Genomic DNA, 56,371 nt, shown 5'->3' with positions numbered 1-56,371 from the left:
TGGACGACTTTTACGCCGCCCGCAGCAGGACTATCCCGCCGCTACCGTGGTCGAATATTGCTCCGCCGTTCTCACCTGTGGGAAATGAGCTTCGGGCAGACCGGCTTCGGCATCCCCGATCCTGAATATGGCTTCGACGGGCCGCTCGACGCCCGTAAGGCCACTCTCGCCCAGGTCTTGGCGGATACAAGGCGCAAGACCTTCCGATATCTCTACGACTTTGGGGACGCCTGGGAGCATAGCGTCAAGATCGAGTGCGTCAGCCCTGCCAGCTCGCACCTGACATATCCGCTCATCGTCGATGCAGTAGGCATGAGGCCGCCAGAGGACTGTGGCGGCCCATGGGGCTATGCCCAAAAGGTCGAAGCGCTCGGTGACCCCCAACATGAGTATCATGAAGAGGCGCTGGAAACCCTCGGCGAGGACCATGATCCCGACGCCAAGCCCGATATCCCACTGATCGAAGTCAGGCTGGAGGCGCTTGCGAAAAAATGGGCGCCGCGGACACGCCGCAAAGCCTGACTGGAGCGCGTCAACACCACCTTCCGTCGGCGCTTACGTTCAACGCTCGATGACAAGTCGCGAGGATGAAGAGGGGGTGGTCACGTTCGGCTTCGCCTGAGGAACACGCCTCCTAGTCCGCATGCCAACATGAAAAGGCCGGCGAGCAGGAACGCATCGCTGTAGGAAAGTAGGAGCGCTTCGTGATGGACGACGCTATCTAATAGGGCGAGCGCCTGGTCGCGATAGGGTTCGGTCGTTTTGCCTTGAAGCGCCGCGTGGCGGTCGACACGACCGTGGCTCAACAGCCGCACCAGGTCCACTATCCGCTCTCGAAACGCATCCGAAAACGGCGTAATGGCCTCACCGATCCGGGCGGCATGGAGCTTTTCGCGTTCGACAACGAACTGGCTCGCCAGCGCGATGCCAATAGCGCCACCGACATTTCGGACAGTCGAGAACAGCGCTGACGCCGACCCAAGTTCAGATCGTTCGAGGCCATCGACAGCCATCACGCCCAGCGCGACGACGATTAACGATTGGCCGATCCCGCGTACGACCAACGACGGTACGATCACATTCGCGGCGGCGTCGCTATCGAGATGAATATTCATGAGGCACCCCGCCGCCATGATGACGAAACCGAGGATGATGATCGCGCGCACGCTGGTCCAACGCATTAGCCGGGGCGTCGCAAACGACATGACGAACTGTATCAGGCCATAGGGTATCATCGTGAGGCCGATCTGCTCCGCATTGTAGCCATGCGCTTCAGCGAAGTAATTAGGGACGAGGAACACAACGCCGAACACGATAGCGCCGAATGTGAATTGCATCAGGCTCGCCAGCCCGAAATTGTAGCGGCCGAGCAGGCGCAGGTTGATGAACGGATCTTTCCGCCGCAGCTCGATCACGACGAATGCCGCGAGGCCGAGCGTTGCGAGGATCGCGGTATCGACGATCAGCGGCGAGGCAAACCAGTCCTTCCGACCGCCTTCCTCCAGCATGATCTGGAGCGCGGATAGCCCCAGCGCCATGGCGACAATCCCGCCCCAGTCGCCATTGCGCAGCTTGTCGAATGCTGCCGCCGTGCGAGGCGTAGACCAGCCGATCGCCGCCAGTAGCAGGAGCCCGGGTGGAACCTGCAGATAGAAGATCCAGCGCCAATTGTAGGCCTCCGTCAGCCAGCCGCCGAGCGATGGGCCGGCGGCCTGCGCGACATTGTTGGCGACCGCGAACAGCGCCATGCCGAACGGGTGCCGCGACGACGGCAGCTCGGTTACAATGATCTGGAAGGACAGAGGAATCAGCACGCCGCCGAACGCCCCCTGCAAAGCGCGCGCCACGATCATCGTCTGGATGTCCGGCGCCATCGAACAGAGAATGGAAAAGAGGACGAAGCCGCCTGTGCCCACCATCAGCACACGCCGCATCGAGAAGACCGACACCAACCAACCTGTCATCGGGATGATGATGATCTCGGCCACCAGATAGGCGGTGGTGATCCACGATCCCTCCTCGAATGAGGCGCCTAGCGAACCGCGCACGTCGGGCAATGACGCGTTGGTCACATGCACGTTCATGCCAGCCATGAAGCAGCCGACCACACCGCCGAGCACCGCGACCCATGCGCGCAAGGAGACCGGCTCCGCGCCTTGCGCGCTTGTCGCGTCGGCGCTCATGGTCGCGCGCCGCGGGTATCGACGATGGTTTCCACCGACATGCCAGGCCGCAGTCCGGCGGCGCGCGCCTGCGCCGGATCGATAGTGATGCGAAGCGGCAGGCGTTGGACGATCTTGGTGAAGTTGCCGGTGGCATTGTCCGGGGGAAGGAGAGCGAATTGCGCGCCGGTCGCGGGCGCGAGGCCATCGACCTTGCCCCTCAGAGACACGCCATCAAAGGCATCGACCACGATCCTGACCGGCTGGCCGGGACGTATGCGGTCGGTCTGCGTCTCCTTGTAGTTGGCGATGACATAAGTTCGCGCTGGTACGATGGCCATCAACGGCGTGCCCACATCGGCATATTGGCCGGCGCGGGCCACCCGCTGGCCGACCTGCCCCGCCACCGGCGCGTAGATTATCGTTCGTGCCAGATCGAGCCGCGCGGCATCTAGCGTCGCCTGCGCCTGACGCATCGCCCCACGCGCCTTATCGAGATTGGCGATTGCGGCCCGTCGCTGCGCGGCCAGCACCGGCAGTTGAGCGCGGGAGGCGGACAGTCCCGCGCGGGCATCGGCAACACCCGCGTTGGCCCGCTGCGCCGCTGATGCCGCCAACTGGAGGTTCTGGTCGCTGCCTACCTCCTGCCGGTGGAGGGTTGCCTGCCGCCGATAGTCCAGGTCAGTGAAGCGTGCATCCGCCTCGCGGGACGAAATGCCGGCGCTTTTCTGTGCGATCACGCTCTGCTGGCGGACCGTCTCGGCCTCAAGCCCGGCTATATGCGCCTGTTGCGCCTCGATATCAGCGGCTGCTGTGACGACTGCGGCTTCGGCTTGCGCTACTTTCAGGCGATAATCGCGATCGTCGATCCGTGCCAGGACCGTTCCCGCGCGCACCATCTGGTTGTCGGCCACCGCGACCACGCTGATATTGCCGCCCACGCGAGGAGCGATGGTGACCACATCGGCACGGACATAGGCATTGTCAGTTTCCACCATGAAGCGGCCGGTCGTCCACCAATGGATGCCGAATGCGAGAGCAGCGACCAGTGCGGCGGCCCCCGCGCCTATGGCGAGATGGCGACGGGTGGTCGGCAGGCGGACGAAAGAAGGGCGGCTTTCAGCAGCGGTATCGGTCATGACGGCTTCACTTCGAGGAGGGATTTGATGTGGCGACGGGCGCCGACCTGTCAGGTGTGGGCAGACGGACGGCGGGAGCCAATTCCCAGCCGCCGCCCAGCGCCTTGAACAAGGCGACCTGCGCGGCCGCGACGTCGCTATCGACGGAGGCCAGGTTTGCCTGTGCGTCTATCACCGTGCGGTCAGCATCGAGGGCTTCGAGAGCCGTGGCGGCGCCCGCTGCCCGTTGAATCCGTGTCAAACGATCCGCGTGCTGGCAGCGGTCCAGGGCATCCCGCAGCGCGCTCTGGCGGTGTAGCAGGGCCGCAAAATCCTCAGCGCGCTGGTTAACTTCCTTAAGCGCGGTCAGGATCGCGGCGTCGAATTCGGCCAGCGCGCCGGCTTCGGCGGCGCGAGCATAGCGCAGCTTTGCGCGCGCCCCGCTGACATTCGGAAAGCTCCAGCTCAGCAGTGGGCCGAAGCGCCAGACCAGATTGTTCCGATTGCCGAGGTCGCCCGGCGTCCCGGCGGAATCGGCCGCCATGCCGCCTATCGCGATGCGGGGATAAAGGTCCGACACCGCGACACCGATCCGCGCCGTGCCCGCAGCCAGCCTCTGCTCTGCCGCCCGCACATCGGGTCGGCGCCGAAGTAGCGCCGCACCATCGCCTACCGGCACGATCGCGCTGATCTGCGGCAGGGTTCGGCACGCTGCGGCGGCAGGGGCAATTTCGGTAGGTGGATGGCCGGTCAGCACCGCCAGTTCGGCTAGCGCGTCCTGCCGCGCCGCATCCAGCATCGGGATTGCTGCTCGGGCTTGCGCGACCAGCGCGTCCGCTCGCAGCACATCGGCGGTGTTGGCGGCACCCGCAGCGCGTTGTCGTTCGGCGATGTCGCGTCCGCGCTCCGCTAGCGCCAGCGATTGCCGCGCTACGTCGGAGCGATGCGCGAAGCCGCATGCGTCCAGCCACGCGCCAGTGACGCCCGCAGCGATGGAGATCCGCACTCCATCCTCCTGCGCGGCGGAGGCCCGGACATCGGCGCGCGCGGCCCGGACGTTGGATCTCAGACGTCCGAACAGGTCCAGTTCCCAAGATATGTCTGCGCCAAGATCATATCGCGTTCCGGTCCGCGCGCTGCTGACGCCTTGCGCCGCAGCAGAAATCTGGTCCTGAAGTGTGCTGCCATAGCCCGCGCCGGCCGAAAGGTCGGTCTGGGGAAGCCTGTCGCCGCGCGTCTCAACGAGAATTGCGCGCGCCTTCAGCAAATTGGCCTCCGCCACCCGTAAATCGCGATTGTTGGTCAGTGCCTCCGTAACCAGCGCATCGAGCGCTGGCTCGTTGTAAAGGCGCCACCATTGTGTCGGAGATACATCGCTGCTCACCGCTGCGCCGTCCGTAGGTTTCGTCAATTCGGTAACGGTGGAACGAGGCGGGGCGCTGGGTGCCACGACACAGCCGCTAAGCAAAGAACAGTAAAGAAGCACGGCGTTAACGCCGCGCAAGCCAGTGTAAAAAGGGGTTCGCCCGTTGTGCATGTCGATGAGTTTAGCGATTCATCGGTTGTCATTCTCCAGCGATCGTGACAATGATCATCGCGATATGGACAAAAGTCGTAGTTTGGAAGATTGCGAGCGTTCGCCCCGGCCGGTGGTTGCGTTCGCAAGCGAGCACCCGGATGGCGAGCATATCGCGCCTCACGATCATCCCCGCGCGCAACTTATCCATACGCTGGGCGGCGTAATGATTGTTACGAGCCGCGAGGGAAGCTGGATCGTGCCGACTGGCCGGGCAGTCTGGATGCCAGCGGGAGAGGCGCACGCTATCCGGATCGCCGGGGATGTATCGATGCGCACGGTTTTTGTGCGTGGGGACGCGCGATCCTGCCTACCGCGAAACTGCGAGGTGATCGAGGTCTCGCCGTTCCTGCGCGAGGCGATAGTCGCGGCGACCCGTATTCCGCTGGACTATTCCCCGGCCAGCCGGGATGAGCGCGTGATGGAGCTCATTCTCGATGAGATCGAGACGGCGCCACGACTGCACCTGCACGTCGACATGCCGCGCGATCCACGTCTTCTACGGCTCTGCGAACGGGTGATTGCAGAACCCTCGATGCCCTGCACGCTGGAACGGCTAGCGGCGGACATCCATGTCAGTGGACGGACGTTGGCCCGATTGTTCCAGCGCGAACTGGGCATGAGTTTCGGCCAGTGGTTGCGGCGCACCCGGTTGCTGCTCAGCATACCCCGGCTCGCCGCTGGTGTCTCAGTGCTGGAGGTAGCGCTTGAACATGGCTATGATAGCCCCAGCGCGTTTGCGGCGATGTTCCGGCGCACGCTGGGGGTTGCGCCCACGGCCTATCTGGACCGTGACCACGCGTAAACGGCCTTAATCATGCTTCACCTCGGCTAGCACACCGCCAGCTATCGCCGGCAGGTCGTCGCCAGTCAGGTGCATCGCTTGCGAAACGGGTGAGGCTCACGCGCTATTGATGAACTCACAAGTCCATAACAGCCTCTAGCTCCGACAAAAAGTAAACCGTTATGAACGAGGGACTGCCGGGGGGCAGGTCAGCATAAATCGCCGCCAAAGTGGGTTCGCGCCGTCGGTATCGAGGGCTGCAAAGTCTTGCCGACTGATGAGGGGGAAGCGCATGTTCAGCTTGCCCGGAAGGCTGTCGAACCGGATCGTACGGTCCTGAAAATCCCCTTCCCATAGCGGTTCTCCGGCCCGGCAGAGCCCCGGTGAGCGAATTGAAACGCGCGCGTTCAACCCAGCATAAACAGCATTTTACGCATGGACCGAACGCAATTAAGAAAAAATACAACCTCATTCGCTAAATAGTCGCGATATGAGACAGGGATGGTTCTACTTCGTCAGGCGCCAGAACGTCATTCCCGTAGATAAGAAACGCGTGCCTGTCATCGTGGCAGTAGAGGCAAAGCAAACTGCCGTCATCTATCTTCCCGCGGTCTTGCTGTTGATCGCCGGACTGGCTGGCCTTGCCATGGCTTCGCTTCTCGATGGGCGTGAAAGCGGGCGTTATCTCGTGATCGCGCCGCCCAATGCCACCTTGGCTGACACCATCAACCTTGTCCGGGCGGCAGATGGGCGGCTCGTACAGGCCGGTCGTTTCCCCAACATCGTCATTGCCGGGTCCAGCCAGCCCAATTTTGCCGCCGCCTTGCGGAAGGCAGGCGCGTGGCTTGCCATTGCAGCTCCTGATCGTGGCGGATGTCTCGACCCTTCTTTTCGGGAACAAGCGACATGACCATTGAACTGGACAAAGTACGTTTCCATTTCGGTCGTTTCCTGCTGCCGCTCTTCTGGGCGCATGTGCCGTTGCTGGCCGCGGTGGCGATGATGACGGGACATTCCCCGCTTGGCGCGGCTTCAGCGGGGGCTTTGCTGGCCGCCGCCTATCATCTGACCTGGTGGCGGCAGGGCATCGCGCCTGCCACTCGTTATCTGTCTGCCATCGCCCTGATGGGGGAGCCGGCAATCCTTCTGTTCCTGATGCGTGGGCACGCCTGGCAGATGGACATGCATATGTATTTCTTCGCCATGCTGGCGCTGACTATCGCCTGGTGCGACAAGGGCGCGATATTGGCGGCGGCGACGGCGACGTCATTGCATCATCTCCTGCTGCTGTACCTGTTGCCCTATGCGGTTTTTCCGGGGCAGGGCAATCTGGAACGAGTGCTGCTACATGCCGGCATCGTCGCCTTCCAGACTGCCGTGCTGGTCTGGCTGAGCGACAAGCTGGTCGAGAGTTTCCAGCGCAATCAGCGCATGAGTGAAGAAATCTTGGCCAAGAATGCGGCGCTGGAGGCGCGCACGCAGGAAGCGGAGGATGCAAGTAAAGCCAAGAGCCTGTTTCTGGCCAATATGAGCCATGAAATCCGGACGCCCATGAATGCGATTTTGGGCTTTTGCCATCTGGTCCTGCGGACGGATCTGGATCCCAAACAGATGGATTATGTCGGCAAGATCAACCATGCGGGTCAATCGTTGCTCCGCCTGATCAACGACATACTCGATTTTTCGAAAAATGAGGCAGGCAAGCTTTCCTTGGAGCCATATCCGTTCAGCCTGCGACGCGCCATCGAGAACCAACTGCATCTGGTGGCTGACGCGGCCGAGGCAAAGCAGGTGAAGCTGGTGTCGCGGATCGCCGCTGATGTGCCCGAACGGTTGGTGGGCGACGAAATGCGCTTCGGTCAGGTTGCGCTCAATCTGCTCAGCAACGCCGTTAAATTTTCCGAAGGTGGGGCTGTCACGATCAGCGTTGACCTGCTTCACGAACGGGCCGGACAGGTGAGGCTGGAGCTGGCGGTACGCGACACGGGCATCGGCATGACGCCCGACCAGCAGCAATCCTTGTTCCATTCCTTCACGCAGGCCGACAGTTCGACCACGCGTCGCTTCGGCGGCACCGGGCTGGGCCTCGCCATCTGCCGCCAGATTGTGGAGCAGATGGGCGGCACGATCCGCGTGGACAGCGCACCGGGCGAGGGCAGCACCTTCACCTGTCAGATAGGCATGATGCGGGAGGATGATGCGGTCGCGCTGGAAATCGCGTTGCCCGCGCATATCGGACGGCTGCATGTGTTGGCGGCGGACGATAATCCCGCCTCGCGCCAGATCATGCATGACGTATTTGCCGGTTGGGGCATGAGCGTCGATCTGGTGGCTTCGGGTGACGAAGCGCTCGCGGCACTTGCGACCGCGGATGATGGGGGCAGGCCCTATGATCTGGTCCTGCTTGACTGGAAGATGCCGGGTCTGGACGGGATGCAGACGGTCCAGGCGATGAGGCGAGCGGCCTACAAGGGCGGGCGACCCAAGACACTGATCGTGACCGCCTATGGCGCGGACGATTTCGTCAAAAGCATTCAGGAGGGCGATGTCGCCGCCTTCCTGACGAAACCGGTCGTTCCCAAGAGGCTGCTCGACACGATCATCGACATTTTCGCGCAAGAACGAGAAGATGTGGTGCCCATGAAGAGCGCGCCGTCGCCGGTTGCTCTGCCCGTCGTGGCGCCGCAGCTCCGCGGCCTTCAGGTCCTTCTGGCCGAGGATAATGAGGTCAATCGCGAGATCGCCGTGGAATTGCTTGGCGACGCCGGCTTGATCGTGGACTGCGCGGAAAATGGGCGGATTGCCTGTGATATGGTGCGGGACAAGGGCGACAGCTATGCGGCGGTGCTGATGGACGTGCAGATGCCGGAAATGGATGGCATCACCGCCACCCGCTTGATCCGGGAAAGTCGATCGGCCGACCGGCTGCCGATCATCGCCATGACGGCCCACGCCTATGAAGAGGAAAAGCAGCGTTGCCTGGATGCCGGCATGAATGATCATGTCGCCAAGCCGGTCGATCCCGCCACGCTCATGCGGACGCTGAACCGCTGGCTCAAGGTGCCTTCCTCGCCGCCGGCGCCGCCACCGGTCGCCGTAGCCGTCAGGTCGGATTCGCTTCTGCCCGACGACCTGCCGCCCTTCGATCTCCAGGCGGCGCTGGTGCGCGTCAATGGCAAGACCGCGCTGTTGCGCAAGCTGATCGTCACCTTCGGCGAGACCTATGCCGATGTCGCGCATGAGCTGCGCGTTCATATATCGACTGGCCTGCTGGCCGACGCGCGACGTCTGGCGCACAGCCTGAAGGGCGTGGCGGGATCGTTGGAGCTGCCGGCGGTGCAGGGGATCGCTGCCGATATCGAACGGATGTTGGCGGCGAACGAGACGGAATCGGCACGGGCGGCCGTCGACGAACTGGAGCGGGCCATCGCGCCGGCTATCGCGGCGGCGCGCAGCCTGAGCGCCGATCAGGCGGAATCGGCACCGGTCGAGAGCCTGTTCGCGAACAGCGAGGTGACAGCCGCCGCGCGCAATGAGCTGCGCGAATTGCTGCGTCGTCGCAGCCTGAGCGCGCGGGCCAGCTTCCACCGCTTCGCCCACTCGCTCGGTCTGTCCGACGAGGTGTGCGCCCGCCATCCCGTGCATCAGGCGCTGGAAAGGCTGGACTATGAGACAGCGCTCGCGTTGCTCGACGCCGATGGCGTCGAACCAGCCGAAAGTGCAAAGGTATTGCCATGACCGCCACGATCCTGATCGTCGATGACGAACTGTCCAATATCGAGATCATGAACGCCATACTGGAGGACGAGTATGACGTGTGCTTCGCCACGTCCGGGCAGCAAGCGCTCGACGTGGCGCACGCCGCCCAGCCGGACCTCGTACTGCTGGACGTGCTGATGCCCGGTATCGACGGGTTCGAGGTGTGCCGCCAGATCAAGTCCGATCCGTCGCTGGCCGACATTCCCGTCATCTTCACGACCGGCCTGGGCGATACGGAAGACGAAATGCGGGGCTTGTCGCTCGGCGCGATCGACTATGTGACCAAGCCGATCCAGCCTGCAATATTGCGGGCGCGCGTCGGCAACCATGTCGAGCTGAAGCGACTGCGCGACCAGCTTGCGTCGATGGCGGTGACGGACGCCCTGACCGGGCTGAGCAATCGCCGCTATCTCGAACGCTCATTGCAGAGCGAAGCTTGCCGCCTCGCCCGGACAGGCGAATGGCTGTCGGTCATCATGCTGGACATCGACTTCTTCAAGCAGTTCAACGACACCTATGGCCATCCCGCTGGCGATCGCTGCATCAGGATGGTCGCCGCGGCGCTGACTCGGGCGGTAAAGCGGACGAGCGATCTGTCGGCGCGCTATGGTGGGGAAGAATTCGCATGTGTTCTGCCGGGCACCGATCCGCAGGGCGCGGGACTGGTGGCGCAGGAAATCCTGCTTCAGGTCCAGTCGCTCAACATTCCGCATGAACGGTCGCAGGTCAGTCCCTTCATCACTGTCAGCGTCGGCGTCGCCAGCGCACGCTGCTCGCCGGGCATGGCGGCGGAACGCTGGATGTCCGAAGCCGACCAGCAACTTTATGCCAGCAAACGGCAGGGACGGAATCGGATATCGATGGCAGAGTTCGATCGTGAAGAACAAATGCCTTACGCGCACTGACAAGACGTCCGCGTCGAGATCGGCTGAGAGAGGGAGGTCGAAAGCGCGCCATCCCTCCGTAAGGCGCCTGCCAGGCCGTCGAGGTCGCGGCCGACCCATAGAACTTGCCGTCTCGTCGCTGCCGGACGATAAAGGCCGGCATGATCGAGCCGAAGCTGCCCTCGACCGCGGCGGGCGTCGCGACCCATTATGACGAGCTTGATCTTGCCTATCGGCGGATCTGGGGCGAGCATGTTCATCATGGCTATTGGCGCACCGGCCACGAAAGCGCGGCGGAAGCGGCCGATGCGCTGGTGGAAATCGTCGGGGCGCGGCTGGCGTTGGAGCCGGGGCAAAATCTCTGCGACATAGGTTGCGGCTATGGCGCGACGGCGGCATGGATCGCGGCGCGGCACGATGTCAGCATCACGGGCCTCACCTTGTCCGCCGCGCAGGAACGGATCGCCGGTGCGCGTCCATCACCCCGTTTCACCTGCATACGCCGGGACTGGCTGCACAATGATCTGGCCGATGCCAGCTTCGACCGCGCCTATGCGATCGAGAGTTCCGAACATATGGTCGACAAGGCCCGTTTCTTCCACGAAGCGGCGCGCGTGCTGCGTCCCGGCGGGCGACTTGTCGTCTGCGCCTGGCTGGAGGGCGAGGTCGCACGACCATGGGAAATAGACCATCTGCTCGAACCCATTTGCCGCGAGGGGCGACTTCCCAGCATGGGCAGCCGTGCCGACTATGAGGCGCTCGCCGCCGGCGCGGGCTTTACCCTGCACGACTATGAAGATGCCAGCCGCCGTGTCCGCCGCACCTGGATGATCTGCCTGCGGCGGCTGGCCAGGGGATTGCTGAACGATCCAGCACTGCGCCGGCTGGCGTTCAGCCGCGCCACGACGAACCGCAGCTTCATGCTCAGCCTGCCGCGCCTGATCGTCGCGCTACGTACTGGCGCCATGCGCTACGGTATTTTCGTGTGGGACAAGATCAGCGAACCTCCCGTGTCCAGCGGCGCGACTGGCAAATGAACATCACGCAGCCCGTCCTCCTGTCCACACCGCCCCGTCGCGGGTGAAACCCCAGAGCGTCAGCAGACCCACTATCGGCTGTTTCCGCAGCTTCGGATCGGGATTGTTGATATCGGTGGCGGGCACGCCGGCCTTTTTGTCGAGCACGCGCACGATCCGGCCGCACATCTGCTGTCCGCACGGCGCGATCTGGACCATGCCCTTCTGGTCGTCCGTCAACCAGACACCCTCGACGCCCGGCGTCGATCCAGTTGCGGTCAGCAATAAAAGGAGCGATGGAAATCCCATGGTCTCACCTCATTGAAGAATGACGGACGGAATATGATAGGATGACGAAGAAGGGAGCGCATCATGGCCGACCTCTCGATCCGTGCGCGCCAGGAAGAGCAGATGGATGCGCCGGATCTCGATCCTGCCATCTATGAACGCGTGCTCCACGATCTGGCGCGGGTCAATCGCTGGACCTTCACGGCTTGGCCGACCATGGCCTTCCTTCACCGCGCCATCGGTTCGGCCAGGCATTTCCGCCTGCTGGATGTAGGCTTTGGCGACGGTGACGTGCTGCGCGCGGTGGCGCGCTGGGCCAGGCGTCGGGGGATCCAGGCCGAACTGATCGGCGTCGATCTCAACGAAAAAAGCCTGGTCGCCGCCCGCCATGCGACTCCGCCGGACCTGGTGATCGACTATCGCGCCGGGGATTATCTCGACCAGCCGGAGACGTTCGACTTCATCATCTCCAGTCAGGTGACGCATCACATGACGGACGCGCAACTCATGACCTTCCTGCGCCATATGGAGGCCCACGCCCGCAGGGGCTGGATGATCTGCGACCTGCATCGTCATGGCTTTGCCCATTGGGGCTTCCCGATCCTTGCCCGTCTGCTGCGCGTCCATCGCATCGTGCGCGAGGATGGGCGGCTTTCCATTGCCCGGGCCTTTCGCCCCGGCGACTGGGCGGCCTTGCTGCCTGAGGCGGGCATCAGCCCGGATCAGGTGCGCATCGTGCGGCGCTTTGCCTTCCGCCTCTGCGTGGAGCGGATACGCGGGTAAGCAGCGCCGCTTGCGCGCCAAGCCCCGGCATCCGGTGCAACACATGCATCAACATTGCGCGCATGGCCGGGCTGGCTGCACCATGGCGCAGGGTCTCGGCCACGAGGAGCGGCAAGCGGCTGTGATGGTGCCATTGTCTTTGCCAGTTCGTCGCCGCCTCCGGACCTCCGTCCAGAAAGGCCCGTGCCGCGCTCGCTCCGCTGGCAAGCGCGATGGCGATGCCGTCGCCGGCGAGAGAGGCGATCACCGCGCCCTGATCCCCGATGCGAAAGATGCCGGGCGGACTTTCCGCCGCCCGCCAGCCATAGGGCACACCGGCAATTGCGTCGAAACGGGCCGGAATCGCATTTTCCATCCGGTCTGCAAGACGCGGCGCCTCGACCATGATGTCCATCATCAGCGCGCTGATGCTTCCCGCTGCGCCGAGCCGTTCCCGTGCGACCGACAGACACAGATTGGCGGTCCCATCCTCCTGCAGCAGCAGGCCGGCATAGCCCCGATCGAACAGATGCAATTCGATTACCCCTGCCAGATCGCGCGACCGGGCCGGGCTGGCGGCCAGCGCGGCGCGCATCCCGACGGCCGGCGCCTCCGTCCGCCCCGCCAGATTGCGCGCCAGTCCGCGTAGTTCATGCTTGCCCGTCGCCAGAAACAGCGCCTCGCCCACCCATTCCTCGCCATCGTCGAGCCGAATGGTAGGCCCCAGGGGATCGGCCGTCCGCACGGCCCGGCCGCGCATGACGACCGCGCCTGCATCTTGCGCAATGCCGATCAGCGCTTCGTCCAGCAATCGCCGGGATAGTCCCGCAGCCTGGTGCGGCAGCGCCAATTCGACGCATCGCGCGCGCGCCAGCAACCGCAAATGCCCGATCGGTCGCGCGCCCAATGTCAGCGCATCGACTCCCAGGTCGCGCAGGGCCGCCATGGCGTCCCAACCCAGAAAGCCACCGCACACGCCATCATGCGGTCCCGCCTGACGGTCCATCAGATGGGGTCTGATACCGGCCCGCGCCAGCGTTATCGCCGCGGCCGTCCCGGCAGGACCGCCGCCGACGACCAGCGCGGGCGAGCGAAACATCACAGGCCGCCTTCGAACCGGAAACCCTCGGCCGCCAGCCCCGGCCCGAACGCCAGCGCCACGCCTTGCTGTGTCTTCTGACCCAGCACGTCGCGCAGGATGAACATCAGCGTGGCCGAAGACATGTTGCCGAACCGCGCCAGCACGCTGCGTGAGGACGCGAGCGCTGCCTCGCCCAGCCCCAGGCCATGTTCGACCGCATCGAGGATCGATCGTCCCCCGGCGTGCACCGCCCAGCCATCGACCGTCGAGGGGTCATCGGACCCCAATATCCGCCGTCGGATCGACCCATCGGCCAGCGCGGCCTGGATGCGGCCAGGCACTTCCCCCGACAGATGCATGACGAAGCCGCTGTCGCCAATGTCCCAGCGGATGAGATCGGCTGAATCCTCCAGATTGAGCGAAAAGGGCTGGTCGATCGCGACTCCCGTTCCTTCCGCGGTGACCAGAGCCGCTGCCGCGCCATCGCCGAATTGCAACATCATCAGTAGCCGCCCGATCTGCTTTTCGGGTTGGAAATGCAGGGAGGACAGTTCGACCGTCGCCACCAGCACCCGCGCCGCCGGTTCGGACCGGACGATATGGCGCGCGGTCCGCAGCGCTGCTACCGCCGCATAGCAGCCCATGAAGCCCACCAAAGTCCGCTCTACCCCCTCCAGCCCCAGCCGGTCGGCGACGATCTGGTCGACGCCCGGCGCAACGAAGCCGGTGCAGCTTGCCACCACCAGATGGGTGATCCCGTCTATGGCGACCTGTTCCGCCAGCCGGTCGATCGCCTCCAGGCAGAGAGCGGGCGCATATTGCGCATAGCGGCGCATCCGCAGCGACGTGGGCGGCATGGCGTCGGCATAGAAGCCGCCCGGATCGACCGGCGACCCTCCTTCCGCCGTGGGCGGCAGCACGCACCAGCGATGGCCGATGCCCGACCGTTCCGCCATCCGTACGAAGAGCTGCCTTTCGCGTGGATCATCGATCTGCTCGCTCGCCCAATGGATGAAGGAGGTATGCATGTCGTGGGCGGGCACGGCGCAGCCGATGGCGTTGATGCGAGGGCGCGTATGGGTCATCGGTTGCTACCCTTATCTCTCAGCCCTCTGCTATGAATCGGTGGGCATGGTTTCAGCGCCCAGCGAGCGGGGAAGGTTCATGGGACTCTGCTTCTTGTGCAATTTTCGGGCTTTCCCAAAGCTTAATAAGCTTGGCCCGCAGGAAGGTCGGATCGATCTGGCCACTGGGAAAGGCTGCGCTTTGCGCGGTATGAAATCCTGAAACCTCCTTGCTCGCCTGAATCATGCGCAGCCGGTGGAAGGTGTCAGGCGACCGTAACGATCCGCACATTCCCGTCGCGGCCGATTGGCTTGACCACGACCTGATCGCCCATACGATCGAAACCGATATCAACGCTGGCTTCGCCGATGCGGAGATGCCTTATCGTCAGATTCTGCAGAAATTGGGGCAGAGCGGGTTCATGGAGGGAGATCTGGTCCGCCGCGATGTCGAAACGCAGGCCAAGACTCGATTGGATCAGAGCAAGCGGCGCTGCGGCCGACCAGGCCTGTGGACTGCAGGCGACCGGATAGAAGGTCGGCCCTTGCGATCGGCGGCGGGGGAAGCCGCAGAAGAGTTCGGGCAGGCGCATCATGTCGACATAGGTTGCGGCTCCGAACAGGCCTTCGAATATCTGCGCGGCCTCCCGCTGATAGCCATAGCGGGAAAAGCCCGCGGCGATCAGCGCATTGTCATGAGGCCATATGGACCCATTATGATAGCTCATGGGATTGTAGCGCTTTTCGGTCGACGCGATGGTGCGCACGCCCCATCCAGAAAAGGAGGCGGGCGCCATCAGCGTGCGAACCACGGCTTCGGCCCGTTCCTTCTTCGCAAGGCCGGTGTAGAGGACATGGCCGGCATTGGACGAGCGTATGCGGCAAGGGCGCTTTTCCCCGTCCAGCGCAAGGACATAGGTGCCAAGCGCCGCGTCGAAGAAGGCGGCGTCGAACCGGTCGCGCAACTGGTCGGCGCGGGCGCGATAGTCCAGCGCGCGTGCCTCGTCGCCGATGGCGGAAAACAGCACGCTCGCCGCCTGCCATGCGCCATAGACATAGGCCTGCACCTCAGCCAGTGCGATGGGGCCGCGGGCAATGCTGCCGTCTGCATGGAAGATGGAATCATGGCTGTCCTTCCAACCCTGATTCTGAAGGCCCTGATCGGTAAGGCGGCCATATTCGACGAAGCCGTCGCCATCGCGATCGCCATGCGTGTCGATCCAGTCGAGCGCGGCCTCGATATGGGGCAGGATGCCGGCCAGAAATGGCGCGTCGCCCGTCCGCTCGAGATAGGCGCCGGCCAGCATCACGAAGAGCGGCGTGGAATCGATGCTCCCATAATAATGACGGAACGGAACCTCGCCCAGTTCCGCCATTTCGCCGTGACGGACTTCGTGAAGAATCTTGCCCGGCTCGGCATCGGCGGCGGGGTCGAAAGTCGTCGCCTGGTGCGCGGCGAGATAGCCGAGCACGCCGCGACTGATCGCCGGGTCCATCCACAGCGTTTCGAGCGCGGTTATGATCGCGTCGCGGCCAAACACGGTGCTGAACCAGGGGATACCGGCATAGGGATAGGGGCCATATTCCGTATCGGTCGACAGCATCGAGATGTCGGCCACCGATCGCCGCGCGACCTCGTTGAACAGATCGTTCGACGATCGGATCGTTGCGCCACGCCGGCGGGCGAGCCGCAGCGCGTGCATCGCCTCGCGCAATGACTTCAGAAACTGCTTTGGCAGGGGGCCGTTCGCCTTCGCCTTGTCACAGCAGATCCTGACGAACAGCGCGCAGCGCGTGCCGGGGGCGATGGTGACGTCGAACCGCGCACGATTTTCCGTCAGTTCCGTCGGCGCCGGATCGAAATGCAGATGCGTATGCCGTTCGCGATCGTCCCGGCCAAGATAGCCGAGCAGCACGTCCGCCCGGCCGATCTGCGGTGTGCGCATCGTGCCCTTTCGCAGCCGGGTCATGCCGCGGATTTCGAACAGATCGGCAAAATCGGCCGCAAAGCCAAGATCGATGCTGATCCGATGGGTTTCGGTATCGAAATTGCGGATGGTGATCCGTTCGTACACCCCGTCCCGCCACAGGAAGCGGGTCCGACGGAGGTGAATGAGATCATGTTCGACCGCAACCCGGCCGTCGTCGCCGAAAAAATCGGGATTGGCGAGGTCGCAGGTCAACATGGCATTATCGTCACGGAGCGCGGAACTCAGCAGAATCGGCCGCATGTTGTTGACGGTCAGATACAGGTGCGAAAGATGGCGGGTGTCGCGATGATACAGCCCTTCAGGACTGCCGGGCCCCGATATGGCGTCGCCGCTATGATCGAACACCGCAAAGCTGTCGCCATATTTCAGCGTCCGCGGCCTGCGCTCGTGAAATGAGGCCGTCGCCGGAATGAAGAACTGGGTCTGCGCCTGCGAAAGGGCCTGCCCCCCCTCGATGCCAGGCATTTCGGGATGCGGTTGGATCAGCGTCATGGCGTCTCCTATGCGACGATCTGCAACTCGGCTTCCTCGCCGCGTTCTCGGCGCAGGCGCGCCGCGTCGGTGCGCGCGCCAGGCAGTCCATGATATAGTGCGACATAGTCGGCTGCCATACGTTGCGCCGTGAAACGTGCGTCGAATGCGCCGCGCACCCGCGCCCGGTCGAGATGGGGAAGCGCCGCCACGGCCGCCACGGCCTCGTCCTCGCTATCGACGATGAAGCCCGACACACCATGCTCGATCACTTCGGGCACGGACCCACACCGAAAAGCGATGACGGGCGTGGCGCAGGCCATCGCCTCGATCATGACCAGGCCAAAGGGTTCGGGCCAGTTGATCGGGAAAAGCAGCGCACTGGCTTGACCCAGAAAATCGGCCTTCTGCCGCTCGTTGATTTCGCCGACATATTCGACGTCAGGATAGCGATCGACCAGCGGGGCGATCTCCCGCTCCCAATAGGCGCGATCAACGGTGTCGATCTTGGCCGCGATTTTCAGCGCCCTGCCGGAACGGGCAGCGATGCGGATGGCGCGATCCGGGCGTTTTTCGGGTGAGATCCGCCCCAGGAAAGCGAGATAGCCGTCGCCCGATCCCAGACGCGGCGGCAATAGGTTCGTGGGAAGCCCGTGATGGATCGTCGCTCCCCAATTGACCGGCGGCATGGGCCGACGCTGATGATCGGAAATCGACACCAGGCAATGATCGGCAAATGTCCGATAGAATGGGGGCAAGTCCGGCAGGTCGAGCCGGCCGTGCAAGGTGGTCACTGTGCGGCTGATGAAATCCTGGATCACCGGCAGATGCAGTAGATCGATATGGAAATGCAGCGCATCAAACTCGTCGGCGCGTCGGCGAACCTGTTCGAGCATCATCATATGATAGGGAATGGGGTCGACTATGGCGGGATCGAGGCGGAGCGCCATGTCGGTGATCGGAACCAGTTCGGCGCTTGTCCTGGAATCTCCACTGGCAAATAAAGTGACCTCGTGCCCCTGACGGACCAGTTCCTCGGTAAGATAGGAAACGATGCGTTCGGTGCCCCCGTAAAGCCTGGGCGGGACGCTCTCGGCCAGGGGAGCGATTTGCGCGATCTTCATACGGCGTTCCTCTCGAAAGGCGTGAAGCCGTCCGTCCCCGACCGCCGGCAGGCTGCGCTATCACAAGCCTTGGAGCCCGGTGCGGTTGCACGCGCAAACTCGGTTCACCTCAAATAGCAGCCTCCGTTCATCGCTTTAATTGCGATGCTTGCGCGCGTTAAATCTGGATCATTATTACAGATTAACCGTTATGCGCGGGCGCTAGACAATGACGGGTCCGACGCCGGTCCGCTATCTATCGCGGCGTGACGGGCGCCTCTCTTCCGCCCCGGTCAAAAATCGAGTTGGGCGCGCATTCCGACCACTTCCGCGTTGAAGACCGGCTGTGCGCTCGGAATGTCGTAGACGAGGTGCATATAGTCGATCATGAAGCGCACATAGGCATTGGGAATCCAGATGACCGACGCGCCATAGCCGTCCTGCGTGCCGCCGCCGACGCCCGCATCGGTGAGGTCCAGGCGGTCATAGCGGGCATTGACTTCCAGCGCGCCCCATCCGCCGCCGCCGACCGGTTTGCTGGGCGACACCCGTTCGAACGCGCCATTGCGATAGGCGCGACTGTCGTCGGTGAGGAAGAGGCCGGCTTCGGCATAGCCGCCAAAGAAGACCGGGTCCGCGCTGCCGGGCCGGTCGACCTTGAACCGGGCGGCTTCGGCGGCAAAGTGAAAGCGCTTGCGGTTGAGCGCGAGTTCGCCACCGAAATGGGTTTCGCGGTTCACCGTCAGCACGCCGGTATCGACATAACGGATGTCGCTGGTGCCGATATAGGGCCGCTGCCGATATTGCGTGCCGATCGTCGCCTGGAAATCGCCAAGATTGCGTCGATGCGCCGATGCGGCAAGATGAAGCTGCGTCGGGCCGAAGCGCGGCATCCACACCAGCCGGCCATCGATGCTGACGCTCTTGTCCCCGTCATTCTGCAGACCGTTCATGTCGTCGGTGAAGACACCGGCGTTCGCCATGAAGCTGTCGCTCTTGTAGCCCGCCGAAATGCCTACGCGCCGTTCGAGGTTGAACGCCCCGATGAAGGACGCCCGCTCGGTGAAGGTCAGATACAGGTCGGAATCCAACTGTTCCATCGAGGTGAAGGGATGATGCTGGCCGACGGTGATGTTGAACGGACCTTTGTCATAGGTGATGAACAGGTCGGTCCAGTTGACCCCATTGGCCAGGTCGACCTCCGCCCGATAGCCAAAGCCGCCCGGCATCGTCCCCTGCGCGCCGATATAGGCGCGGCGCACGCGACTGGTGAAGCCGCGCCCGTCGCGCTGTCCCGTGGCGCGTGAGGCGGGCGCATCCAGATAGCCGCCGTCGATTTGCATCCGGCCGCGCGGCTTGAAGCTCCATCCGCTGGCGGTCTTGAACTCCGGGGCGCCCTTCCAACTGATCTGGATGTCGTCCTTCCCCTTTTCGGGAGGAGCTGCGGGCGGTGGCGATGCCTGCGCCACGGAAGGTGCGGGGGGAGGCATGGCTGCGGCAGGCTGGGCCAGTTGCGCACGCATGGCGCGCATCTCCGCCTTCAGCTCCTCGACTTCCGCCCGCAGACGGGCAACCTCGCTCGCGCTTGCGTCAGAACCGCCTGCATGTTGCTCTTCCGCAAACGCTTGAGTCGTGCTCGCCAGGCAGGCGATCCAAGCCGTACAGATCAATAATGATGCCTTCGACATTTCTCGCCCCACATCGTCGACTCATGTCGAATGAAGTGGGTGGCAAGGCAACGTTACCAGTTTATGTCTGGTGTCTGGCCAATTGCAACTTGCAGCTGCCATCGCCCTGTCATCAAGTCCGCATAGCAACAGATCGGCAAGATATTAAGAGGGGCGATTCGATGAGTGCGACATTGGCGGCAAAGGAAACCCCGCGCCCGGATCTGGACAAAGGTTTGGGTGTCGCCGGTCAGGTGGGCTTCTTCGCGGCGATCGTGGCGGCGCTTGTCTATGTCGCCTACAGCATCTACGCCGATGCGACGGCCGTGGGGGTCGAACCGACTACCTATTTGCCGTTCGCGCTGCTGTTCGTCGCCCTGCTGATCGCATTGGGCTTCGAATTCGTGAACGGCTTCCATGATACGGCCAATGCAGTCGCGACGGTCATCTACACCAATGCGATGCCGGCCAATGTGGCGGTTGTCTGGTCCGGCTTCTTCAACTTCCTCGGTGTGCTTCTCTCAACCGGTGCGGTCGCGTTCGGCATCGTATCGCTGCTGCCGGTGGAGCTTATTCTCCAGGTCGGCTCCAATGCCGGTTTCGCCATGGTCTTCGCCCTGCTGATCGCCGCGATCCTCTGGAACCTCGCGACCTGGTGGCTCGGCATTCCTTCATCCAGTTCGCACACGCTGATCGGATCGATCATCGGCGTCGGCGTCGCCAACGCGATGATGCATGGCAAGAGCGGCACGGCCGGTGTCGACTGGAGCAAGGCGACGGAAATTGGTCAGGCGCTGCTGTTCTCGCCACTGATCGGTTTTGGCGTCGCTGCGCTGCTGTTCCTCGCGATGAAGCTGTTGATCCGCAACAAGGCGCTGTACGAAGAGCCGAAAGACGGCCTGCCGCCGCCGGTCTGGATTCGCGCCCTGCTGATCTTTACCTGCACCGGCGTCAGCTTCGCCCATGGGTCGAATGACGGTCAAAAGGGCATGGGCCTTATCATGCTGATCCTGATCGGCACCGTGCCCACGGCCTATGCGCTCAATCGTGCGGTTCCGGCGCAATATACGCAGGAATTCCATGCGAACTCGACTGCCGCCGCCGCTGCGCTCGGCCAGTCCGCGGTCACGGGCGATCCGGCCCAGGCCCGGCGTGAGGTGACGCGCTATATCGCAGACAAGACCGCTTCGGCAGCAACCGTCCCGGCCTTGGGCATATTGATCCGTGACGTCGATCATCAGGTCGCCGAATATGGTTCGCTGGCGAAGGTTCCGGCCGCCGCCGTCGACAATATCCGCAATGACATGTATCTGGCCTCCGAAGCGATCAAGCGCGTAAGCAATGAAAAGTCGGCCAATCTTTCTGACGAGGCGAAAGAAACTTTGACGGCCTATAAGGGGTCGCTGGACGCTGGCACGCGCTTCATCCCGACCTGGGTGAAGGTTGCCGTCGCCTTCGCATTGGGTCTGGGCACCATGGTCGGCTGGAAACGCATTGTCGTGACCGTCGGTGAAAAGATCGGCAAGTCGCACCTCACCTATGCGCAGGGTGCATCGGCCGAACTGGTGGCAATGGCTACGATCTTTGGTGCGGACCATCTCGGCCTTCCGGTATCGACCACGCATGTCCTGTCGTCGGGTGTCGCCGGAACCATGGCTGCGAACCGGTCCGGCCTCCAGATGAGCACGATTCGCAACCTGTTGATGGCGTGGGTGCTGACGCTCCCAGTGTCCATCATGCTCGCGGGCGTGCTGTACATGCTCTTCTCCCTCGTCTTCTAGGCGCGATGCGATGGGCACCGCGCCCGGACAGCAGGATGATCCAGGCCCCACGCCATTTCACGGCCTGGGGCCTGGTCTCGTCTGGGGTCTGGATTTTGGCGACGGGAAGGTGTCGCCCGTCGCCCGTTGCGATGCGCCGAGCGACGCAGGGTTCCGCTGGCTTCATCTGAATCTGGCCGATCATGGCACGCAACGCTGGATCAGGGATCAGGACATTCTGCCGGCGGCTGTCCGCGACCTGCTTCTCGCGCCGGAAACGCACCAGCGCGCATTGGTCGATGGTGATACGATCGGATGCGTGTTCCATGATTTCGAACGGGACTTCGATGTCGCGGATACGGCGCGCGTGGGTGCGTTGCGCCTGGCGCTGACGCCCGGACTGATGCTGACATGCCGGCTGCACCCGTTGCGCTCTGCCGACATCGCCAAGAGCCGGCTGACCCGCGGCACGATGACCATTGGACCGCCGCAGGCGCTGGAAGTGCTGGTCAACGCCATCGGCGACAATATCGCAGACATCAGCCGGACGCTCGGCGCGGACGTGCAGCAGACCGAAGACGCTTTTCTGGAAGGGCATCATCCGCCCACCGCGCGTGATCTGATCGGCATCCGTCGGCGGCTGGCCCAGATTCATCGGCTGCTTTCCGGTATGCGCGGCGTGTTCCAGCGTCTGGAGCAGGATGAGGAACTGCCCGAAGAGCTGCGCCCCAGCGTCGAAAAGCTGGCGCAGAGTCTCCAGTCGCTCGATGCCGACATATTGGGAGCCCAGTCGCAGCTGCGGCTGTTGCGGGAAGAACTGGACATTCAGGAGTCCCAACGGACCAACCAGAATCTCTACATGCTGTCGATCGTGACAGCACTGATGCTGCCTGCGACACTCGTCACGGGAATTTTCGGCATGAATACCGGCGGGCTACCGTTCGCGGATGGCCCCTATGGCACGCTCCATGCCGGGATTCTGGCGGCCGGAGCGGCGGCCGCCACCTATATTCTCCTGCGCTGGATGGGTTTCATGCAGCGCTGACCGGCGTGTCAGTATCGCGCCGGGACATGCATGTCGGTGGGGATCGGGTGGCGAATATAGTCCGCATGTCGCTCGCGATCCGGCAGGATCACGGAAGTCTTGGGGACATCCTCATAGGGAATCTGGTCCAGCAGATGCGCGATGCAGTTGAGCCGCGCCCTTTTCTTGTCGACGGCCTCCACCACCCACCAGGGGGCCTCGGCGATATGGGTGCGCTCCAGCATGGCTTCCTTGGCGCGGGTATAGCCTTCCCAGCGGCGGCGCGACTCCACGTCCATCGGCGACAGCTTCCATTGTTTCAGCGGATCGTGGATGCGCATGTTGAACCGGAACTGCTGTTCCTCGTCGGTGATGGAAAACCAGTATTTGACAAGGATGATACCCGACCGCACCAGCATTCGCTCGAATTCCGGGACGGAACGGAAAAATTCCTCGACATCCTCTTCCGTGCAGAAGCCCATCACCCGCTCTACTCCGGCGCGATTATACCAGCTGCGATCGAACAGGACGATCTCGCCCGCCGCCGGCAGGTGCGCGGCATAGCGCTGGAAATACCATTGGGTCCGCTCCCGTTCATTGGGGGCGGGCAGGGCGGCCACCCGGCAGACGCGGGGATTGAGCCGCTGCGTGATCCGCTTGATGGCGCCGCCCTTGCCCGCCGAATCGCGGCCCTCGAAGATTACGACGATCTTCAGCCCCTTGTGGACGACCCAGTCCTGCAACCGGACCAGTTCATGCTGGAGCTGGAACAATTCGCGGAAATAGGTGCGCCGGTCGAGCTGCTCGCGCTCGGGATGCTCGACCAGGTCCTGAAACATTTCCTCCAGTCGGCTCTCGTCAATCTCCATCTCCAGCTCTTCATCGAAGCTGTCGGCGATCTCCTCCTTGATTCGATCCATGTCGAAGGCGGATGGAGAGGCGGGCGGGGTGGTCATGCGGCATGTCTCCAACGGAGGATCGCCTATGCCTGCCACCGCTGCATGACAATGGATTGACGATAGCGGCCCATTTGGACGCTATCGTCAAAAATCTGTAAGCGCCCCGTGCTGTAGCGGCTCCAGCACATCCCATGGGGAACTGGAATGATCCGCTCGCGGCGATTTTCGATGACGAGTCTGCTCGCCGGCGTCACCCTCGTCGTGACGGCTTGCGGCGGCGGAAGCGATGGCAGCGGCGGAGGTGGCACCCCCACGCCGACTCCCACCCCCACCCCCACCGGAACGCCGGCGGTGGACTGCCCGTCGGACTTCGTGAATGGCGGCGTGATCGCCAACCAGCGCGTCTGCGTGCTGCCCAACCTGATCCTGCGCGACCTGCGGCTCCCGCGGCGGGCGGGCACGGTCTATTCATTGTCGGGTCGGGTGGATGTAGGGCGCGACATGGGCGGCGACGGGCTGGCGAGCGGCGGCATCGCCGCAACCCTCACCATCGAACCCGGCGTGGTCGTTTTCGGCAGTGGCGGGCTGGACTATCTGGTGGTCAACCGAGGTTCGAAGCTTCAGGCCGTCGGCGCCGCGAATCTGCCGATCATCTTCACCAGCCGATCCAATCTGGAAGGATTGGCGACGGACAGCAGTCAGGGACAATGGGGCGGCGTCATCCTGCTCGGTCGGGCGCCGATCTCGGATTGCCTGGGCGGGGTGCCGGGCGGATCGGCCAATTGCGAACAGACCTATGAAGGGCTGACCAGCACGCTTTATGGCGGCGGTCTGGCGGACGACAGCAGCGGCGCGGTCCAATATGTGCAGATCCGCTATGCCGGTTTCGAACTGGCGCCCAATCAGGAAATCAATGGCCTGACGCTGGCCGGTGTGGGGGCCGGCACCCTTGTCGATCATGTGCAGGTTCATAACAGTGCCGACGATGGCATCGAATGGTTCGGCGGGCGGGTGAATGCCAGTCACCTCGTGCTGACCGGCAATGACGATGACAGCCTGGATACCGACCAGGGATATCAGGGCTTCATCCAGTTCGTGATCGCGGCCCAGCGGACCGGTGGCGCATCGGGCGATGAGATGATGGAGGTCGATTCGCCGGGCAATGAGGACAGCCTGCCGCGGCAATGGACCCGTCTCGCGAACTTCACCTTCGTTCAGCGCTCCACGCGGGCATCCAGCGCCATGCTACTGCGCGGCGGCGCGGACTTTACGGCGGTCAACGGACTTATCGTCTCGCCGCGCCCCTGCCTGGATATGGATGGCGGTTCGACCGTCAGGGCCGCGTCGCCCACCTTGCAGGATCAGGGGCCGCCCCAATTCCGCGCCGTGATGCTGAGCTGCACGGCGGGCGCCTATGCCGATGACGGAGACATACCGACGGACGCGATCAGAACCATTTTCGAGCAGGCCGGCGCGAATAACGATCCCGCTTTCCGATCGAGCCTGTCGAGCCTGTTCGTCAACGGCGTGAACGAAAATGCGATCATCGCCTTCGACGCCAGCCAGCTCGGCCCTTTCATGCAGAAAACGACCTATATCGGCGCCGTCAAGGACACGAATGACGACTGGTATACCGGCTGGATCTGCAATTCCGCCACCGCCAGTTTCGGCGGTGGAACCGCGTGCACCGCTTTGCCCTGACGGTTTGGGAAGGCGGATGGATTGAAAGATGGAGGCTCAAGGATTGCCCTTGAGCCTCCATCTTTGTCTACATCGCCGTCGCGTTTAGAAATCCAGCCAATCATCGGCGGTGGCGCGCGCGCTCAACGGCTTGGGCGCACTGGCGGTGGTTGGCGCGAAGCTGACTGGGGTCGGCCGCGCGGTGGGCGTTGCCATCCGACCCGGATTTTCGCCGATGCTGAACATCGAGGCGCGGTCGGCCAGAGCCATCACTTCGCTACTGAGGTTGCGGGCAGCGGCCGAGGTTTCCTCCACCATCGCGGCGTTCTGCTGCGTCGCCTGGTCCATCGTGCCGATCGCGGCGCTGATCTGGGTGATGGTCGAGGATTGGGCCTGGTTGTCCGATGCGATTTCGCTCAGCAGCGTATGGACCTGTGAGACGTCGGCCGAGATATTCTGCAATGCGCCATCGACCTTCTGTACGGCCTCGACAGCCGTGCCGATATCGGTCTGGGTAGCGGTCAGCTGTTCGCGCGCGCGCTTGGCTTCTTCTTCCGAACGCATGGCGAGCGCGGACACGAGGTCGGCGACCACTGCAAAGCCACGACCGGCGTCACCTGCACGGCCCGCCTCGACGGCGGCGTTCATGGCAAGGACACGGGTTTGGAAGGCGATCTTGTCGAGACCCTCGATCACACTGTCGATGCCCTTGGCGCTTTCGCTGACGCGGCCCATCGCCTGTACCGCTTCGTCTGCCACGCTGCGGCCGGAATCGACCACGGCCATGGCGCCGTCGGCGCGCTGCACGGTGCGGCCGGCTGCGGCTGCGGTAGCGCGCAGGCGGTCGTCCATCTGGGTGATCGCCGCGGAGGTTTCCTCCAGGCTGGCCGCATTGCTTTCGGTGCGGCGGGCCAGGTCTTCCGAAGCCTGGGCGATTTCGCCCGAGCCGGTGCGGATCGCGACGGCGCTTTCGGCCACCGCGCCGATCAGTTCGCGCAGCGATCCGAGGGCAGTGTTGAAGTTGGTCTTCAATTCGACATAGGCTGGTGGGAATTCGGTGTTGATCGAACGGCTGAGATCGCCTTCGGTCATGGCGGAGAGGCTGTCGCGCAGCGATGTAGTGACGATCCGCTGCTCCGCGGCGGCGCGCGCGTCGGCTTCGGAGCGAGCTTCGGCGGCGGCGCGGAAATGTTCGAGCGCGCCGGCGATCTCGCCAATCTCATCCTTGCGTTCGCGATAGGGAACATCGGCCTTGCCGCCGTCGGCCAGGGTGGTCGTCACAGAGGCGATGCGCGACATGGGCAGGGCGACCGAACGGTTAATGACGAACCAGATCGCGGCGATGCTGGCCAGGCTTGCCAGGGCAAGAAGGATCGACAGCATGATGGCGGAATCGGCGGCATCCGACCCGGCTTTCGCAGCCTTGTCGGACCGTGCACGCGACATGTCGATCAGCTTCTGGGTCTGGTCGATGACCGCGCGCGAACGCATCTTGCCCTCATCCTTGATCAAGGCCATCGCGCCGACGAGATCCCTGTCGCCGCGCAGGGCGAAGATATCTTCGTTGGTCTGATTGAGATCAGCAACCTTCTCGCGCAGCGCATCCACTTCGGTCTGGAAATCGTCGCCGGCGACCTGGGCATAGGCGTCGACCGATTTTGTCAGACTCTCCGTGCCCTTGGCGAGGCGCTCGCGCAGGCTGGCCTCTTCCTTGGCGTCCACCGCATTATAATAGCTGTAGACGATGATGCGCTGTTCCTTGACGTTGCCCATGACGTCGGTCAGTCTGGATAGACCGGCCACGCCACGGCTGAGATGTCGTTGCGCCACCCCATCCAGTTGTTTGGTCGAATAATAGCCGTTGAAGCCGACGACGCACATCAGAAGGCCGAGCAGGGAGAAGGCGGCGAGCAGCTTTTTGGGCAGTCGCCAATTGTCGAGAATAGCAATCATGTCCATTCCATTTCCAGATGGTTGATCAGTCGTGCGTCGCCGGTGGCCGGATCGGTCAGCGGCATGAGGCGGACGAAAAGGCTGCCCAATATGCGGCCGCGCAAAAAGGCCGGGATGGCGAACCATCCCGGCCTTCCTGGACGATCGGCCCTTCTGTCTTGGGGGGCGGAAGGGCCAGCTGACCCTTAACGGAACAGCGACAGGATCGTCTGCGGCGCCTGGTTGGCGATCGACAGGGCCTGGACGCCCAGCTGCTGCTGGACCTGAAGGGCCTGAAGGTTCGCCGATTCCTTCGCCAGATCGGCGTCGACGAGGTTACCGATACCGGTCGTCACCACGTCGGACAGCTTGCTGGTGAAGCTCAGCTGGCCCTCGATCTTGCGCGAAGCCGCGCCGAGGTCGCTGAGGCTGGTGTTGACGGCGCTGATCACGGTGTCCAGCGTGCCGACCATCGTTTCAGCGGTGGCCTGCGAGTTGATGCCACCGGCGCCGATTGCGGTGTCCACCGACGTGTCGAACGCCTGGTTCGCAACGTCCAGCGTGTCGGTGCCGGTGGCGACCTTCAGCGACTGGAGAGCGGCGACCGACGTCGTGCCGGTGAAGCTGGAGTCGAGCAGGTTGGTGTTGTTGAACTCCGACGATTCGATGATCGTGGTGATCTGTTCCTTCAGAGCGGTGAAGTCCTTGTCGATCGCCGCGCGGCTGTCGGTGTCGAGACCGGCGTCGGCGGCTTCATAGGCCTTCGACTTCATCTGGTTCAGAATGTCGGAAACCTGCTCCGCACCCGCGATCGCGGTGTCGGTCACGCTCTTCGCATTGTTGAGCGAGGAGGTGACCGCGTTCAGGCCGCCCAGGTCGCCCCGGAGAGTCTGCGCGATCGTGTACTTGGCCGAGTCATCCTTGGTCGAGCCGACGGCCAGACCAGTGTTGATACGGCTCTGCGTAACGTCCATCTTGTTGTTGGTCGCGTTCAGGCTCTGGAGAGCCGCCATTGCACCAGCATTGGTGTTAACCGAAAACGCCATTACTTTATTCCTTCTAGAATATTGAGGCCGAATTCTGCGGCCTGTGGCAGGAGCGCGCTGCCACCCGCATGACCCATGTTCTACAGGTCATGCTTCATTGTAGGAAAAGATTTTCGGAGACCGTTTCCGACGAGAATTTTTATTTGGTCGACAAGCGGGAGCAATGAAAATGCCCGCATCCGTCGACCGGGACGGATGCGGGCAGTGCGACAGGACGGTTGACCGGGATCAGAAGGGGAAGAGCGCGTCGTATATCTGCTGTCCCCACCGGGCCTGCTGCGCATCCGTCAGCTGGCCCCGCCCGCCATAGCTGATCCGCGCATCGGCGATCTGGCTGTGGCGAATGCTGTTGTCGCGCGCGATGTCTTCGGGCCGGATCGTTCCGGCGACGACCAGTTCGCGCAGTTCGTAATTGACGCGGACCTCCTGGCGCCCCCGGATCAGCAAATTGCCGTTGGGCAGAACATCGACGACGGACGCCGCCATCGTCATGTTGATCTGCTCGTTGCGGGACGTCCGGCCGGCACCGACCGCGCTGGACGCGGAACTGGTATCGACCAGATTGCCGGGGTCGGGATTGCCGGGCAGGATCTTGCCGATCTTGCTTTCCAGGCCAAGCAATGCGGCGATGCCGCCGCTCTCGCTGCCGGTCCGGGTGCGGGTCGTGCTGTTATCGACGCTTGCGCTGTCGGCGATATTGATGCGGATCGTCACGATGTCGCCGACCCGCGATGCCCGCTGATCGCGAAAGAAGGCACCTGCACCGGTGCGGAACAGCGACGCGCCACCCGGTGCGGTTTCGGTCGGGCTGTCGGCGCCGGCGCGGCCCAGCGTGGCCTGATTGCCGAGCGACGGGACGATATGCGGCGCGACGGGCGTTTCCGGCTCGCTCATGCGCGGCGGCTTGCCGACATTGCCGAGCCGGCCAACGGCACCGCAGCCCGACAGCATCGTCGCAGCGAGCAGGGTGGGGAGGAGATATATCTTCATGGAACCTTCCCTCATGGGGCGATGACGCGCACTTGCCCCGGCGTATCCGCCACGGCATCGAGTGTCCGGTTGGTGCTGAGGCTGATGACGCGCACGGCCTCGCCTTTCGCTGCATCGCCCAGTGCCCGGCCACTGGCGGTGATGCGTAGCGCGCCCGACACCAGCGAAATGGACACGGCCTCGCCCCGCCGGATGATGCGCGGCGCGGCGATGTCGTTCGCGCGGACCGGGCTGCCTGCGGCAAGGCGGCGCATAACCTCCTGGCCGACGGCGTCGCGCGGCGCGGTGGCGCCGCGCGCGGTTGCAGGCGACAGCGCCGCGCTGGTGAAGTCCGTGGCGTTCAGCGTCTCGCCCTTTTCCATCGTTCGGGCGAGCACGGGCGTGTCGACTGTCGGGACGGAAGGGGCAAGTGGGGTCGCCGCGGCGAGCAGGGCGAGATGGATCATCACGATCAGCGCAGTTGCGTCGAGGTGGCGAGCATTTCGTCGGCAGCCTTCACCACTCGGCTGTTCATCTCATAGGCGCGTTGCGCCGTGATGAGCGAGGTGATTTCCGACACCGGATTGACGTTGGACGCTTCGACGAAACCCTGGGTCAACGTACCGAAGGACGGTTCGCCCGGCGTCGACACGCTGGGCTGGCCCGATGCCTCCGTTTCGAGGAACAGGTTGGAGCCGACCGCCTCCAGTCCCGCTTCATTGATGAAGGTTGCAAGCTCCAGCTGGCCTACGGTCTGCAATTCGGTCTGCCCCGCCATCTTCACCTGCACTTCGCCGGTCTTTGACACGATCACGTCCAGCGCGCCCTGCGGGATGGTGATGTCGGGCTGCACGCGATAGCCATCGGTCGTCACCAGTTCGCCCTGATCGGACAACTGGAAGGAACCGGCGCGGGTATAGGCCAGGTCGCCAGACGGCTGCATGATCTGGAAATAGCCGGGGCCATCGATCGCCATGTCATAGCGGTTGCCGGTGTTGGTGAGGGCCCCCTGTTCGGTAATGCGATAGACGCCGCCGGTGCGTACGCCCGCGCCGATCTGAATGCCTGACGGCACCCTGGTACCGTCCGCGCTGGTCGCGGCACCGGGGCGCGATACCTGCTGGTAGAGCAGATCCTGAAACTCCGCCCGCTGCCGTTTGAACGCGGTGGTGTTCATATTGGCGATATTGTTGGAAATGACGTCGACATTGGTCTGCTGGGCCAACATGCCGGTGGAAGCGATGGAAAGCGAACGCATGGGAACTCCTTTGCGTGAAACCGAAATCAGTGGTTTTGAAAATATTTGCGATCCGTTCGGGCTGAGCTTGTCGAAGCTCCATTCTTTCTTCTTGAAGACAGGGATCGCCCTTCGACAGGCTCAGGGCGAACGGGCATAAGAGGGTAATCCGGCCATCAATTGATCCGGCCGAGCCGCCCGATCGCCTGCTGCCGCATGTCGGCCATGTCCTCACTCATGCGTTGGCTGGTCTGATAAGCGCGCAGGATGTCGACCATGTTGGTCGTCTCAACGATCGGTTCGACATTGGATGCCTCGACCCCGCCGGTGCGCAGTTTCGTCTGGGCAGCGGCCATCAGGCGCCCGCCGGCGCCGGTCAGCATTCCGTCGCCGCGCACGTCGAGCATAGTCTCATCGGCAAAGCTGGTGACGGCGAGCCGCCCCAGCGGCGCTCCGCCCGCCATCACCGATCCGTCCTGCGCGATGGTGACGCTGCGCATCTGATCGGTCGGAACATTGATCGCGCGGCCATTTTCATCGAGCAGCCGCTGCCCGCCCGACGTCGCTAGGTCGCCATTTTCCAGGATCTTGACGAAGCCCGCCCGCGTATAGGCGGTGCTACCGTCGGCGCTTTCGACATTCAGATAGCCCGGTCCCTCGATCATCACGTCCAGCGGATTGCCGGTGGCCTGGAAACTGCCCTGCCTGGCATCGTGGATCGCGCCGAAGTCCAGCACGAAGCTGGTCTTGCGCGCGTCCTCGATCGGGGCCTGCTTCAAATCCTCCACATATTCATGGAACAGCGCCTGTTCGCGCTTGAAACCGACCGTATTGGCGTTGGCGATATTGTTCGCCGTGATGTCCATCTGCCGGCGCAGGGCCTGCTCATGGCTCAGCAGAATGAAGGAGGAAACGTCCATTCCGGGCACCTTGCTAAAAAAGATGACGATAAATGGCGCTAGGCAGAAATTGCCGTGCGTCCCTCCTATAATAGAGGCGTGAACGCCAAAGCGGACGCGGACAGCGATAATCGATGTTCCGGTCCAGGCTTCAAGGGGAATGAATGTGGCGAGTGACGCGATCATTGACGTGACGCCGATAGAGGTGCCCAAGGGAAAACCGAAAAACCGCAAGACGCTGCTGATCATCGGCGGTGCGGTGTTGCTGTTGGCGGCGGTTGCGGGCGGTGGTGCCTGGTGGATGCTGCGCGGCGGCGATAGCGAGCATGAAGTGACGGCGCCGGCCGCCGCCTCGGCGGAGACGGACAGTTCATCCTATATAGAAGTGCCGCCGGTCATCGTGAACCTGCGCAGCGGCGATGGTCAGGCGCGGTTCCTGAAGCTGCGCTTCATTCTGGTCGCCGCTGATGCGGGGAAGGTGGAGAGTATCAAGGAACGTCTGCCCGTGGTGCTCGATGCGCTGCAACCCTTTCTGCGTGAGTTGCGCCCCGACGACCTTGCCGGGTCCGCCGCCGTCTTCCGCATCAAGGAAGAGATGATGTCGCGCACCACCCAGGCGCTGGGCACAGGCACGGTGCGCGACGTGCTGATCCAGGATCTGGTGCAGCAATGAGCGATGATCTCGACGATTTCGTCCTCCCCGATCCGCCGAAGATGACGCCTGGCGAGAGCGACACTTTCGACCAGGCGGGTATCGACGCCCTGTTCGGTTTTGCCGATGCCGCGCCGTCGCAGCCCAAGAGCGGCCTCAAGGCCGTAATCGAATCCAACGTCATCAGCTATGAACGGCTGCCGATGCTGGAGGTGGTGTGCGAACGCATGGTCCGCACCTTCGCCACGTCGATGCGCAACCTCACCTCCGACGCGATCGACGTCAGCCTGGAGGAGATCACCTCCACCCGCTTCGGCGAGTTCATGAACCATGTCGCGCTGCCTGCCATGTTCGGCGTGTTCAAGGTGCGCGAATGGGAGAATTTCGGCGTCATCACTGTCGACAGCGGCCTGATCTACGCCGTGGTCGACGCGCTGTTGGGCGGGCGTCGCGGCAATGCGCCGATGCGGGTCGAAGGGCGCGCTTTCACTACCATAGAAACCCAACTCGTCTGGAAGATGGTGGAACTGGCGCTGGAAGAACTTTCGCGCTCCTTCGAGGCGGTCGAACCGGTGACGATGGAACTGGAGCGGATCGAGGCCAGCCCCCGTTTCGCCGCCATTGCCGGTCCCAGCAACATCACCGCCGTCGCGACCTTCCGGGTCGACATGGAAGGGCGCGGCGGCAAGTTCAGCATTCTCCTTCCCTACGCCACGCTCGAGCCGGTCCGCGGTAAGCTGCTTCAACGCTTCATGGGCGAAAAGCTCGGCCGCGACCGCATGTGGGAAGCCCATATGGCGAGCGAACTCACCAACACCGCCGTCACGGTCGATGTCGTGCTGGGCGAGAAACAGATGCCGCTGCGCGACGTCACCGGCCTGAAGGTCGGCCAGACCATCGCGCTCAACCGCAGCCCCGACGATGCGCTTCAGGTCCAGTGCGGCGGCGTGCCGCTCGGCCAGGCGCATATCGGCCAGCGTTCCCAAAATATCGCCATCCGCATGGCAACCGACATCTCGAAAGGATTTCCCAGATGAACTTCGCGACTTTCAGCAATGCCATCATGCTACTGCTGTGCCTGGCGGTGATCGTCCAGACGCTGCGTCTCGGCCGTAGCGTGCGCGAATTGCGTGCCGCGCCGCTGGGTGACAGCGTCGCGCAACTTGAGCGCGCCACGTCTCAGGCCAGAGCGGTGCTGGGCGAACTGAAGATTGTGCTGGCCACCGAAGTCGTCGCGCAAAGCCGCGCCGCTGCCGGCAGCGAGGCGCTGCGCGACGAATTGTCGGTGATGGTCGGCATCGGCAATGCCGTGGCCGACCGGATCATGGACGCGGTCGCCGCGCAAAATGAAGCGAAGCCGGTCGCAGCCGGGAAGCAAAACGCCGCACGGCGTCAGGGTGCGCGCAAGACCCGCTCGCGCGCCCCGTCGAGCCGGAGCAAGGCGTCCGCCGCGACGCCGCTGGTGACGGCGGACACGCCCGTCGCGGGGCATGCATGAACCCGGCCAAAGTCATGGCCTCACTAAGGGGAAACCGCTTTCTGCACTTTGCGCGCCGGCCCTCGATCTTGCTGCTCGGGGCGGCGGGGCTGGGGGGCATTGCCAACGCACTGGCGCTGGCTGCGCCCCTTGCAGCCGATGGTGACATGGCGAGCCGTCTTGGCGTATCCCTCGAGGACAGCATGGCGCAGCGCGACCGTGCGCTGGCGGCGGAAAAGCGCAAGCTCGACATGCGCGAGCAGGCGGCGAAAGCCGGCGAAGCCCGGCTCGCGGCGGAAATGCGCGCGCGGCAGGGCCAGTCCGACGCCACCGGCCCGCAACAGGGTGCGCCGGTCGAACCGAACCAGCCTTATGACGACCTCGCCCGCATCTACCAGACGATGAAGCCCGCGCGCGCCGCTCCGATCTTCGAGAAGCTGGACCTGGAGGTGCAGACCCAGGTTGCCCGCCGGATGCGCGAGCGTTCGACCGCGCTGCTGATGGCGGCGATGAGTCCGAATGCCGCGGCCGAACTCACCATGTCGCTCGCCGGGCGCAAGGTGATCCCGCAAAAACTACCGCAGGTTGCCCGCGCCGGTCCTCCGCGCCGCCGTGCGCCGCCGACCAGCGCGCCGCCGGTCGTCGGGAAATAGACATGAGAAAGGCCGCTCTCCACCCGGAAAGCGGCCTTTCTCATGTCTTGCGTGCCGGAAATCAGGCTGGCAGCGCCGATACCTTGACGATCAGGACCCTTGCAATCCGGGCATCGACGCTGAGCAGGGCCGGCGTCAAGGCGGCCGACAGCCTGCGGACATCGACCGGCGTGAATGGCGAGGCATGGAGCCGCGCAAATTCGATGGTCGCACCCAGGCCGGCGGCGCGCAGTTCGGGCATTCGCTGCGCCAGGGCGACCGATCCTTCCGCGTCGCGCACCTGCAGGATGATGGAAACGTGCAGCACCCCCTCGATCCGGCTGGCGTCGATGATCGGTACGCTGATCTCGTCCATGACGACAAAGGCGGCGGGTTGCGCCTCCTGTGTACGGCCTGGCGTCGGACCGGCGAAGAAGGCGACCGTGATGGCGCTGGCGACCAGGGCGGAACGGGTCATGACTTGTCTCCGGATCGGGCGCCGCATCAGATTCTCAGCGACCCTTCGACCGCTCCGGCGCACTTCTCCATCTATAATAGAGGAAAATATCTTGAGGCAGGTGCAGATGAGCAGCGATCAGCGGCCCGGCAAGGTCCGGGTCTTTTCCTCCGGCACGGCGGCGCCGCATCCGGCCCGCCGTCGTGGGGACCGGGTGGAGGCCGATGTCGCGACCAAAATGGAGCCGTCACCACTGCACGCTCCCGCCGTCGAAGCGGCCGGCGGCCGCTTCCTTCTGTACGCGGGCTTGTTCCTGCTGGGCTGCGCCATCGGGGGCGCCCTGTTCGCCTGGCTGGGACTGAGGCCGGGAGCCGGATTATGAAGCGCGTCCTGCTGCTTGCCTCCACAGCGCTGTTGTCGGGCGCCGCCCTGCCGCCCGTCGGGCCGGTTCCGTCCGTAGCCCGCCTGCCCGGTTTTGCGGCCGAACTGGCGCAGCAGCCTGCGATTACCGGCCCCGACGCATGGCGCGTCATTCCGCAGGACAAGGCCTGGCGTGCGCTTGCCACCGCGCGGCGGGCGGATCGCCAGCAAGTGCGATGGAACTATGCGCGCAGCCTGATCGGGCAGGAACGTGGCGCCGAAGCGCTGGGCGTGCTCGACGTGATGCGGCAGGATGATCCCGATCTCGCCATGGTCGATGCCTGGCGCCTGACTCGCGGCGCGGCGTTGATCCAACTGGGGCGGTTCGACGATGCGACAATGGAACTGGCGGCCACGACGCTTGCGGGCAATGCGGAAGCCTGCATCTGGCGGATGCGCGCGCTGGCGCTGAGCGGCTTTGCCGAGCAGGCGCTGCAACAGATGCGCTGCGCCGCGCCCGTCTTTGCCGGTCCCCGACGCAAGGCCTTCGCGCTGGCGGCCGCAAGAGCAGGAATAGAAGGCGGGCGGCCCGAAGACGCGCTGCGCTGGCTGAAGGGCGTGCCGGACCGCGATCCTGCGGCCAACCTTTATCGCGGTCGGGCGGAACTGGCGCTCGGCCATCCCGATCAGGCGCGGCTGCGATTTGCCCGCGTCGAGCGGTCGGGCGGCATGGCGTTGCGCATGGACGCGCGGCTCAGCGAGATCGAGGCCGAAATCGCCAATCATACGCTCGATACCAGGGCGGCGCTCAAGCGGCTGACCGCGCTCCGCTATGCCTGGCGCGGCGATGCGATCGAGGAACGCGCGCTGCGCCTCACCTATCGGCTGAGCGCCGAAGGCGGCGATCTGCGCGGCAGCCTGTCGGCGGGCGCGACCCTGTTCCGTTTCTTCGACGGGGCGAAACAGGGTGCGGATTTCCTGCCCGGTCTCCAGGCGAAACTCACCAATGCGCTCGATCCGACACGCAAATTGCCGCTGGAACAGGCGGCGGGACTTTACTGGGACTATCGCGACCTGTCGCCCAGCGGGGCGGAAGGGGATTTGCTGGTCAGCCGGCTTGCCGAGCGGCTGCAGGCGGCCGGCATCTACGGCCGTGCGGCGGACCTGCTGGACTATCAACTGTTCAACCGCGCCGGCGATCTGGCGCGCGGCCCCCTGTCGGCGCGGGTCGCCGGGCTGCAGATCCTGGCCGGGCGGCCCGACCGGGCGATCGACCTGCTCAGGCGATCGGCCGACCCCAGCTATCCCGACGCCATGATCCATGCGCGCAAGCGGGTGGAAGCGGTGGCGCTGACCCAGATCGGCCGCATACCCGAAGCGCTGGCGGTGCTGCAAGATGTTCCCGGCGCTTCGGCGCTGCGGGCGGAAATCCTCTGGAAACAGCGCGACTGGAAGGGGCTGGCGGCGGAGACCGCGGCTGGCCTGCCCGGCGCAAAGTCGCTTAGCGAGGTCGACCAGACCATGGTCCTGCGCCACGCCATTTCGCTCGCCATGCTGGGACGGGAAGATGCGCTGGCCGCGCTGCGCAGCCGTTATCAGGCAAGCTTCCACGGCCTCAGGACGGCCGCCATATTCGACATGCTGACCGGCTCGCCCGGAACGGCCAATCCCGAAATGCTCGCCCGCGCCATGGCGGCGATGCCCGGCGCCAGTCCCGCTGGCGACATGGCCGCGCTGCTGGACCATGCGCCGGGCAAGGGGTGAGAGGATCAGCAACGCGCCACCGCCGAAGTTCACACCGTCGTCGGGTATTTTGCGCGCGACGCGCCAGCAAAGCGCCCGTGACGCGCCCGTGACGCGCCCGCGACGCGACACCGGCGCGACGTGCAGGCGAGAGGCGGGGCAGGGAGCGGCTGGTCCATCGAACAGGATAAACCAGAGAAAATCCTACATTGGAAGGGGAATGGCGGGATCAGAAGCGGACATAGTACCCCTCCCTTTAGGGAGGGGTTAGGGGAGGGCATGTCCCAGGTTACGCCTTAACAGGCCCTCCCCCGACCCCTCCCGCAAGCGGGGATGACGATATGAGAGATGTCCGGCAGCTCCCCACCCCTTGCCTTTTCCTCCTTCGCACCGTCCGCATCGACCGTCGGTGCATTCCCCTCGCGCCCTGTTCCCCAAAAGGAGAGGGCGAACCGGGGGGATCGCCCTCTCCCCGTTCCGCCTGCTACCGGGCAACGGTGGGGACTGTAGGCTGCACGGCAGTCTGACGGAACGTTTGGATGCGCTGCCTGTGTGGGGGCACCGGACAGCGCGTGGCCGCAACCGCTCGACCCGAATGTGGGAGGTCCGGGCCGAGCGGAGGCAGATCAATCCAGGAACTGCGTGAGCGACAGGCTGGAAAGCTGGGAGAAGACCGAATAGGAGGCTTCGAGGATGGTCTGGCGCTGCGAGATGTCGAGCGCGACCTGGCCCAGATCGGCGTCCTCGACCGACCCGATCACGTCGGTCAGCAGGATCTCCCGATCCTTCGCGCGGGTTTCCAGCATCTCGACCTGCTTCTGCTTGCGGCCATTTTCGGCGTTGACCGCGCGGACGTCGGTCAGCCCCACGTCCAGTTCGCCGAGCGCCTGGCGGATCGCATCCTTCTGCGCGTCGGTCAGCCGGTCGCCGAACGGGCCGGCCGCAGCCAGCGTCTGGAAGGCGGGGACCAGCTTCGCGCCGACATCGCTGGCGGCGATACCATATTCGACATCGACGCCATCGCCCATGCGCCCTGACTGGCGGACCTGATCGTTCACGAAGATATCGGCCGGGTCCATGGCGGCAAGATCGGCAAGCGTTTCAGGCACGACCGGCAGGTCGTTGGTCTGTGACCCGGCGAAGATCGGCAGGCCGGCCTCTGTCGCGTTGAGCGCGCCGCGCACATCGGTGAAGCTGCCCTCGACCAGACCCTGAAGTCCAGGCGAATCCCCGGTGCCCAGCGCCGTCATCAGCTCGGTCCGCAGGTTGGACAGGCTGTCGTCGATCTGGTTGATGTTGGCGTCATAGAGTGACAGGGTCGTGCCGACCCGGCTCGCCACCGACTGATAGCTTTTCTGCTGTTCCAGCATCGACCGGGCGGACAGGGTGCGCACCGCGTCGATGCCCAGGCCCGCATAGTCATGCGCCTTCTTGGTGGTGGTCAGCTGCAACTGGCTGGCCGCCAGATTCTGCTGGGACCGCTGCATTGCGCTGGACAGGGTCCGTTGCAGGGGAATGGTCGCTACGCGGGTCATGCTCTCTGTCCTTTCCGGCCTTCCGGCCCTTATCTGAGCATCTGGAGGAGGGTGTCGTACATTTCCGACGCAGTGGTCATGACGCGGGCGGAGGCGGAATAGCTGTTCTGCAACACCACCATCTGCGCCAGTTCCTCGTCGACATTGACGCCGGCATAGCTGTCGCGCCGGCTGATCGCGTCGTCGAAGCGCGCCGCCGCGCCGGCATGGTTGGTCTGCGCCAGCGAGGCTTCGGTCCCCGCGCCGCCCAGCAGGCGGCTGGCGAAGGTTTCGATCGTGGCCGATCCGTCCTTGCCGAAGTCGAACGTCCGGGCGAGCTGATCGATGAAGCCGGTCGCGCCGGACAGGTCGCCCGCGCCGATCGCCTTCGATCCCACCGGGACATCGAGTTGCAGCCGGGCGAGCGGCAGGTTGGTGGCCTTGGCCGCGATGTCGGCGCGGACCTCCGCTTTGTCGAGGCCGCTGGCCGCGCCGCTGAGGCCCGATAAGGCCGAGAAGGAGAGGCCGGTGCCATGGCGGCTGGTCGAATCCGACGGAATGGAGAGGGTCGATCCCGCGCTCATGCTGTTGGGCGTGAACTGGACCTGTCCCTTGTCGTCTAGCGCGAAGCTGCCATAGGCGGCGAGCGGGCTGCCGTTCAGTTCGGTCATCAGATCGCCGAAGGTCGGGCCGACCGATCCGGTCATGGTGTAGCTGGCGAGCAGCTTTCCGGTCGAATCCCGCAGCGCAATCTCGGTCGTCTCGCCCGTGCCGAAACCGTGTGGATCGGTGGCGGTGAAGCCCGAAGGCACCAGCGAACTGCTGTCCGACCGAATGAGGTTGTTGAGACCGAAAAATTGAGAGAAGCCGACGCCTGCCCGATCGCTGGGCGCGTCGGGATCCTGCGCGATGGCGATGCCCTGGCTGCTGTCGGTGGCCTTGATCGACAGCACGCCGTTGGTGAAGCTGGCGGTTGCGGCCGGGGACAGGCCTGCATTGATCGCGGCCACGGCGTCATCGACGGTCGCTCCGGCACCCAGCGCGTCGAAATCGACCGTCACCTTCTGCATCAATGTTCCATCCGCGGCCGCGACCGCGAACACTGCCTTGCCGGTGAAACCCAGCCGGTCGGCGCCGATCAGGCCATTGGCCTCGCCGGTCAGGCCGTTCGGCGGGGGCAGCGTGGTACCGGCGTTCGACACGGCGTTGAGGCTCTGGGCAAGGCCGGAAAAGAGGGTGCCCAGTTGCTCGGAGAAATTGGGGAGCGCCCGATCGCGCATGTCGAGCAGGCCGCCCAGCTTGCCGCCCACGGCGGAGGAAAGGATCTGCTCTCCGGTCGATGCGCCCATCACGCCATTGTCGGACGCGAAGCGGATGTCGATCGGCGGATAGCTGTTCTGCGACGCGCCCGCGCCCGAGGGATAGCTGAGCTGTCGCAGTCGTTTGTCGAGCAGCACCTGGCCCGACGCGCTGTCGATGGTGACGCGGCCGTCGGGCTGTTCGCGCACGCTGATGTCGATCAGGCCGCTCAGTTCCTCCAATGCGCTCATCCGCTGGTCGGCGGGACCGGAGGAACTGCGCCCCAGACCGTCCAGCCGGGCGACTTCGCTGTTCAGGTCGTGGATCTGACCCAGCAGCGTGTTGACCCGATCGACCGTATAGCCGACCTCCGTCTCCACGTCCGCGCGCAGGCTCGACACATCCTTTTGCAGTTGGTTGAGGGTGTCGATGCTGTCCGTGACATTGCCGGTGAACAGCGCCACCGACTGGGCCGAACCCTGAAGGCTGGTGATTTCCGCGGCGGAGGAGGAGAGGGCGCTCAGCCGCGCGGCCAGGCCCGCGCTGGAATCCGGCGCGCCGAGCAGCGACTGGAGCCGGTCGAGATAGGAAGATACGACCTCCGACCGGCCCGCCGCGCCGCCGCGCTGGTAGACGGCATTTTCCAGAAATTTGTCGGCGACCCGTGACGGTTCGCCGACGATCACGCCGGAAACGCGCCCGCCCGTCACCCCGGTGCTGAGCGAGACACGCTCGCGGGCATAGCCGGGGGTTCCCACATTGGCGATGTTGTTGGACACCGACCGCAACCCCGCCTGCGAGGCGGAAAGGCCCGACATGGCGGAATTCAATATCTCGTTCAGGGACAAGGCGGGCGGTCCTTCGGCAAATCAGGGAAGAGGGCGGGCACCAATCAGGTCAGCGCTTGAGATTGCTGACTTCCTGCAACATCTCGTCGACCGTGGTGATGATCTTCGACGATGCGCTGTAGGCGCGCTGAAACAGGATCATGTTGGAAAATTCCTGTGCGAGATCGACGTTGGACGCTTCCAGCGCCCCCGCTGCGATCGTGCCCGCGCCCAGTGCGCCGGGCCTGTTGATCGCGACATTGCCGGATTCCGACGACATGATGTAGGCGTTGCCGCTGATGCGGGTCAGGCCGTCGGGATTCTGGAAGGTGGCGATCGGCAGTTGATAGATGGCGCGCGACGTGCCGTCCTCGAAAATGGCGCTGACAATGCCCTGGTCCGAAATCTCGACCGACGCGACCGTGCCCAACATGCCGCCGTCGATGGTCGAGGAGAGAAGGGCGGATTCGCTGCCGAACTGGGTCAGGCCATCGAGGCCATCGTCGCTGCCGAGGCTGAGACGGATCGGGCTGGAGCCGGCCTGATTGGCCCAGCCGATGTCAAGGTCGTTGAACAGCGCCGGATCGGAACCGGCGAGGTCCAGACTGCCGTCGGCATTGAACTTGACGGTGCCGCTCGCCAGCACGCCGTCGGTGATTGCGGCGCCTCCGACGCTGGTGATGTCGGCCGGATCGCCGGAGATTTCTGCGACCCATTCATTGGCGGCGGTCTTGACGAAGTTGAAGGCCAGTTGATGTGGCGTGCCCTGCGAGTCATAGACCTCCACCGAGCGGGAGAATTGCGGCGACAGCGAACCCGACGCCATCGAACCGCGCACATAGGCGCCGGTGATCGGTTCGGCCGTCGACTGGAGGTTGGCGCGCAGTGCGATCTTCGTGGTCGGCTGGGCCGAACCCGTAAGGGCGCTCGGACGGATAGGCTGCAAGGTGTTGAGATTGCCGTTATCGACATAGTTGCCGTCGGCGTCGAGCGGCCAGCCCTGGAGATAATAGCCCGCGGCATTGCGCAGATAGCCCTGCGCATCGGGGACGAAGGAGCCGGCGCGGGTGAAGGACACGGCGTCGCCCGCATCGGTGCCCGAACGCACGACGAAGAAGCCCGAGCCGTCGACGCCGATGTCGGTCAGGCTGCTTGATGCCTGGATCAGGCCCTGCTTGGAAATCAGCGCCTTGGGCGTGGCTGAAACGCCACCGGCGGAATAGCCGTTGCTCGCCTGGCCGCCGGCTACGAGCGTCTGGAACTGGGCCGACACGCCCTTGTAGCCGACAGTGTTTACATTGGTGATATTGTCCGCGACGGTCGCCATGGCGCCCGCCTGTGCCCCAAGACCGGAGACGCCGGCGTAAAGGGCGGAATAGAGGCTCATATCATTCTCCCATGCGTGGGCGGCGTGCGCGACATGCCCGACCCGGTTACGGCTTCATTGTAGGAGGGATTGCGGGCGCCCCATGGAGAGGTCGTCAAAAAAATACCGCACCCGGCAAAAGCTGCCGGGCGGATCATCCTATAATCTGGACAAGACCGCTCTTAGGGGCGTTATTAGGGATAATCGGATGACGCTTCGCATTTCGCTTCGCAATGGAGAGCCGCTGATCGTGAACGGAGCGGTGCTGCGGTCGGTCGGGCGCACCGACCTGATGGTGGAAAACGGCGCCACCATCCTGCGCGGGCGCGAGGTGATGAAGCCGGAGGAGGCCGACACGCCGGCGCGCCAGCTCTATTTCGCCTGCATGATGGCCTATATCGATCAAGGCGACCTGCAAAAGCATGAGGACGCCCTGCTGGCGCGGCTGGAAGGACTGATGGCCGCGCTGGAAGCGCCGGAGGCCAAGGCGGTCTGCATCCGCTTCGCGCAGAAGGTCGCGACCGGCCAATTCTATCCTGCGCTGGCCGATTGCCGCTGGCTGATCGGTTATGAGGCCGATGTGTTGAGCCGGGCCGCCGAAGCCGCCTGACTCATCTCTCTCCGTCATCCCCGCCTTCGCGCGAGTGACGGAGAGAAAGATGCAGACGTCAATTTCAGGGAGGAGAACGTCCGATGACCACATTGGCGGCGGCGGCCGCGGGGCTGCGCCTGCTCAGCCCCGATCGCCGCTACGGTCATGTCGTCGCGGTGCGTGGCGCGCTGATCGAGGTGGAAGGACTGGCCGGCGCGGCGCAGATCGGATCGCGCGTGACGCTGGATACGCAAGCGGGCCGCGTAGAGGCGGAAGTCACTGGCCTGGACCATGGTATCGCCCACTGTATGCCCTTCAGCGAACCGCAGGGCATCGCGTCCGGCACGCGCGCCGACCTCGCCGCCAGCCAGTTCGGCCTGCGCCCCAGCGCCGGCTGGCTTGGCCGCATGGTCGATGGGCTGGGGCGTCCGGTCGACGGCAAGGGTGCGCTGCCGCCGGGCGCGGACATGCGTCCGATCAAGGCTTCGCCACCGCCGGCTTCGGCGCGGGCGCGGGTCGGCGAGCGGTTGGGCACCGGCGTGCGCGCGCTCGACCTGTTCGCCCCGCTCTGTCGGGGACAGCGGTTGGGGCTGTTCGCCGGGTCGGGCGTGGGCAAGTCGGTGCTGCTTTCCATGCTGGCGCGCTGGACCGACTGCGACGTGGCCGTCATCGGCCTGATCGGCGAGCGCGGGCGCGAGGTGCAGGAATTCGTGCAGGACGATCTCGGCGCGGAAGGCCTCGCTCGCAGCGTCGTCGTGGTCGCGACTTCCGATGAACCGGCGCTGATGCGGCGGCAGGCGGCCTGGACCACGCTGACCATCGCCGAATATTTCCGCGATCAGGGCCTGAATGTCCTCTGCCTGATGGACTCGGTGACGCGCTTTGCCATGGCCCAGCGCGAGATCGGCCTGGCCAGCGGCGAACCGCCCGCGACCAAGGGCTATACGCCCACGGTTTTTGCCGAGTTGCCGCGCATGTTGGAACGTGCCGGGCCGGGCCTGCCGGGGCAGGGCAGCGTCACCGGCCTCTTCACCGTGCTGGTCGACGGCGACGATCATAATGAGCCGGTGGCGGACGCCGTACGCGGCATTCTGGACGGCCATGTCGTCATCACCCGCCAGATCGCCGAGCGCGGCCGTTATCCCGCCATCGACGTCCTGAAATCGGTGTCGCGCACGCTGCCGCATTGCCTGTCCGAAGAGGATAATGCGGTGCGGCTGGCGGCCCGGCGGGAACTGTCGACCTTCCGCGACATGGAGGAGATGGTGCGGCTGGGCGCCTATCGCGCCGGGTCCAGCGTGGAGGTCGACCGCGCCGTCGCGGTCGCGCCGCAGATCGAGGCTCTGCTGAGGCAGGGCAAGCAGGAGCGCGGCTTCGCGCGGGACAGTTTCGCGGCGCTCGCGGCCCTTCTGGAGACGAATGATGAAGACACCCTATGACACCGCGATGCGCGTGCAGCGTCGGGAAATCGACGCCATGGGCGTGGCAATCAATGTGCAGGTCAACCTGCTGAACCAGATCGAAACCGCGCGGGAAGAGGCACAGGCAAGCATCCGGCGCGAGGCCGACGTGGCCGCTGGCGATCTCGGCATGTCGTCGCACGCCTATATGGAACGTATCCGCGCCGAGCAGCAGCGCCTGACGCGCGATGGCGCCGTGCAGAATGCGCGGCTCGACCAGATGCGGGGGAAGGCGGCGGCGGCCTATGGCGCCTTCCGGGCGATCGAGGTGGCGGCGGAAGGCTTCCGGGAGGACGCCGACCGACGCAGCGCCAATGCCGAGCAGGCGAGGGCGGACGACAGTGCGGCGGTAGCCTTTCTGAAGGCGCGGCGGGCCATGCGGGGCGGACGATGATCGCAGCGACGGGCGCGCCGGGCCTTACCGCCTCGGAGAAGGTCGAGGTCATCTACACCCAGGCGCGCAGCGAACTGGCGAACCGGCTGTGGCGGGCCGCGCTGGGCGGCGACGATGACGGCGCGAAGGGGATAAGCGGCGAGACGAAGTTGCCGATGAGCCTGGATTCGCTGCTGTCGTTGCTGGACGAGCGCAAAGGGGCCACGCCCCAACCCGCATCTCAACCCGCGCTAACCTCTGCCGAAAAGGAGCAGGAGGTCCAGACCTTCCGGGATGGGCAGGGGCAGCGGAATCAGACGCCGTCCGCCGTGTCGCGCGGCTATGGCCCCAATGCCGGCTATGCGGGGACATTGAGCGCGGCGGCGCAGCGCACCGGCCTGCCGGTGGCGGCGCTCGCCACCATCGTTCATGCCGAGGCGGCAAAGGGATCGGACGGGCGCTGGCTACCCTATTCGCGCAATCCGCGCTCCAGTGCGGCGGGGTTGGGCCAATTTCTTAGCGGAACCTGGCGGGGCGAGGCCGAACGCGACGGCACCTGGCTCAACGGCGTCGCCCGGCAGCAGGGCTGGCTCGACGGCCATGGCAAGGTGAAAGGAGAGGATCGCGCCGCCTTGCTGGCGCTGCGCTATGATCCAGAGGCAGCGATCCAGGCGACGGCCGATTATGCGAAGGCGAATCTGGACGCTTTGGGCCGCGCGGGCGTCTCGATCGGGGAGGGCGCGCAGGCCGTCGCTCAGGCAGCCTATCTCGGTCACCATCTGGGGCGCGGGGACGCGATCCGATTTCTTAAAGGAGGAATCGATGCGGATCGTGCTCGCACCCTGCTCAATGCGCAGGTCGGGGCGGCCAGCGCCGGACGCCGGATTGCCGTCAGCGGTAATGCCGCGACCGCGCATCGCGCCTGGTTGCTGGACTATATCGGCCGGAACATCCGTCCAGAGCGGTTCGACGTCTGATCTGTCGCAGTCCTTTCCGTGCGGCAATTATTATAGGATATATGAAAAATAAAATATGGGATTAGTGAATCGTTAACCGATGACGACGAAAATGGGCGCTGTCGAAAGGGGGCACGCGAGAGTCGCGATGCCGTGATCGAAGGACCGAACATGTCGAAGACCACCATTGCACTGGAAGCGGCCGTTGCCACGGTGAAGGCCAACCTGCCTGCCGACGGGCAGAAGCAGGCCGCCCGGCAGCGTGCTGCCGTCGATAAGGCGTTTGCCCGCATTCTGACGCTCATCGCACCGCGCATCCGCCATTTCATTCGCCAATATGGATTGGTCGGCCATTGGGAGGATGCCGAACAGGTCTGCTCCATCGCGGTGCATCGCGCGATCGAGGCCTACGACCCTGAAAAGGCGCAGTTCACGACCTTCGTCAACTGGCAGATCAGGGGAGAACTGCAAAGCCTGCGCTTCCGTCTGATGACCGACCAGCGCCCTTCGGCGCGCAAGGTGGAGGCGACGACGGTGTCGATCGAGGCGATCAGCACCGGCGAGGACGGCGAGGATATTTCCGCCATCGCCCTGATCGAGGACGAGGAAGCCCTGTTCCGCACCGAAGCCGGCGCATCGACCTATCTGGCGGAAGCGGCGACGATCACGTTGCTCGACGGATATATCGAACATCTGCGCAATGTCGCACTCGAACGGATGCGTCGCCAGGCCCGCCCCAAGCGCGCCGTGCCGGCGGCCGGGGAACAGCGCCAGTCGGTCTGGCGCGCGGACAATTTCGCCATCGATCCGGCCGAGCTGGAAGAGCTGGAACAGCGCCTGACCCATAATCGCGAAGTGGTCGAGCGGCGGCTGTTCGACATCACCACGCTGGATGCGCTGGAAGGCGACACGGGCGTCAACAAGGAACGGGTGCGCCAGATCGCCAAGCGGGCGGCAAAGACGATGGCCGAACTGGCGTCGCACGACCCCCGGTTCGCGATCATGACCGATCATCGCGACGCTGTTCCAGCCCAGCCCACGATCCATTGATCAAGTTTATAGGATAATTCGACCTCCGGTCCGAAAATTTCTTCCGGCGCAAGTATCCGCCTTCGAACCGGCCTTCTATAAGGGATCATCATCCCTGGAGTTTCCTCCCCATGCCCGACCTGTTCCGGGCGGCGCGCCGCGATGGCCGACGCACGCCATCCCTGCGCGTCCGCCGCTTCGCCGCCGCTTGCCTGACCGTTCTTGCCTTTTGTGTCGGACAGGCCGCTCCCGCGATCGCCGGCGCGGCGTTGCATGACGCGCTGGGCGCACCGGACGAACTGACGATCAGGGGCATGGTCCGGTCGCGGATCGAGGGTATCGACGGGCAATTTCGTCCCAATATGGCGGAAAGCGATTTCCTCTGGTCGCTCAAGACGACGCTGCTGGTGGATTATGATGGCGGTCCGATCCGTGTCGGTGGCGAGCTGTGGGATGCGCGCGGCTATGGCGAGAAGCAGAACAGCTCAGCCGGTACCAACGAAGTCAATGCGCTGGAACTGATCCAGGCCTATGTCGGCTTCGATGTCGCGTTGAGCGACAAGGCGAAGGCGGCGCTGACCGCTGGGCGCTTCACCATGGACGTCGGCTCACGCCGGCTGGTCGCGCGCCAGACGTTTCGCAACACGACCAATGCCTTTACCGGCGCCAATCTGGTCGTGACCGGGAAGCGCGGCGACCGGCTGACCCTGTTCTGGACGATGCCGCAGGTCCGCCTGCCGGAGGATCATGACGGGATTTTCGACAATCAGGTCGAATGGGATCAGGAAAGCAGTGCGCTGCAATTTTTCGGCGGCAACCTGACCAAGGGCGATGTGCTGGGCGGAGTGCTGGAGGTCTATGGCTATGGGCTGAGGGAACAGGATCGAGCGGACCGCCTGACCCGCAACCGCCGACTGTGGACGCCCGGCCTTCGCGCCTGGCGCAAGCCGAAGGCGGGGCAGATCGATTATGATCTGGAAGCGGCTTATCAGTTCGGCAAGACCCGCGCGAGCACTAGGGTCAATGATCTTGCCGATCTGGATGTATCGGCCTGGCTGGTCCATGCCGAACTCGGCCGGACATGGCCGAAGGAATGGCAACCGCGCCTTTCGATCGATTTCGACCTCGCGACCGGCGACAAGGCTGACGGCCGGACCTACAACCGCTTCGACACGCTCTACGGCGCGCGCCGGTTCGACTTTGGTCCGACGGCGCTCTATGGTCCGGTCCATCGCTACAACATGATATCGGGCGGGATGCGGTTCGAAGCGAAGCCGGGAAAATCCTCCGACGTGATGGCGATGTATCGCGCATTGTGGCTGGAATCCGGAACCGACAGCTTCTCGGCAACCAACGTCAAGGATGCAACCGGCCATGCCGGACGCTTTGCCGGCCACCAGTTCGAGGCGCGTCTGCGCCGCTGGCTGATCCCCGACCTGTTGCGCGTCGACACGGGGCTTGCCTATCTGGCCAAGGGCCGCTTCCTGACCGACGCGGCCAACGCGCCGCGGACGGGCGACACGCGCTATGGTTATGTCGACCTCTATCTGGAGTTCTGAGCCGCGGTCAGCCGTCGGAATAGAGTCCGGCGGCAAAAGCGATGCCCAGCGCTTCGGACAGGCTGCGGACATTGAGTTTTTCCATCAGCTTGGCGCGATAGATTTCGATCGTCCGGGGGCTGATGCCAAGGTCATGGGCGATCACTTTGTTGGAATGTCCCTCCATCAGACCGACCAGCACATCGCGCTCCCGTAGAGACAGCGTATCGATCTTCGCCAGCGCCTGCGCCCGGCGCGTCACCGTCCGAAAGGATTCCGCCTGCTTCGCGAAGGCCATGTCGATGGTCTCCAGCAGGCGCAGATGATTGCAGGGCTTTTCCAGAAAATCGAACGCGCCCAGTTTCATCGCCTGCACTGCGGTACCGACGTCGCCTTCGCCCGTCAGCACGATGGTTTCGAAGCGGCCGGCAATGGGTGCGAGCGCCTCCAGCACGCCGATGCCCGACGTGCCCGGCATATGCAGGTCGAGCAGCAGGCAACCGGATTCCAGCCCCTCTGCGGTCGCCAGGAACAGATCGCCCGACGCGAAACTGTGCACCCGATGGTCGGGCAGGATCGACAGAAGGTGGACCAGCGATGTGCGGACGGAATGGTCGTCGTCCACGATGAAGATTTGCCGCGCCATCATTCCGCCGCCTTCAGGTCCATGTCGCCCGGTTCGCGGTACACCGGAAGTGTGAATTCGATGATGGCGCCGCCGTCCGGCCCGTTGGCAAGGGTCAGCACGCCGCCATGGCCCTCCACGATGCGCCGGCAGATGGACAGGCCCAGGCCCAGCCCATGGGGTCGCGTCGACACGAAGGCCTCGAACGGCCGTCCGATGATCGAGAAGGGAAAGCCGGGACCATTGTCCTGCAGGCGGATCAGCACATGGCCATCTGGACGCTGGAAGGTGGAAATCCTGATTTCCGGCTTCGCCGTGTTGCGCGTCGCGAAGGCTTCCAGGGCGTTGCCGATGACGTTGACCAGCACCTGCTGGATCTGGATCGGGTCGACCAGCACATTCGGGTCAATCCTGCTCGGCTGATAGTGGAGATTGACACCCGCATGACGCGACCCCGACCCGGCCAGTTGCAGGGCATCGGCGATCAGCTCGTTGAGCGGGCAGGAGCGTATGTCCAATTCTCCCTTGGCGACGAAGGCGCGCATCCGGCGGATCATCTCCCCGGCGCGCAGCACTTCGAGATTGGCGAGGGCGATGAGTTCGCGAATCTGGTCCGCCGACGCATCCATGTCGAGCCGCATATGCGCCGCACCCAGAAAATTGGCCGTGGCGGTCAACGGCTGGTTGAGTTCATGGGCCAGGCCCGCACCCATTTCGCCCATGGTGCTGACGCGCGCGGCGTGCAGCAGTTGCTCGCGCAGTTCGTTGAGCCGTGTCTGGGTCGCGATCTGTTCGCGCAGGCTGCGAACAAAGGCGATTGAGATATGCTCCTTGCCGATCGTGGTTTCTCCGACCACCAGTTCCAGAGGCATGGAATTGCCCTGTCGGTCGCGTCCCGCGGTCGTCTGTGGCGGCGAACCCCTGGGGGGCAATGCCGTGTCGTCGATGATGGCGGCTGGCTTGGCATAGTCGGGCAGCAGCGTCCGCACGTCGCGTCCCGTAATCTCTTCCGACCGATAGCCGAACAGCTTTTCGGCCGCCGTGGAGAAGGAGCGAACGCGGCCGGCTTCGTCGACGGTGATCATCGCTTCGGGCACGGTTTCCAGGATGGACCGCAACTCGAATTCGCGCGCTTTCAGCATTTCGGTACGATGTTCCCGTTCCGTCGCATCCATGATGATGCCCAGCATGGACAGCCTCTGTTCGCCGGGCTGTTCATGAAAGAAGATCGAACCTTCGACGATCAGGGGGTGATCCGTATCTTTGGAACAGAGGCGGAAGGCGCGGCGGTGCAGGCTGGCGGGCAAGGCCTCCTCCGCCAGAATGTCGACACCGAATTGGGCGCGTATATGACTGCGCCACGCGTCCATTCCACCGGAAAAGCCGCTGGCCGGAAGCCCGAAGAGGCGCTTTGCATGGGGTGAAAACTCGATCTCGTCAGTCGACTGCCGCCATTCGAACAGGCCCAGTTCGTGCAGATCGGCGGCAAAGGCGAGCCGGGCCTCGCTCGCCAGCATGGCCTGCTCCGCGCGCTGGCGTTCGGTGATGTCGGTCATCGACAGAACGATCATCGGCGCGATGTCCGGCCGGGGTTGCACGATCTGGCGGGATTCGATGATGCGCAGCCGCGTGCCGTCGCGGCGGCGTTCGGTGATTTCGACTTCGTGCGAGGAATGCGGCGCCAACGGCCGTTTGGGACCGTGGGGCATAAGCGCGTCGGTCAGCCGATGCTTGCACCGTCCCTGGGCTTCCTTCGCGGTCCAGCCGTACAGGCGTTCGCAACCCTTGGACCAGCGAATGATGCGGCCGTCGATATCGGTAATGGCGATGGGCGCCGAATCGATGGCGGTGCTGAAAGCCCAGCGCACCGTGCTTTCGCGACCGATTCGGACCCAGGCCCAGGCGACGATCGCGCAGGATATGCTGACTTGCATCGCGGCCTGGATGATTTCGGCCATCTCCCGCGTCATCTGTCCATTCTTGTAGCTCCATAATTGCCAGAGCGCGGAAGAGACGGGCAGCATGATGCAGGGCGCCAGCATCCATTGCAGGGTTAGTCTGCTGATGTCGCAACGCGGACTTCCCGGCCAGGCGATATGGCGCCGCTGCGCGATCAGCGCGATCGCGATCGCGATCAGCGTCGATGCGGTCGGCACCGACATCAGGGCGCGTCGCGCTCCGCCTTCCACCGAGCTGACGCCGAGCGGTAGCAGCGTGCCGGATATGATGGCGATGGACAAGGCGAGGCAGCCCAACAGCGTGATTATCCATTTGGGGCCGTTTTGCCGTAAAGTCGCCGCCAGCGACGCCAGGGTGAGGAGGAGCATGGCAATGGCGGGCATCAGGCCGGGCCGACCCGGATTGATGCGGGATTGGCCAAGGATGTTCGTGGGAAACAGCCACCGGTCCATTGCCAGGGGAAGGTCCACCCATTCCTGGATCAGCGTGGCCAGCGATATGGTCAGGGGGAGAATGACCAGGATGCGTGCGGCGGGCCGGAGGCCGGTCGCGCCGGTGAACACGGACAGGCTGAGGCCGATGCAGGCTACCGCGGTCCAGGGCTGCATGAAGATTTCGCTGCGGCCGAAGCCCGCGATTCCAAGACTATTGGTGAACCAGCCCATCAGGACGGCCACGCACATGATCAGCGCCACAGCGATCAGGGTGGGAACGGCTGGCGCCACTTGAACGGAAGATGTCCCGCCGACGCTGTGTGGCGACGGTGTCAAAAACTGTATCCCCACTCACAATAGCTGCCGTGGCACCGTAACATGCCATGGTGTGGCGCATGGAATGGTTGATTCAGATTGTAAATATTTCCGACAGCTCGAAATGCCCCCATGACGGCGGGAGTGAGATAGATACCTGAAAAAAATCTAAAGAATCATGATTACGACATCGCAACCATATCAGGCGGGTTTTCCATTTTCGTGGGAAAGCCCCTCGATAATGGCGCGATTGACGAGAATCAGTGCATCGACGGATTCGCGGCCGCGCACGACGTCGGACGTGTATCGCTCGACCCACAGCGCGATGGAGATGATGCGAGCACGCAAATCTTCGGGAAGCTGGTTTTCGGGCGACGCACACAGGTTGGAAAAGAGGCTCCAGGCACTGCGGTTGCGGTGCAGCGCAGGCATCAGCGCAACGCCGGAAAGCCCCGCGTCGCGCGCGGCGATGATCTCCGATGTGATCTGGCTCATCAGGCGATACTCATTGCCCCTTGGCGTCGCGCCGATTTCCTGCGCGCGGCGATAGGCGTTGACTGACATGAAAACTGTCCCCCGGCATGTTGTCCTTCCATAATAGGAAGAAAATCGGCCGGGCGGTCGCGGTCGACGCGGGCAGGTCCTGCCGGTGGTCGAACCCCGCTCGAAAAAGATGCGTGCCCGCCCGGTGGGACCGACATTCTTCCTATAATCAGTCCATCGGCTTCGGCCACTCATCTCAAATGGACTGATCCATGCTCAATGCCATCGGCCTAGTCGTCATCCTGCTGTGCGTGTTCGGCAGCTTTCTGATGTCGGGCGGCAATATCGGCGTCATTCTCCATGCCCTGCCACATGAGATGATCGCCATCGCCGGTGCGGCGGTCGGCGCCTTCATCCTGGGCAATTCGATGAGTACGGTGAAGAAGGCTTGGAAGGGCACGGTGCGCGTTTTCAAGGGCGTGCGCTGGACCGAGGCGGATTTCCGCGATCTTCTGGCGCTGTTGTATACTTTGCTGTCCACCTTCCGGAAGGACGGCGCCAACGCGATCGAGAAGCATCTCGATGAGCCGGAAGCAAGCAGCATTTTCAGCCGCTATCCCAAGCTGTTGCAGGACAAGGGGCTGATCGAGTTCATCTGCGACTATCTGCGCATGATGACGGTCAATTTCGAGGATCCCCATCAGATGGCCGAGGCCATGGAGGGCGATATCGAACGGCACCATGCCGAGGAGCTGCTGCCCCAGAATGCGATCCAGATGATGGCGGACGGCTTGCCCGCGCTGGGCATCGTCGCGGCGGTGCTGGGCGTCATCAAGACGATGAGCAGCATCGACCAGCCGACCGAAGTGCTGGGCGCGATGATCGGCGGGGCGCTGGTCGGCACCTTCCTGGGCGTGTTGCTCGCTTACTGCCTGGTCGGTCCGATCGCGTCGAAGCTGCACCAGATCATCGATGCCGACTTCAAGCCCTATCTGATCGTCAAGACCGCGATCATCGGCCACGCCCAGGGGCAGCCGACCCAGGTGGCCATCGAACTGGCGCGGCGCATGACCCCGTCCGCCTATGCCCCCTCATTCGCGCAGCTCGAAGCCGCGCTCGACGATGTGAAGGACCAGCTCAATGCAAAGCCTGCCTGATCCGGTCGCCCAGGACCGATCACTGACCCTGCCGACGCATGGAACCACCGTGACCGCCGAGGATCTGCGCGTCCGCTTGGTGCTGGCGAGCGATTTCGACGGCGTGATGGAGGTCGATGCCGGCGCGGTCGAAAACGTCGGCCAGGCGGTGCTGCAACTGCTGGTCGCGGCCAGGGCGGAAGCTGACGCACAGGGCCAGAGCTTCGTCATTCGCAATCCCAGCCCCGCCTTTGTCGATCGGGTGATCGCTTGCGGGCTGGCGCCGGCCATCGGCCTTTCCGTGGAAAAGGACCTTCTTTCGTGAGCAAATTGATCCTGACCGTCGATGATTCCGCGTCCATGCGGATGTTGCTGAAGGCGTCGCTGACAGCGCAGGGCTTCAAGATCGAAAGCGCCGATGACGGCCAGCATGGGCTGGAGCGGATGCACGCGGTTAAGCCCGACCTGCTGATCACCGACATCAACATGCCCAGGATGGACGGCTTCGAACTGATCGAGGCGGTGCGGGCGGTGCCGGAGTTTCGCGGCACACCGATCCTGGTGCTGTCGACCGAATTTTCCGACGAGAAGAAGGCGCGCGCGCGTGAAGCCGGGGCGACCGGCTGGATCACCAAACCATTCGACGCGACCAAGCTGGGGGCGGCGATCCGCCGCGTGTGCCCATGAGCGACGAGCTGGACGAAATCCAGGCGATCTTTTTCGAGGAATGCGCCGAAGGTCTGACGATCGCGGAGGAAGGCCTGTCCGCGATGGCGGCGGGCGATGTATCAGCTGATGTGATCGCCGGCGTGTTCCGCGCCGTCCATTCGATCAAGGGCGGGTCGGGCGCTTTCGGGCATGGCGCCTTGCAGGCCTTTTCACATCGCTTTGAAAATGTGCTGGACGAGGTGCGGGCAGGGCATATTCCGCCGACCGCCGATGTGACGCGCATCATGCTCAACGCCTTCGACATATTGTCCGATCATGTTGCGGCAGCGCAAAGCGGCTCGATCTTCCCGGACGACACCGCGCTGCTGGAGCAGCTCGATGCCATCCTTGCCGGCAAGGGAGGGACGGTCGAGCAAAGCGCTCCGGCGCCGGTAGCGAAGGCGGATGAATTCGGTTTCACGCCGGTCGCGGCGGTGGTCGGGGATTTCGATCCCTTCGGCTTCGAGCCGGTAATGGTCGATCTGGATGATCTGGCCTCGGCCGAGGCACCGGGCTGGATCGTGCGCTTCGGTCCGTCGCGCGCGGCCATGGCCAATGGCGCGGAGCCGATGCTGGTGATCCGTGAGCTGGAGGATATGGGGGGGCGGATCACCGGCGTCGATGCCAGCCGCCTGCCGGGCCTGCGCGATCTGGACCCGGAGGACGGCTATCTGATCTGGACCGTCGGCCTGCCCGCATCGGTCGAGGAACAGGCGATCCGCGACTGTTTCGACTTCGTCGCGCCGGACTCGCTGATCGAGATCGGCCGGGCGGAGCGGCAGGCAATCGCCCCGGTGGTCGACGCGCCTGCGGCCATGCCGCTGGTCGAGGATGGGGAACGCCCGCCTCTGACGCTGGTGGCGGACAATGTCGCGCCTCCGGTTGATAAGGCCAAGGTCGAAGCGCCGGGCCAGACGATCCGCGTCGATCTGGGCAAGCTGGATCAGCTGCTGAACCTTGTCGGCGAATTGGTGATCCGGGGGTCGATCCTGTCCGATCGTCTCTCGCCCGCCGATCAGGAGCGGGTGGAACTGCCCGAACTGTCGCGCTTGACACGGCAGATACAGGACAATGTCATGTCGCTCCGCGCCCAGCCGATCCGTCAGGCCTTTTCCCGCGTGCCGCGCATGTTGCGCGACCTGATGGGCGAAACCGGCAAGCAGGTGTCGCTGGAAACCACGGGTGAGATGACCGAGGTCGACAAGGGGGTGATCGAGAAGATCGGCGATCCGCTGACCCATATGATCCGCAACGCCGTCGATCATGGCATCGAAAGTCCCGAGGAGCGCATCGCCGCCGGCAAGCCCGCCGAAGGCACGATTCGCCTGTCCGCCGAACAGAAAGGGGCGCGCATCGTCGTGCGGGTGGCTGATGACGGGCGCGGCATCAACCGCGAGCGGGTTCGCGCCAAGGCGATCGAGCGCGGCATTATCGCCGCCGACGCGCAACTGTCCGACGAGGACATCGACAGCCTGATCTGCGCGCCGGGCTTCTCGACGGCGGAGACGATCTCCAACATTTCCGGCCGTGGCGTCGGCATGGACGTGGTGCGATCCAATGTGGAGGCGTTGGGGGGGCGTCTGGAAATTCATTCCGTGCCGGGCGAAGGCACCACCTTCTCCATGGCGCTGCCGCTGACGCTGGCGATCCTGGATGGGATGATCGTGCGCCTTGGTAAACAGCGCTATGTCCTGCCGCTGACGAATGTGATCGAGACGGTCCAGCCCGCGCCGGGCCAGGTGCAGGCGACATCGCCGACGTCCGAAGTGATCGAACTGCGCGGCAATTATCTGCCAGTGCGGCGGGTGGGTGAGATGTTCGGCCTCAGCGACGGCCGCAAGCCTGAGGAATCGCTCGTCATCATCGTGGAAAGCGAGGCGGCCGGCCATGTCGGACTGATGGTCGACACTATCGATAACCGGCGGGAAGTCGTCATCAAGAGCCTGGAGGATAATCTCCATCCCATTCGCGGCCTCGGCGGCGCCACCGTGCTGGGCGACGGCTCCATCGCCCTGATCCTCGACATCGATGCGCTGGTTGTCGCGACCGGCTTCAAACCTGCCCTGAAAGGAATGGCTGCATGAGCAAGACTCAAGAAACCGAAGGCGAAGAACGCAAGATCGTCACCTTCACCCTGGGCAAGCAGATGTTCGGCATCGACATGCGCGCGCTGATCGAGATCCGCGAATGGGATGAACCCACGCCGCTGCCCAGCGTACCCAGCTATGTGAAGGGCGTCACCAATTTGCGCGGCGCGGTGGTGCCGGTGGTGGGTCTTGCCGAACGGCTGGGTTGGGCGCCCAGCATATTGCATTCCCGCTCCTGTATCCTGGTGGTCGCCATCGGCCAGCGGCAAGCGGGCTTCCTGGTCGATGAGGTCGCCGACATCGTCGTCATCGACAGCGCCGACATCCAGCCGGCGCCCGATGTCGAGGTGAGCGAACAGAGCGCCATTGCGGGCCTTGTCCGCATCGAACGGCGCACCTCGGATGCGAGCCATGCCGAAACCATGGTGCTGCTGCTCGACCTCGACGCGCTCAGCCTGACCCGCCAGATCATGGACCTGGCCGCGTGAACCAAGCCGTCGCCATCGGCGGCGCCGGAGCCGGGTCGCCGCTCGCCACACAAGGCGAACTGACCACTGCCCAGTTCCGCGAGATTGCCGCGATCATGCAGAAGGACGCGCGCATCCATCTGGTCGAAGCGAAGATGACGCTTGTTCATTCGCGGCTCAGCCGCCGGCTGCGCGAAAACGGGCTGGTGCGCTTCGCCGACTATCTGGCGCTTGTGCGCGAAGATGCGCAGGAACGCGCGGCGATGGTCGTCGCGCTGACCACCAACCACACCCATTTCTTCCGCGAAGGCCATCATTTCGACCATCTGCGCGGCCATGTGCTGCCCGATCTTCAAGCGCGGGCGCGCGCCGGGCAGAAGATACGCATCTGGTCGGCCGGCTGCTCCAGCGGTGAGGAAGTCTATTCCATCGCCATGACTCTAGCAGGGGAAAGCGTGTCGGGCGCGGCCTGGCTGAAGCAGGGTGATGTGCGCCTGCTGGCGACCGACATCGCCCCCCCTGTGGTGCAGGCGGTGAGCGATGCGCGCTATTCGACCGGCACGATCCAATCGATCCCGGCCGCCTATCGCCAGCACTGGCTGCGGCGGGAGGGGACGGACAGCCATGTCGTGTCCGATATGCTGCGGTCGCTGGTGACGGCGCGGGTGCTGAACTTGTTCGAACCCTGGCCGATGCGCCAGGCATATGAT

52 protein-coding genes (1 of these 52 running past the window's edge) are annotated in these 56,371 nt (G+C 64.2%); 28 read left to right on the top strand and 24 right to left on the bottom strand.

Annotation, left to right across the window (positions count from 1 at the left end; genetic code table 11):
• Positions 1 to 522, top strand: a 522-nt coding sequence (locus tag AC58EF_RS21330) for a plasmid pRiA4b ORF-3 family protein (RefSeq protein ID WP_497278435.1), incomplete at its 5' end; no start/stop codon positions are given.
• A gap of 80 nt (positions 523 to 602) precedes the next feature.
• Here AC58EF_RS21330 and AC58EF_RS21325 read toward each other — a convergent pair.
• Genes AC58EF_RS21325 through AC58EF_RS21315 form a run of 3 tightly spaced genes read right to left on the bottom strand, consistent with a single transcriptional unit; the run spans position 603 to position 4,817 of the window.
• Positions 603 to 2,183: a DHA2 family efflux MFS transporter permease subunit gene (locus tag AC58EF_RS21325; RefSeq protein WP_497278434.1), complete on the bottom strand. Its 1,581-nt coding sequence runs from the start codon at positions 2,181 to 2,183 to the stop codon at positions 603 to 605.
• On the bottom strand, positions 2,180 to 3,301 hold the full coding sequence (locus tag AC58EF_RS21320) for an HlyD family secretion protein (protein ID WP_497278432.1): 1,122 nt from the start codon (positions 3,299 to 3,301) through the stop codon (positions 2,180 to 2,182). The genes AC58EF_RS21325 and AC58EF_RS21320 overlap by 4 nt, the downstream gene beginning before the upstream one ends.
• 7 nt (positions 3,302 to 3,308) lie before the next feature.
• Complete coding sequence (locus AC58EF_RS21315; RefSeq protein WP_497278431.1) at positions 3,309 to 4,817, bottom strand: efflux transporter outer membrane subunit; 1,509 nt, start codon at positions 4,815 to 4,817, stop codon at positions 3,309 to 3,311.
• Between AC58EF_RS21315 and AC58EF_RS21310 the strand changes: the two genes are divergently transcribed.
• From AC58EF_RS21310 to AC58EF_RS21290, 5 genes are all read left to right on the top strand, one after another.
• Complete coding sequence (locus AC58EF_RS21310; protein ID WP_497278429.1) at positions 4,816 to 5,661, top strand: AraC family transcriptional regulator; 846 nt, start codon at positions 4,816 to 4,818, stop codon at positions 5,659 to 5,661. The genes AC58EF_RS21315 and AC58EF_RS21310 overlap by 2 nt on opposite strands.
• A gap of 469 nt (positions 5,662 to 6,130) precedes the next feature.
• Positions 6,131 to 6,550 carry a hypothetical protein gene (locus tag AC58EF_RS21305; RefSeq protein WP_497278428.1) on the top strand — a complete coding sequence of 140 codons (420 nt, stop codon included), beginning with the start codon at positions 6,131 to 6,133 and terminating at the stop codon, positions 6,548 to 6,550.
• Complete coding sequence (locus AC58EF_RS21300; protein WP_497278426.1) at positions 6,547 to 9,378, top strand: response regulator; 2,832 nt, start codon at positions 6,547 to 6,549, stop codon at positions 9,376 to 9,378. Before AC58EF_RS21305 ends, AC58EF_RS21300 begins: the two co-directional genes overlap by 4 nt.
• Positions 9,375 to 10,304 (top strand): diguanylate cyclase, encoded by a 930-nt coding sequence (locus tag AC58EF_RS21295; RefSeq protein ID WP_497278424.1) that lies wholly within the window; start codon positions 9,375 to 9,377, stop codon positions 10,302 to 10,304. Before AC58EF_RS21300 ends, AC58EF_RS21295 begins: the two co-directional genes overlap by 4 nt.
• 140 nt (positions 10,305 to 10,444) lie before the next feature.
• Positions 10,445 to 11,320: a class I SAM-dependent methyltransferase gene (locus AC58EF_RS21290; protein WP_497278423.1), complete on the top strand. Its 876-nt coding sequence runs from the start codon at positions 10,445 to 10,447 to the stop codon at positions 11,318 to 11,320.
• 3 nt (positions 11,321 to 11,323) lie between these two features.
• Here AC58EF_RS21290 and AC58EF_RS21285 read toward each other — a convergent pair whose 3' ends face one another.
• Positions 11,324 to 11,608: a DUF2147 domain-containing protein gene (locus tag AC58EF_RS21285; RefSeq protein WP_497278421.1), complete on the bottom strand. Its 285-nt coding sequence runs from the start codon at positions 11,606 to 11,608 to the stop codon at positions 11,324 to 11,326.
• A gap of 63 nt (positions 11,609 to 11,671) precedes the next feature.
• On the opposite strand from AC58EF_RS21285, the gene AC58EF_RS21280 reads away from it, so the two are divergent.
• A complete protein-coding gene (locus AC58EF_RS21280; RefSeq protein WP_497278420.1) occupies positions 11,672 to 12,370 on the top strand; it encodes a methyltransferase domain-containing protein in 699 nt (232 codons plus the stop codon).
• Here AC58EF_RS21280 and AC58EF_RS21275 read toward each other — a convergent pair.
• From AC58EF_RS21275 to AC58EF_RS21250, 6 genes are all read right to left on the bottom strand, one after another.
• Complete coding sequence (locus AC58EF_RS21275; protein ID WP_497278418.1) at positions 12,300 to 13,448, bottom strand: NAD(P)/FAD-dependent oxidoreductase; 1,149 nt, start codon at positions 13,446 to 13,448, stop codon at positions 12,300 to 12,302. The two genes, AC58EF_RS21280 and AC58EF_RS21275, sit on opposite strands and share 71 nt — an antisense overlap.
• The gene (locus AC58EF_RS21270; protein WP_497278417.1) at positions 13,448 to 14,515 is read right to left on the bottom strand and encodes a type III polyketide synthase; all 1,068 of its coding nucleotides are present in this window, start codon (positions 14,513 to 14,515) and stop codon (positions 13,448 to 13,450) included. The genes AC58EF_RS21275 and AC58EF_RS21270 overlap by 1 nt, the downstream gene beginning before the upstream one ends.
• A 52-nt stretch (positions 14,516 to 14,567) precedes the next feature.
• Positions 14,568 to 14,741: a hypothetical protein gene (locus AC58EF_RS21265; protein ID WP_497278416.1), complete on the bottom strand. Its 174-nt coding sequence runs from the start codon at positions 14,739 to 14,741 to the stop codon at positions 14,568 to 14,570.
• Between the two features lie 19 nt (positions 14,742 to 14,760).
• Entirely contained in the window at positions 14,761 to 16,977 is a 2,217-nt protein-coding gene (locus AC58EF_RS21260) for an amylo-alpha-1,6-glucosidase (protein WP_497278415.1), read from the bottom strand.
• An 8-nt stretch (positions 16,978 to 16,985) separates the two neighbouring features.
• On the bottom strand, positions 16,986 to 18,080 hold the full coding sequence (locus AC58EF_RS21255) for a glycosyltransferase family 4 protein (protein ID WP_497278414.1): 1,095 nt from the start codon (positions 18,078 to 18,080) through the stop codon (positions 16,986 to 16,988).
• Positions 18,081 to 18,352: 272 nt separating this feature from the next.
• A complete protein-coding gene (locus AC58EF_RS21250) occupies positions 18,353 to 19,582 on the bottom strand; it encodes an OprO/OprP family phosphate-selective porin (RefSeq protein ID WP_497278413.1) in 1,230 nt (409 codons plus the stop codon).
• Positions 19,583 to 19,908: 326 nt separating this feature from the next.
• On the opposite strand from AC58EF_RS21250, the gene AC58EF_RS21245 reads away from it, so the two are divergent.
• Entirely contained in the window at positions 19,909 to 21,507 is a 1,599-nt protein-coding gene (locus tag AC58EF_RS21245; protein ID WP_497278412.1) for an inorganic phosphate transporter, read from the top strand.
• 10 nt (positions 21,508 to 21,517) lie between these two features.
• Complete coding sequence (locus AC58EF_RS21240) at positions 21,518 to 22,531, top strand: transporter (RefSeq protein ID WP_497278411.1); 1,014 nt, start codon at positions 21,518 to 21,520, stop codon at positions 22,529 to 22,531.
• An 8-nt stretch (positions 22,532 to 22,539) separates the two neighbouring features.
• On the opposite strand, the gene ppk2 is transcribed toward AC58EF_RS21240, so the two are convergent.
• A complete protein-coding gene (gene ppk2 / locus AC58EF_RS21235) occupies positions 22,540 to 23,466 on the bottom strand; it encodes a polyphosphate kinase 2 (RefSeq protein WP_497278410.1) in 927 nt (308 codons plus the stop codon).
• 171 nt (positions 23,467 to 23,637) lie between these two features.
• On the opposite strand from ppk2, the gene AC58EF_RS21230 reads away from it, so the two are divergent.
• The gene (locus tag AC58EF_RS21230; RefSeq protein ID WP_497278408.1) at positions 23,638 to 25,110 is read left to right on the top strand and encodes a beta-helix domain-containing protein; all 1,473 of its coding nucleotides are present in this window, start codon (positions 23,638 to 23,640) and stop codon (positions 25,108 to 25,110) included.
• 84 nt (positions 25,111 to 25,194) lie between these two features.
• Here the strand turns inward: AC58EF_RS21230 and AC58EF_RS21225 are convergent, their stop codons facing one another.
• The 6 genes from AC58EF_RS21225 to AC58EF_RS21200 form a co-directional block, all read right to left on the bottom strand.
• The gene (locus AC58EF_RS21225) at positions 25,195 to 27,042 is read right to left on the bottom strand and encodes a methyl-accepting chemotaxis protein (RefSeq protein WP_497278407.1); all 1,848 of its coding nucleotides are present in this window, start codon (positions 27,040 to 27,042) and stop codon (positions 25,195 to 25,197) included.
• A 185-nt stretch (positions 27,043 to 27,227) separates the two neighbouring features.
• Positions 27,228 to 28,067, bottom strand: a complete 840-nt coding sequence (locus AC58EF_RS21220; protein ID WP_497278405.1) for a flagellin — start codon at positions 28,065 to 28,067, stop codon at positions 27,228 to 27,230.
• A 228-nt stretch (positions 28,068 to 28,295) separates the two neighbouring features.
• Positions 28,296 to 29,057, bottom strand: coding sequence for a flagellar basal body L-ring protein FlgH (gene flgH / locus AC58EF_RS21215; RefSeq protein ID WP_497278404.1), 762 nt, complete (start codon positions 29,055 to 29,057; stop codon positions 28,296 to 28,298).
• Between the two features lie 11 nt (positions 29,058 to 29,068).
• Positions 29,069 to 29,503 carry a flagellar basal body P-ring formation chaperone FlgA gene (gene flgA, locus AC58EF_RS21210; protein WP_497278403.1) on the bottom strand — a complete coding sequence of 145 codons (435 nt, stop codon included), beginning with the start codon at positions 29,501 to 29,503 and terminating at the stop codon, positions 29,069 to 29,071.
• A gap of 5 nt (positions 29,504 to 29,508) precedes the next feature.
• Positions 29,509 to 30,294: a flagellar basal-body rod protein FlgG gene (flgG, locus tag AC58EF_RS21205; protein ID WP_497278402.1), complete on the bottom strand. Its 786-nt coding sequence runs from the start codon at positions 30,292 to 30,294 to the stop codon at positions 29,509 to 29,511.
• A gap of 155 nt (positions 30,295 to 30,449) precedes the next feature.
• Complete coding sequence (locus AC58EF_RS21200) at positions 30,450 to 31,193, bottom strand: flagellar hook-basal body complex protein (RefSeq protein ID WP_497278401.1); 744 nt, start codon at positions 31,191 to 31,193, stop codon at positions 30,450 to 30,452.
• A 139-nt stretch (positions 31,194 to 31,332) separates the two neighbouring features.
• Here AC58EF_RS21200 and AC58EF_RS21195 point away from each other — a divergent pair, with 139 nt between their 5' ends.
• From AC58EF_RS21195 to AC58EF_RS21180, 4 genes are read left to right on the top strand one after another with little or no spacing between them, the layout of a single operon-like run.
• Positions 31,333 to 31,845, top strand: coding sequence for a flagellar basal body-associated FliL family protein (locus AC58EF_RS21195; protein WP_497278399.1), 513 nt, complete (start codon positions 31,333 to 31,335; stop codon positions 31,843 to 31,845).
• Complete coding sequence (fliM, locus tag AC58EF_RS21190; protein WP_497278397.1) at positions 31,842 to 32,861, top strand: flagellar motor switch protein FliM; 1,020 nt, start codon at positions 31,842 to 31,844, stop codon at positions 32,859 to 32,861. Before AC58EF_RS21195 ends, fliM begins: the two co-directional genes overlap by 4 nt.
• The gene (locus AC58EF_RS21185) at positions 32,858 to 33,322 is read left to right on the top strand and encodes a DUF6468 domain-containing protein (RefSeq protein WP_497278396.1); all 465 of its coding nucleotides are present in this window, start codon (positions 32,858 to 32,860) and stop codon (positions 33,320 to 33,322) included. Before fliM ends, AC58EF_RS21185 begins: the two co-directional genes overlap by 4 nt.
• Positions 33,319 to 33,954 (top strand): MotE family protein, encoded by a 636-nt coding sequence (locus AC58EF_RS21180; RefSeq protein WP_497278394.1) that lies wholly within the window; start codon positions 33,319 to 33,321, stop codon positions 33,952 to 33,954. Before AC58EF_RS21185 ends, AC58EF_RS21180 begins: the two co-directional genes overlap by 4 nt.
• Before the next feature lie 61 nt (positions 33,955 to 34,015).
• On the opposite strand, the gene AC58EF_RS21175 is transcribed toward AC58EF_RS21180, so the two are convergent.
• On the bottom strand, positions 34,016 to 34,411 hold the full coding sequence (locus AC58EF_RS21175; RefSeq protein ID WP_497278392.1) for a hypothetical protein: 396 nt from the start codon (positions 34,409 to 34,411) through the stop codon (positions 34,016 to 34,018).
• A 106-nt stretch (positions 34,412 to 34,517) separates the two neighbouring features.
• Here AC58EF_RS21175 and AC58EF_RS21170 point away from each other — a divergent pair, with 106 nt between their 5' ends.
• Both AC58EF_RS21170 and AC58EF_RS21165 read left to right on the top strand, forming a co-directional pair.
• The gene (locus AC58EF_RS21170) at positions 34,518 to 34,772 is read left to right on the top strand and encodes a hypothetical protein (RefSeq protein ID WP_497278391.1); all 255 of its coding nucleotides are present in this window, start codon (positions 34,518 to 34,520) and stop codon (positions 34,770 to 34,772) included.
• Complete coding sequence (locus AC58EF_RS21165) at positions 34,769 to 36,514, top strand: hypothetical protein (protein ID WP_497278390.1); 1,746 nt, start codon at positions 34,769 to 34,771, stop codon at positions 36,512 to 36,514. Before AC58EF_RS21170 ends, AC58EF_RS21165 begins: the two co-directional genes overlap by 4 nt.
• A gap of 605 nt (positions 36,515 to 37,119) precedes the next feature.
• Here AC58EF_RS21165 and AC58EF_RS21160 read toward each other — a convergent pair.
• The 3 genes from AC58EF_RS21160 to flgE are packed head-to-tail and all read right to left on the bottom strand — an operon-like array spanning position 37,120 to position 41,520.
• Complete coding sequence (locus tag AC58EF_RS21160) at positions 37,120 to 38,028, bottom strand: flagellin (protein ID WP_497278389.1); 909 nt, start codon at positions 38,026 to 38,028, stop codon at positions 37,120 to 37,122.
• A gap of 29 nt (positions 38,029 to 38,057) precedes the next feature.
• Positions 38,058 to 40,154 (bottom strand): flagellar hook-associated protein FlgK, encoded by a 2,097-nt coding sequence (gene flgK / locus AC58EF_RS21155; RefSeq protein WP_497278387.1) that lies wholly within the window; start codon positions 40,152 to 40,154, stop codon positions 38,058 to 38,060.
• A gap of 49 nt (positions 40,155 to 40,203) precedes the next feature.
• Positions 40,204 to 41,520 (bottom strand): flagellar hook protein FlgE, encoded by a 1,317-nt coding sequence (gene flgE, locus AC58EF_RS21150; protein ID WP_497278386.1) that lies wholly within the window; start codon positions 41,518 to 41,520, stop codon positions 40,204 to 40,206.
• Between the two features lie 187 nt (positions 41,521 to 41,707).
• Between flgE and AC58EF_RS21145 the strand changes: the two genes are divergently transcribed.
• From AC58EF_RS21145 to AC58EF_RS21120, 6 genes are all read left to right on the top strand, one after another.
• Positions 41,708 to 42,109 (top strand): flagellar biosynthesis repressor FlbT, encoded by a 402-nt coding sequence (locus AC58EF_RS21145; protein ID WP_497278385.1) that lies wholly within the window; start codon positions 41,708 to 41,710, stop codon positions 42,107 to 42,109.
• Positions 42,110 to 42,192: 83 nt separating this feature from the next.
• Positions 42,193 to 43,530, top strand: coding sequence for a flagellar protein export ATPase FliI (gene fliI, locus AC58EF_RS21140; RefSeq protein ID WP_497278384.1), 1,338 nt, complete (start codon positions 42,193 to 42,195; stop codon positions 43,528 to 43,530).
• Positions 43,514 to 43,945 (top strand): hypothetical protein, encoded by a 432-nt coding sequence (locus AC58EF_RS21135; RefSeq protein WP_497278383.1) that lies wholly within the window; start codon positions 43,514 to 43,516, stop codon positions 43,943 to 43,945. The genes fliI and AC58EF_RS21135 overlap by 17 nt, the downstream gene beginning before the upstream one ends.
• On the top strand, positions 43,942 to 44,901 hold the full coding sequence (locus AC58EF_RS21130) for a peptidoglycan-binding protein (RefSeq protein ID WP_497278382.1): 960 nt from the start codon (positions 43,942 to 43,944) through the stop codon (positions 44,899 to 44,901). The genes AC58EF_RS21135 and AC58EF_RS21130 overlap by 4 nt, the downstream gene beginning before the upstream one ends.
• A gap of 150 nt (positions 44,902 to 45,051) precedes the next feature.
• On the top strand, positions 45,052 to 45,930 hold the full coding sequence (locus AC58EF_RS21125; protein WP_497278381.1) for a sigma factor: 879 nt from the start codon (positions 45,052 to 45,054) through the stop codon (positions 45,928 to 45,930).
• Between the two features lie 110 nt (positions 45,931 to 46,040).
• Entirely contained in the window at positions 46,041 to 47,468 is a 1,428-nt protein-coding gene (locus AC58EF_RS21120; RefSeq protein ID WP_497278380.1) for an alginate export family protein, read from the top strand.
• Between the two features lie 7 nt (positions 47,469 to 47,475).
• Here AC58EF_RS21120 and AC58EF_RS21115 read toward each other — a convergent pair whose 3' ends face one another.
• The 3 genes from AC58EF_RS21115 to flaF form a co-directional block, all read right to left on the bottom strand.
• Positions 47,476 to 48,093 carry a response regulator transcription factor gene (locus tag AC58EF_RS21115; protein ID WP_497278379.1) on the bottom strand — a complete coding sequence of 206 codons (618 nt, stop codon included), beginning with the start codon at positions 48,091 to 48,093 and terminating at the stop codon, positions 47,476 to 47,478.
• Complete coding sequence (locus AC58EF_RS21110) at positions 48,093 to 50,756, bottom strand: sensor histidine kinase (RefSeq protein WP_497278378.1); 2,664 nt, start codon at positions 50,754 to 50,756, stop codon at positions 48,093 to 48,095. The genes AC58EF_RS21115 and AC58EF_RS21110 overlap by 1 nt, the downstream gene beginning before the upstream one ends.
• Before the next feature lie 225 nt (positions 50,757 to 50,981).
• The gene (gene flaF, locus AC58EF_RS21105; RefSeq protein ID WP_497278377.1) at positions 50,982 to 51,344 is read right to left on the bottom strand and encodes a flagellar biosynthesis regulator FlaF; all 363 of its coding nucleotides are present in this window, start codon (positions 51,342 to 51,344) and stop codon (positions 50,982 to 50,984) included.
• A gap of 191 nt (positions 51,345 to 51,535) precedes the next feature.
• On the opposite strand from flaF, the gene motA reads away from it, so the two are divergent.
• The 6 genes in view from motA to AC58EF_RS21075 are tightly spaced (each overlapping or abutting the next) and all read left to right on the top strand, a layout consistent with a single transcriptional unit that may run on beyond the window.
• A complete protein-coding gene (gene motA / locus AC58EF_RS21100) occupies positions 51,536 to 52,420 on the top strand; it encodes a flagellar motor stator protein MotA (RefSeq protein ID WP_497278376.1) in 885 nt (294 codons plus the stop codon).
• Complete coding sequence (locus AC58EF_RS21095) at positions 52,404 to 52,724, top strand: STAS domain-containing protein (protein WP_497278374.1); 321 nt, start codon at positions 52,404 to 52,406, stop codon at positions 52,722 to 52,724. The genes motA and AC58EF_RS21095 overlap by 17 nt, the downstream gene beginning before the upstream one ends.
• On the top strand, positions 52,721 to 53,086 hold the full coding sequence (locus tag AC58EF_RS21090; RefSeq protein WP_497278373.1) for a response regulator: 366 nt from the start codon (positions 52,721 to 52,723) through the stop codon (positions 53,084 to 53,086). The genes AC58EF_RS21095 and AC58EF_RS21090 overlap by 4 nt, the downstream gene beginning before the upstream one ends.
• Entirely contained in the window at positions 53,083 to 55,191 is a 2,109-nt protein-coding gene (locus tag AC58EF_RS21085; RefSeq protein WP_497278372.1) for a chemotaxis protein CheA, read from the top strand. Before AC58EF_RS21090 ends, AC58EF_RS21085 begins: the two co-directional genes overlap by 4 nt.
• Positions 55,188 to 55,682, top strand: a complete 495-nt coding sequence (locus AC58EF_RS21080) for a chemotaxis protein CheW (protein WP_497278371.1) — start codon at positions 55,188 to 55,190, stop codon at positions 55,680 to 55,682. Before AC58EF_RS21085 ends, AC58EF_RS21080 begins: the two co-directional genes overlap by 4 nt.
• Positions 55,679 to 56,371 carry the 5' portion of a CheR family methyltransferase gene (locus tag AC58EF_RS21075; protein WP_497278369.1) on the top strand. It continues 195 nt past the right edge of the window, so the window shows 693 of its 888 coding nt (coding positions 1-693); its start codon is at positions 55,679 to 55,681; its stop codon lies off the right edge, out of view. Before AC58EF_RS21080 ends, AC58EF_RS21075 begins: the two co-directional genes overlap by 4 nt.

The sequence above is a fragment of the Sphingobium sp. WR1 genome (genome assembly GCF_059693745.1).
This window is presented reverse-complemented; position numbering and strand designations above follow the sequence as displayed.

Bases quoted from the DNA above. Each gene is read 5' to 3' on its own strand.
- AC58EF_RS21170 (WP_497278391.1), top strand. From the start codon at position 34,518: ATGAGCAGCGATCAGCGGCCCGGCAAGGTCCGGGTCTTTTCCTCCGGC.
- AC58EF_RS21200 (WP_497278401.1), bottom strand. From the start codon at position 31,193: ATGGACGTTTCCTCCTTCATTCTGCTGAGCCATGAGCAGGCCCTGCGC.
- AC58EF_RS21280 (WP_497278420.1), top strand. From the start codon at position 11,672: ATGGCCGACCTCTCGATCCGTGCGCGCCAGGAAGAGCAGATGGATGCG.
- AC58EF_RS21130 (WP_497278382.1), top strand. From the start codon at position 43,942: ATGATCGCAGCGACGGGCGCGCCGGGCCTTACCGCCTCGGAGAAGGTC.
- AC58EF_RS21325 (WP_497278434.1), bottom strand. From the start codon at position 2,183: ATGAGCGCCGACGCGACAAGCGCGCAAGGCGCGGAGCCGGTCTCCTTG.
- AC58EF_RS21245 (WP_497278412.1), top strand. From the start codon at position 19,909: ATGAGTGCGACATTGGCGGCAAAGGAAACCCCGCGCCCGGATCTGGAC.
- flgH (WP_497278404.1), bottom strand. From the start codon at position 29,057: ATGAAGATATATCTCCTCCCCACCCTGCTCGCTGCGACGATGCTGTCG.
- fliI (WP_497278384.1), top strand. From the start codon at position 42,193: ATGACCACATTGGCGGCGGCGGCCGCGGGGCTGCGCCTGCTCAGCCCC.
- AC58EF_RS21250 (WP_497278413.1), bottom strand. From the start codon at position 19,582: ATGCGTGCGCAACTGGCCCAGCCTGCCGCAGCCATGCCTCCCCCCGCA.
- AC58EF_RS21165 (WP_497278390.1), top strand. From the start codon at position 34,769: ATGAAGCGCGTCCTGCTGCTTGCCTCCACAGCGCTGTTGTCGGGCGCC.
- fliM (WP_497278397.1), top strand. From the start codon at position 31,842: ATGAGCGATGATCTCGACGATTTCGTCCTCCCCGATCCGCCGAAGATG.
- AC58EF_RS21220 (WP_497278405.1), bottom strand. From the start codon at position 28,067: ATGGCGTTTTCGGTTAACACCAATGCTGGTGCAATGGCGGCTCTCCAG.
- flgE (WP_497278386.1), bottom strand. From the start codon at position 41,520: ATGAGCCTCTATTCCGCCCTTTACGCCGGCGTCTCCGGTCTTGGGGCA.
- AC58EF_RS21275 (WP_497278418.1), bottom strand. From the start codon at position 13,448: ATGTTTCGCTCGCCCGCGCTGGTCGTCGGCGGCGGTCCTGCCGGGACG.
- AC58EF_RS21185 (WP_497278396.1), top strand. From the start codon at position 32,858: ATGAACTTCGCGACTTTCAGCAATGCCATCATGCTACTGCTGTGCCTG.
- AC58EF_RS21265 (WP_497278416.1), bottom strand. From the start codon at position 14,741: ATGATTCAGGCGAGCAAGGAGGTTTCAGGATTTCATACCGCGCAAAGC.
- AC58EF_RS21085 (WP_497278372.1), top strand. From the start codon at position 53,083: ATGAGCGACGAGCTGGACGAAATCCAGGCGATCTTTTTCGAGGAATGC.
- AC58EF_RS21270 (WP_497278417.1), bottom strand. From the start codon at position 14,515: ATGACCCATACGCGCCCTCGCATCAACGCCATCGGCTGCGCCGTGCCC.
- AC58EF_RS21255 (WP_497278414.1), bottom strand. From the start codon at position 18,080: ATGAAGATCGCGCAAATCGCTCCCCTGGCCGAGAGCGTCCCGCCCAGG.
- AC58EF_RS21240 (WP_497278411.1), top strand. From the start codon at position 21,518: ATGGGCACCGCGCCCGGACAGCAGGATGATCCAGGCCCCACGCCATTT.
- AC58EF_RS21300 (WP_497278426.1), top strand. From the start codon at position 6,547: ATGACCATTGAACTGGACAAAGTACGTTTCCATTTCGGTCGTTTCCTG.
- AC58EF_RS21175 (WP_497278392.1), bottom strand. From the start codon at position 34,411: ATGACCCGTTCCGCCCTGGTCGCCAGCGCCATCACGGTCGCCTTCTTC.
- motA (WP_497278376.1), top strand. From the start codon at position 51,536: ATGCTCAATGCCATCGGCCTAGTCGTCATCCTGCTGTGCGTGTTCGGC.
- flaF (WP_497278377.1), bottom strand. From the start codon at position 51,344: ATGTCAGTCAACGCCTATCGCCGCGCGCAGGAAATCGGCGCGACGCCA.
- AC58EF_RS21290 (WP_497278423.1), top strand. From the start codon at position 10,445: ATGATCGAGCCGAAGCTGCCCTCGACCGCGGCGGGCGTCGCGACCCAT.
- AC58EF_RS21315 (WP_497278431.1), bottom strand. From the start codon at position 4,817: ATGCACAACGGGCGAACCCCTTTTTACACTGGCTTGCGCGGCGTTAAC.
- AC58EF_RS21310 (WP_497278429.1), top strand. From the start codon at position 4,816: ATGTCGATGAGTTTAGCGATTCATCGGTTGTCATTCTCCAGCGATCGT.
- ppk2 (WP_497278410.1), bottom strand. From the start codon at position 23,466: ATGACCACCCCGCCCGCCTCTCCATCCGCCTTCGACATGGATCGAATC.
- AC58EF_RS21230 (WP_497278408.1), top strand. From the start codon at position 23,638: ATGACGAGTCTGCTCGCCGGCGTCACCCTCGTCGTGACGGCTTGCGGC.
- AC58EF_RS21095 (WP_497278374.1), top strand. From the start codon at position 52,404: ATGCAAAGCCTGCCTGATCCGGTCGCCCAGGACCGATCACTGACCCTG.
- AC58EF_RS21285 (WP_497278421.1), bottom strand. From the start codon at position 11,608: ATGGGATTTCCATCGCTCCTTTTATTGCTGACCGCAACTGGATCGACG.
- flgA (WP_497278403.1), bottom strand. From the start codon at position 29,503: ATGATCCATCTCGCCCTGCTCGCCGCGGCGACCCCACTTGCCCCTTCC.
- AC58EF_RS21115 (WP_497278379.1), bottom strand. From the start codon at position 48,093: ATGGCGCGGCAAATCTTCATCGTGGACGACGACCATTCCGTCCGCACA.
- AC58EF_RS21160 (WP_497278389.1), bottom strand. From the start codon at position 38,028: ATGACCCGCGTAGCGACCATTCCCCTGCAACGGACCCTGTCCAGCGCA.
- flgG (WP_497278402.1), bottom strand. From the start codon at position 30,294: ATGCGTTCGCTTTCCATCGCTTCCACCGGCATGTTGGCCCAGCAGACC.
- AC58EF_RS21195 (WP_497278399.1), top strand. From the start codon at position 31,333: ATGAATGTGGCGAGTGACGCGATCATTGACGTGACGCCGATAGAGGTG.
- AC58EF_RS21260 (WP_497278415.1), bottom strand. From the start codon at position 16,977: ATGACGCTGATCCAACCGCATCCCGAAATGCCTGGCATCGAGGGGGGG.
- AC58EF_RS21135 (WP_497278383.1), top strand. From the start codon at position 43,514: ATGAAGACACCCTATGACACCGCGATGCGCGTGCAGCGTCGGGAAATC.
- AC58EF_RS21080 (WP_497278371.1), top strand. From the start codon at position 55,188: ATGAGCAAGACTCAAGAAACCGAAGGCGAAGAACGCAAGATCGTCACC.
- AC58EF_RS21125 (WP_497278381.1), top strand. From the start codon at position 45,052: ATGTCGAAGACCACCATTGCACTGGAAGCGGCCGTTGCCACGGTGAAG.
- AC58EF_RS21295 (WP_497278424.1), top strand. From the start codon at position 9,375: ATGACCGCCACGATCCTGATCGTCGATGACGAACTGTCCAATATCGAG.
- AC58EF_RS21320 (WP_497278432.1), bottom strand. From the start codon at position 3,301: ATGACCGATACCGCTGCTGAAAGCCGCCCTTCTTTCGTCCGCCTGCCG.
- AC58EF_RS21305 (WP_497278428.1), top strand. From the start codon at position 6,131: ATGAGACAGGGATGGTTCTACTTCGTCAGGCGCCAGAACGTCATTCCC.
- AC58EF_RS21225 (WP_497278407.1), bottom strand. From the start codon at position 27,042: ATGATTGCTATTCTCGACAATTGGCGACTGCCCAAAAAGCTGCTCGCC.
- AC58EF_RS21180 (WP_497278394.1), top strand. From the start codon at position 33,319: ATGAACCCGGCCAAAGTCATGGCCTCACTAAGGGGAAACCGCTTTCTG.
- AC58EF_RS21120 (WP_497278380.1), top strand. From the start codon at position 46,041: ATGCCCGACCTGTTCCGGGCGGCGCGCCGCGATGGCCGACGCACGCCA.
- AC58EF_RS21145 (WP_497278385.1), top strand. From the start codon at position 41,708: ATGACGCTTCGCATTTCGCTTCGCAATGGAGAGCCGCTGATCGTGAAC.